Origin of the sequence: Sporosarcina sp. FSL K6-1540, from assembly GCF_038620285.1 — a bacterium.
GTDB classification, from domain to species: domain Bacteria; phylum Bacillota; class Bacilli; order Bacillales_A; family Planococcaceae; genus Sporosarcina; species Sporosarcina psychrophila.
Genome location: NZ_CP152018.1, coordinates 4,091,620 through 4,149,290, shown reverse-complemented (window position 1 = coordinate 4,149,290; position 57,671 = coordinate 4,091,620). Strand labels below are relative to the sequence as shown.

The 57,671-nt window shown below is 36.8% G+C and carries 68 protein-coding genes, 5 pseudogenes and 1 riboswitch (2 of these 74 only partly in view); of the genes and pseudogenes, 54 read left to right on the top strand and 19 right to left on the bottom strand.

The annotated features are described in order from the left end of the window. Together MKY15_RS19615 and MKY15_RS19610 are read left to right on the top strand one after the other, a co-directional pair. Positions 1–112 carry the 3' portion of a hypothetical protein gene (locus tag MKY15_RS19615; RefSeq protein WP_342538310.1) on the top strand. It extends 155 nt beyond the left edge of the window, so only the last 112 of its 267 coding nucleotides appear in the window; its start codon lies beyond the left edge, outside the window; its stop codon occupies positions 110–112. After that, positions 113–262 (top strand): hypothetical protein, encoded by a 150-nt coding sequence (locus MKY15_RS19610; protein WP_342538309.1) that lies wholly within the window; start codon positions 113–115, stop codon positions 260–262. Between the two features lie 88 nt (positions 263–350). Here the strand turns inward: MKY15_RS19610 and MKY15_RS19605 are convergent, their stop codons facing one another. Further along, complete coding sequence (locus MKY15_RS19605) at positions 351–1,115, bottom strand: hypothetical protein (RefSeq protein ID WP_342538308.1); 765 nt, start codon at positions 1,113–1,115, stop codon at positions 351–353. Continuing rightward, positions 1,112–1,879, bottom strand: coding sequence for a Ku protein (locus tag MKY15_RS19600; RefSeq protein ID WP_342538307.1), 768 nt, complete (start codon positions 1,877–1,879; stop codon positions 1,112–1,114). The genes MKY15_RS19605 and MKY15_RS19600 overlap by 4 nt, the downstream gene beginning before the upstream one ends. A 207-nt stretch (positions 1,880–2,086) precedes the next feature. Here MKY15_RS19600 and MKY15_RS19595 point away from each other — a divergent pair, with 207 nt between their 5' ends. The 6 genes and pseudogenes from MKY15_RS19595 (at position 2,087) to MKY15_RS19570 (ending at position 6,903) form a co-directional block, all read left to right on the top strand. Next, positions 2,087–3,133 (top strand): YncE family protein, encoded by a 1,047-nt coding sequence (locus tag MKY15_RS19595; RefSeq protein ID WP_342538306.1) that lies wholly within the window; start codon positions 2,087–2,089, stop codon positions 3,131–3,133. Positions 3,134–3,425: 292 nt separating this feature from the next. Beyond that, entirely contained in the window at positions 3,426–3,959 is a 534-nt protein-coding gene (locus tag MKY15_RS19590; protein WP_342538305.1) for a dihydrofolate reductase family protein, read from the top strand. 134 nt (positions 3,960–4,093) lie between these two features. Then, entirely contained in the window at positions 4,094–4,315 is a 222-nt protein-coding gene (locus MKY15_RS19585) for a transcriptional regulator (protein WP_342538304.1), read from the top strand. Continuing rightward, a pseudogene (locus tag MKY15_RS19580) lies at positions 4,312–4,792 on the top strand (UV damage repair protein UvrX); the annotation flags it as partial. The gene MKY15_RS19585 and the pseudogene MKY15_RS19580, both read left to right, overlap by 4 nt. A 160-nt stretch (positions 4,793–4,952) precedes the next feature. Then, on the top strand, positions 4,953–5,378 hold the full coding sequence (locus MKY15_RS19575) for a MarR family transcriptional regulator (protein ID WP_342538303.1): 426 nt from the start codon (positions 4,953–4,955) through the stop codon (positions 5,376–5,378). Between the two features lie 136 nt (positions 5,379–5,514). Continuing rightward, complete coding sequence (locus MKY15_RS19570) at positions 5,515–6,903, top strand: MFS transporter (protein ID WP_342538302.1); 1,389 nt, start codon at positions 5,515–5,517, stop codon at positions 6,901–6,903. Positions 6,904–7,343: 440 nt separating this feature from the next. Here the strand turns inward: MKY15_RS19570 and MKY15_RS19565 are convergent, their stop codons facing one another. After that, positions 7,344–8,066, bottom strand: coding sequence for an SDR family oxidoreductase (locus MKY15_RS19565; RefSeq protein ID WP_342538301.1), 723 nt, complete (start codon positions 8,064–8,066; stop codon positions 7,344–7,346). A gap of 461 nt (positions 8,067–8,527) precedes the next feature. Here MKY15_RS19565 and MKY15_RS19560 point away from each other — a divergent pair, with 461 nt between their 5' ends. Further along, complete coding sequence (locus MKY15_RS19560; RefSeq protein WP_342538300.1) at positions 8,528–9,190, top strand: MBL fold metallo-hydrolase; 663 nt, start codon at positions 8,528–8,530, stop codon at positions 9,188–9,190. A 125-nt stretch (positions 9,191–9,315) separates the two neighbouring features. Here MKY15_RS19560 and MKY15_RS19555 read toward each other — a convergent pair whose 3' ends face one another. Further along, positions 9,316–9,639: a DUF1827 family protein gene (locus tag MKY15_RS19555; RefSeq protein WP_342538299.1), complete on the bottom strand. Its 324-nt coding sequence runs from the start codon at positions 9,637–9,639 to the stop codon at positions 9,316–9,318. A gap of 1,727 nt (positions 9,640–11,366) precedes the next feature. Continuing rightward, the gene (locus MKY15_RS19550; RefSeq protein WP_338656519.1) at positions 11,367–11,537 is read right to left on the bottom strand and encodes a hypothetical protein; all 171 of its coding nucleotides are present in this window, start codon (positions 11,535–11,537) and stop codon (positions 11,367–11,369) included. Between the two features lie 553 nt (positions 11,538–12,090). On the opposite strand from MKY15_RS19550, the pseudogene MKY15_RS19545 reads away from it, so the two are divergent. The 8 genes and pseudogenes from MKY15_RS19545 (at position 12,091) to MKY15_RS19510 (ending at position 16,085) form a co-directional block, all read left to right on the top strand. After that, positions 12,091–12,573 (top strand): annotated as a pseudogene (locus tag MKY15_RS19545) (DinB family protein). A gap of 218 nt (positions 12,574–12,791) precedes the next feature. Then, entirely contained in the window at positions 12,792–13,232 is a 441-nt protein-coding gene (locus tag MKY15_RS19540) for an NUDIX domain-containing protein (protein ID WP_187044901.1), read from the top strand. A 203-nt stretch (positions 13,233–13,435) separates the two neighbouring features. Continuing rightward, on the top strand, positions 13,436–13,657 hold the full coding sequence (locus tag MKY15_RS19535) for a transcriptional regulator (RefSeq protein ID WP_342538298.1): 222 nt from the start codon (positions 13,436–13,438) through the stop codon (positions 13,655–13,657). Continuing rightward, entirely contained in the window at positions 13,657–14,031 is a 375-nt protein-coding gene (locus tag MKY15_RS19530; RefSeq protein ID WP_067209682.1) for a hypothetical protein, read from the top strand. The genes MKY15_RS19535 and MKY15_RS19530 overlap by 1 nt, the downstream gene beginning before the upstream one ends. Before the next feature lie 5 nt (positions 14,032–14,036). Beyond that, the gene (locus MKY15_RS19525; RefSeq protein WP_067209680.1) at positions 14,037–14,300 is read left to right on the top strand and encodes a YolD-like family protein; all 264 of its coding nucleotides are present in this window, start codon (positions 14,037–14,039) and stop codon (positions 14,298–14,300) included. Between the two features lies 1 nt (position 14,301). After that, entirely contained in the window at positions 14,302–14,481 is a 180-nt protein-coding gene (locus MKY15_RS19520) for a YolD-like family protein (protein ID WP_342538297.1), read from the top strand. A gap of 274 nt (positions 14,482–14,755) precedes the next feature. Continuing rightward, on the top strand, positions 14,756–15,112 hold the full coding sequence (locus tag MKY15_RS19515) for a hypothetical protein (RefSeq protein ID WP_342538296.1): 357 nt from the start codon (positions 14,756–14,758) through the stop codon (positions 15,110–15,112). Positions 15,113–15,962: 850 nt separating this feature from the next. Then, entirely contained in the window at positions 15,963–16,085 is a 123-nt protein-coding gene (locus MKY15_RS19510) for a RusA family crossover junction endodeoxyribonuclease (RefSeq protein ID WP_340742610.1), read from the top strand. A gap of 292 nt (positions 16,086–16,377) precedes the next feature. On the opposite strand, the gene MKY15_RS19505 is transcribed toward MKY15_RS19510, so the two are convergent. Beyond that, on the bottom strand, positions 16,378–16,866 hold the full coding sequence (locus MKY15_RS19505; protein WP_338656530.1) for a GNAT family N-acetyltransferase: 489 nt from the start codon (positions 16,864–16,866) through the stop codon (positions 16,378–16,380). A 100-nt stretch (positions 16,867–16,966) separates the two neighbouring features. Between MKY15_RS19505 and MKY15_RS19500 the strand changes: the two genes are divergently transcribed. The 3 genes from MKY15_RS19500 to MKY15_RS19490 all read left to right on the top strand — a co-directional run bounded on the left by MKY15_RS19500 (position 16,967) and on the right by MKY15_RS19490 (position 18,284). Next, the gene (locus MKY15_RS19500; RefSeq protein WP_338656532.1) at positions 16,967–17,326 is read left to right on the top strand and encodes a hypothetical protein; all 360 of its coding nucleotides are present in this window, start codon (positions 16,967–16,969) and stop codon (positions 17,324–17,326) included. Positions 17,327–17,965: 639 nt separating this feature from the next. Further along, the gene (locus MKY15_RS19495; protein ID WP_338656534.1) at positions 17,966–18,097 is read left to right on the top strand and encodes a DUF6877 family protein; all 132 of its coding nucleotides are present in this window, start codon (positions 17,966–17,968) and stop codon (positions 18,095–18,097) included. Between the two features lie 37 nt (positions 18,098–18,134). Continuing rightward, entirely contained in the window at positions 18,135–18,284 is a 150-nt protein-coding gene (locus tag MKY15_RS19490; RefSeq protein ID WP_342538295.1) for a hypothetical protein, read from the top strand. A 148-nt stretch (positions 18,285–18,432) separates the two neighbouring features. Here the strand turns inward: MKY15_RS19490 and MKY15_RS19485 are convergent, their stop codons facing one another. Then, a complete protein-coding gene (locus tag MKY15_RS19485; protein WP_156476032.1) occupies positions 18,433–18,609 on the bottom strand; it encodes a hypothetical protein in 177 nt (58 codons plus the stop codon). A gap of 163 nt (positions 18,610–18,772) precedes the next feature. On the opposite strand from MKY15_RS19485, the gene MKY15_RS19480 reads away from it, so the two are divergent. The 11 genes from MKY15_RS19480 (at position 18,773) to MKY15_RS19430 (ending at position 25,025) form a co-directional block, all read left to right on the top strand. Next, complete coding sequence (locus tag MKY15_RS19480; protein ID WP_342538294.1) at positions 18,773–18,988, top strand: IDEAL domain-containing protein; 216 nt, start codon at positions 18,773–18,775, stop codon at positions 18,986–18,988. A gap of 42 nt (positions 18,989–19,030) precedes the next feature. Next, a complete protein-coding gene (locus tag MKY15_RS19475) occupies positions 19,031–19,336 on the top strand; it encodes a hypothetical protein (RefSeq protein ID WP_342538293.1) in 306 nt (101 codons plus the stop codon). Then, positions 19,333–19,626: a hypothetical protein gene (locus MKY15_RS19470; RefSeq protein ID WP_342538292.1), complete on the top strand. Its 294-nt coding sequence runs from the start codon at positions 19,333–19,335 to the stop codon at positions 19,624–19,626. The genes MKY15_RS19475 and MKY15_RS19470 overlap by 4 nt, the downstream gene beginning before the upstream one ends. A gap of 67 nt (positions 19,627–19,693) precedes the next feature. Then, positions 19,694–19,858 (top strand): DUF3954 domain-containing protein, encoded by a 165-nt coding sequence (locus MKY15_RS19465; protein ID WP_342538291.1) that lies wholly within the window; start codon positions 19,694–19,696, stop codon positions 19,856–19,858. An 11-nt stretch (positions 19,859–19,869) separates the two neighbouring features. Continuing rightward, positions 19,870–20,100 carry a hypothetical protein gene (locus MKY15_RS19460; protein ID WP_342538290.1) on the top strand — a complete coding sequence of 77 codons (231 nt, stop codon included), beginning with the start codon at positions 19,870–19,872 and terminating at the stop codon, positions 20,098–20,100. Positions 20,101–20,482: 382 nt separating this feature from the next. Beyond that, positions 20,483–21,418, top strand: a complete 936-nt coding sequence (locus tag MKY15_RS19455; protein WP_342538289.1) for an alpha/beta hydrolase — start codon at positions 20,483–20,485, stop codon at positions 21,416–21,418. Between the two features lie 219 nt (positions 21,419–21,637). Then, a complete protein-coding gene (locus MKY15_RS19450; RefSeq protein ID WP_342538288.1) occupies positions 21,638–21,961 on the top strand; it encodes a hypothetical protein in 324 nt (107 codons plus the stop codon). Positions 21,962–22,514: 553 nt separating this feature from the next. Beyond that, the gene (locus tag MKY15_RS19445) at positions 22,515–23,339 is read left to right on the top strand and encodes a hypothetical protein (protein ID WP_342538287.1); all 825 of its coding nucleotides are present in this window, start codon (positions 22,515–22,517) and stop codon (positions 23,337–23,339) included. An 11-nt stretch (positions 23,340–23,350) separates the two neighbouring features. Further along, complete coding sequence (locus MKY15_RS19440; protein ID WP_342538286.1) at positions 23,351–23,827, top strand: hypothetical protein; 477 nt, start codon at positions 23,351–23,353, stop codon at positions 23,825–23,827. A 468-nt stretch (positions 23,828–24,295) separates the two neighbouring features. Then, complete coding sequence (locus MKY15_RS19435; RefSeq protein ID WP_342538285.1) at positions 24,296–24,541, top strand: hypothetical protein; 246 nt, start codon at positions 24,296–24,298, stop codon at positions 24,539–24,541. A 361-nt stretch (positions 24,542–24,902) separates the two neighbouring features. Then, on the top strand, positions 24,903–25,025 hold the full coding sequence (locus tag MKY15_RS19430) for a hypothetical protein (RefSeq protein WP_342538284.1): 123 nt from the start codon (positions 24,903–24,905) through the stop codon (positions 25,023–25,025). A 244-nt stretch (positions 25,026–25,269) separates the two neighbouring features. Here MKY15_RS19430 and MKY15_RS19425 read toward each other — a convergent pair. Beyond that, a pseudogene (locus tag MKY15_RS19425) lies at positions 25,270–26,184 on the bottom strand (beta-propeller fold lactonase family protein); the annotation flags it as partial. 1,096 nt (positions 26,185–27,280) lie between these two features. On the opposite strand from MKY15_RS19425, the gene MKY15_RS19420 reads away from it, so the two are divergent. The 8 genes and pseudogenes from MKY15_RS19420 to MKY15_RS19385 all read left to right on the top strand — a co-directional run bounded on the left by MKY15_RS19420 (position 27,281) and on the right by MKY15_RS19385 (position 33,633). Continuing rightward, positions 27,281–27,955 carry a response regulator transcription factor gene (locus tag MKY15_RS19420; protein WP_342538283.1) on the top strand — a complete coding sequence of 225 codons (675 nt, stop codon included), beginning with the start codon at positions 27,281–27,283 and terminating at the stop codon, positions 27,953–27,955. Further along, positions 27,952–29,322 carry a HAMP domain-containing sensor histidine kinase gene (locus MKY15_RS19415; RefSeq protein ID WP_342538282.1) on the top strand — a complete coding sequence of 457 codons (1,371 nt, stop codon included), beginning with the start codon at positions 27,952–27,954 and terminating at the stop codon, positions 29,320–29,322. Before MKY15_RS19420 ends, MKY15_RS19415 begins: the two co-directional genes overlap by 4 nt. Positions 29,323–29,531: 209 nt before the next feature. Then, positions 29,532–30,545 (top strand): alpha/beta hydrolase, encoded by a 1,014-nt coding sequence (locus tag MKY15_RS19410; RefSeq protein ID WP_067209675.1) that lies wholly within the window; start codon positions 29,532–29,534, stop codon positions 30,543–30,545. Positions 30,546–30,854: 309 nt separating this feature from the next. Further along, the gene (locus MKY15_RS19405) at positions 30,855–31,721 is read left to right on the top strand and encodes a GNAT family N-acetyltransferase (protein WP_067209672.1); all 867 of its coding nucleotides are present in this window, start codon (positions 30,855–30,857) and stop codon (positions 31,719–31,721) included. A 449-nt stretch (positions 31,722–32,170) separates the two neighbouring features. Then, a pseudogene (locus MKY15_RS19400) lies at positions 32,171–32,437 on the top strand (holin). Between the two features lie 89 nt (positions 32,438–32,526). Next, positions 32,527–33,015 (top strand): glucosaminidase domain-containing protein, encoded by a 489-nt coding sequence (locus tag MKY15_RS19395; protein WP_338656543.1) that lies wholly within the window; start codon positions 32,527–32,529, stop codon positions 33,013–33,015. Positions 33,016–33,073: 58 nt separating this feature from the next. Then, positions 33,074–33,451, top strand: a complete 378-nt coding sequence (locus MKY15_RS19390) for an N-acetylmuramoyl-L-alanine amidase (RefSeq protein WP_342538281.1) — start codon at positions 33,074–33,076, stop codon at positions 33,449–33,451. A gap of 56 nt (positions 33,452–33,507) precedes the next feature. Continuing rightward, a complete protein-coding gene (locus MKY15_RS19385; protein WP_257722477.1) occupies positions 33,508–33,633 on the top strand; it encodes a hypothetical protein in 126 nt (41 codons plus the stop codon). 294 nt (positions 33,634–33,927) lie between these two features. On the opposite strand, the gene MKY15_RS19380 is transcribed toward MKY15_RS19385, so the two are convergent. Then, positions 33,928–34,686 (bottom strand): NAD(P)-dependent oxidoreductase, encoded by a 759-nt coding sequence (locus MKY15_RS19380; RefSeq protein ID WP_342539791.1) that lies wholly within the window; start codon positions 34,684–34,686, stop codon positions 33,928–33,930. A gap of 145 nt (positions 34,687–34,831) precedes the next feature. On the opposite strand from MKY15_RS19380, the gene MKY15_RS19375 reads away from it, so the two are divergent. Further along, a complete protein-coding gene (locus MKY15_RS19375; RefSeq protein ID WP_342538280.1) occupies positions 34,832–35,707 on the top strand; it encodes a LysR family transcriptional regulator in 876 nt (291 codons plus the stop codon). 564 nt (positions 35,708–36,271) lie between these two features. Here MKY15_RS19375 and MKY15_RS19370 read toward each other — a convergent pair. Beyond that, positions 36,272–36,902, bottom strand: a pseudogene (locus MKY15_RS19370) (YitT family protein). Between the two features lie 113 nt (positions 36,903–37,015). Between MKY15_RS19370 and MKY15_RS19365 the strand changes: the two are divergent. From MKY15_RS19365 to MKY15_RS19355, 3 genes are read left to right on the top strand one after another with little or no spacing between them, the layout of a single operon-like run. Further along, positions 37,016–37,468, top strand: coding sequence for a MarR family winged helix-turn-helix transcriptional regulator (locus MKY15_RS19365; protein WP_067209658.1), 453 nt, complete (start codon positions 37,016–37,018; stop codon positions 37,466–37,468). A gap of 25 nt (positions 37,469–37,493) precedes the next feature. Then, positions 37,494–38,012, top strand: coding sequence for a GNAT family N-acetyltransferase (locus MKY15_RS19360; protein ID WP_338656550.1), 519 nt, complete (start codon positions 37,494–37,496; stop codon positions 38,010–38,012). Between the two features lie 22 nt (positions 38,013–38,034). Continuing rightward, positions 38,035–38,646, top strand: coding sequence for an FMN-binding negative transcriptional regulator (locus tag MKY15_RS19355; RefSeq protein ID WP_342538279.1), 612 nt, complete (start codon positions 38,035–38,037; stop codon positions 38,644–38,646). 855 nt (positions 38,647–39,501) lie between these two features. Here the strand turns inward: MKY15_RS19355 and MKY15_RS19350 are convergent. Together MKY15_RS19350 and MKY15_RS19345 are read right to left on the bottom strand one after the other, a co-directional pair. Further along, entirely contained in the window at positions 39,502–39,669 is a 168-nt protein-coding gene (locus MKY15_RS19350; protein WP_342539789.1) for a toxin C-terminal domain-containing protein, read from the bottom strand. A gap of 78 nt (positions 39,670–39,747) precedes the next feature. Then, positions 39,748–40,170: a hypothetical protein gene (locus MKY15_RS19345; RefSeq protein WP_342538278.1), complete on the bottom strand. Its 423-nt coding sequence runs from the start codon at positions 40,168–40,170 to the stop codon at positions 39,748–39,750. An 869-nt stretch (positions 40,171–41,039) separates the two neighbouring features. On the opposite strand from MKY15_RS19345, the gene MKY15_RS19340 reads away from it, so the two are divergent. Both MKY15_RS19340 and MKY15_RS19335 read left to right on the top strand, forming a co-directional pair. Next, a complete protein-coding gene (locus tag MKY15_RS19340; RefSeq protein ID WP_342538277.1) occupies positions 41,040–41,924 on the top strand; it encodes a GNAT family N-acetyltransferase in 885 nt (294 codons plus the stop codon). A gap of 731 nt (positions 41,925–42,655) precedes the next feature. Next, positions 42,656–43,045, top strand: a complete 390-nt coding sequence (locus tag MKY15_RS19335; protein WP_067209643.1) for a nuclear transport factor 2 family protein — start codon at positions 42,656–42,658, stop codon at positions 43,043–43,045. A 609-nt stretch (positions 43,046–43,654) separates the two neighbouring features. On the opposite strand, the gene MKY15_RS19330 is transcribed toward MKY15_RS19335, so the two are convergent. Together MKY15_RS19330 and MKY15_RS19325 are read right to left on the bottom strand one after the other, a co-directional pair. Continuing rightward, the gene (locus MKY15_RS19330; RefSeq protein ID WP_342538276.1) at positions 43,655–44,290 is read right to left on the bottom strand and encodes an FMN-dependent NADH-azoreductase; all 636 of its coding nucleotides are present in this window, start codon (positions 44,288–44,290) and stop codon (positions 43,655–43,657) included. Between the two features lie 164 nt (positions 44,291–44,454). Continuing rightward, on the bottom strand, positions 44,455–44,898 hold the full coding sequence (locus tag MKY15_RS19325) for a carboxymuconolactone decarboxylase family protein (protein ID WP_067209638.1): 444 nt from the start codon (positions 44,896–44,898) through the stop codon (positions 44,455–44,457). 211 nt (positions 44,899–45,109) lie between these two features. Between MKY15_RS19325 and MKY15_RS19320 the strand changes: the two genes are divergently transcribed. From MKY15_RS19320 to MKY15_RS19310, 3 genes are all read left to right on the top strand, one after another. Continuing rightward, positions 45,110–45,613 (top strand): Rrf2 family transcriptional regulator, encoded by a 504-nt coding sequence (locus tag MKY15_RS19320; RefSeq protein WP_067209635.1) that lies wholly within the window; start codon positions 45,110–45,112, stop codon positions 45,611–45,613. Positions 45,614–46,164: 551 nt separating this feature from the next. Next, entirely contained in the window at positions 46,165–46,437 is a 273-nt protein-coding gene (locus tag MKY15_RS19315; protein WP_342538274.1) for a hypothetical protein, read from the top strand. Beyond that, entirely contained in the window at positions 46,430–46,636 is a 207-nt protein-coding gene (locus MKY15_RS19310; RefSeq protein ID WP_342538273.1) for a hypothetical protein, read from the top strand. Before MKY15_RS19315 ends, MKY15_RS19310 begins: the two co-directional genes overlap by 8 nt. A 169-nt stretch (positions 46,637–46,805) precedes the next feature. Here the strand turns inward: MKY15_RS19310 and MKY15_RS19305 are convergent, their stop codons facing one another. From MKY15_RS19305 to MKY15_RS19295, 3 genes are all read right to left on the bottom strand, one after another. Next, entirely contained in the window at positions 46,806–47,285 is a 480-nt protein-coding gene (locus MKY15_RS19305; RefSeq protein ID WP_338656566.1) for a collagen-like protein, read from the bottom strand. A 913-nt stretch (positions 47,286–48,198) separates the two neighbouring features. Further along, positions 48,199–48,516: a response regulator gene (locus tag MKY15_RS19300; protein WP_342538272.1), complete on the bottom strand. Its 318-nt coding sequence runs from the start codon at positions 48,514–48,516 to the stop codon at positions 48,199–48,201. A gap of 81 nt (positions 48,517–48,597) precedes the next feature. Further along, positions 48,598–48,683, bottom strand: a riboswitch (cyclic di-GMP riboswitch). Positions 48,684–48,896: 213 nt separating this feature from the next. After that, the gene (locus MKY15_RS19295) at positions 48,897–49,295 is read right to left on the bottom strand and encodes a hypothetical protein (protein ID WP_340742155.1); all 399 of its coding nucleotides are present in this window, start codon (positions 49,293–49,295) and stop codon (positions 48,897–48,899) included. A gap of 296 nt (positions 49,296–49,591) precedes the next feature. Between MKY15_RS19295 and MKY15_RS19290 the strand changes: the two genes are divergently transcribed. After that, positions 49,592–49,822, top strand: a complete 231-nt coding sequence (locus MKY15_RS19290; RefSeq protein WP_342538271.1) for a hypothetical protein — start codon at positions 49,592–49,594, stop codon at positions 49,820–49,822. A gap of 662 nt (positions 49,823–50,484) precedes the next feature. On the opposite strand, the gene ytzI is transcribed toward MKY15_RS19290, so the two are convergent. Then, a complete protein-coding gene (ytzI, locus tag MKY15_RS19285) occupies positions 50,485–50,637 on the bottom strand; it encodes a YtzI protein (protein WP_338656573.1) in 153 nt (50 codons plus the stop codon). Positions 50,638–50,829: 192 nt separating this feature from the next. Next, the gene (locus MKY15_RS19280) at positions 50,830–51,690 is read right to left on the bottom strand and encodes a manganese catalase family protein (protein ID WP_342538270.1); all 861 of its coding nucleotides are present in this window, start codon (positions 51,688–51,690) and stop codon (positions 50,830–50,832) included. Positions 51,691–53,041: 1,351 nt separating this feature from the next. Here MKY15_RS19280 and MKY15_RS19275 point away from each other — a divergent pair. The 5 genes from MKY15_RS19275 to MKY15_RS19255 form a co-directional block, all read left to right on the top strand. After that, on the top strand, positions 53,042–53,482 hold the full coding sequence (locus tag MKY15_RS19275; RefSeq protein WP_067209570.1) for an NUDIX domain-containing protein: 441 nt from the start codon (positions 53,042–53,044) through the stop codon (positions 53,480–53,482). A gap of 378 nt (positions 53,483–53,860) precedes the next feature. Beyond that, positions 53,861–54,364 (top strand): hypothetical protein, encoded by a 504-nt coding sequence (locus tag MKY15_RS19270; RefSeq protein WP_342538269.1) that lies wholly within the window; start codon positions 53,861–53,863, stop codon positions 54,362–54,364. Between the two features lie 274 nt (positions 54,365–54,638). Then, a complete protein-coding gene (locus MKY15_RS19265; protein WP_342539787.1) occupies positions 54,639–55,463 on the top strand; it encodes a methyl-accepting chemotaxis protein in 825 nt (274 codons plus the stop codon). Positions 55,464–56,093: 630 nt separating this feature from the next. Next, on the top strand, positions 56,094–57,137 hold the full coding sequence (locus MKY15_RS19260) for a hypothetical protein (RefSeq protein ID WP_067209562.1): 1,044 nt from the start codon (positions 56,094–56,096) through the stop codon (positions 57,135–57,137). Between the two features lie 323 nt (positions 57,138–57,460). Continuing rightward, positions 57,461–57,671: the start of a M3 family metallopeptidase gene (locus tag MKY15_RS19255; protein WP_342538268.1), read on the top strand. 1,541 nt of this gene lie beyond the right edge of the window; 211 of the gene's 1,752 nt are visible here — the first part of the coding sequence; it begins with the start codon at positions 57,461–57,463; the stop codon falls past the right edge of the window.

The following is a 57,671-nucleotide window of genomic DNA, read 5'->3' as shown; positions in this document are numbered from 1 at the left end:
TGTTGCGGTTATTACTAAAGGCGATGGATTCGTTTGGATAAAAAGAAAACATTACTTTGATTCGGATAGGAATCAACAATTCTACACAAACTACTTTGAGGAGGAGAATTAAATGAATGAACTTAAGAAGTTGTCAATGATGTCAAAGTTGAGCAACAAGGAAGGCAATGCGGACATGAAAGTTAAAGAAAGAGCAAGTTTGAAAGAGTTAGGTACTTCGATGGCTAAAGACTCACTGAAGAAAGTACTAGTAAAAATTTAGTTGTTTAAGCATCTCTTACGAGGTGCTTTTTTATTTGCTTTCAATGCGAACGCAAAAAGGCGGCGTACCCAAATGGACGGCCGCTTTTTTATTTGATTTCAATTATCTGCGGCAACCTCAATTTCTTCCCGCTCGTCCAACCCCTAGCTCTTATTTTAACTAAAAATGGAGGGATTCCTAGTAACAGCTTTTCTCTTATTTCCTTCGTAAAACCAATCGCAACGCTTCCTAAATATTCTCCTTCAGCACTATGTAACTGAACAGTAAGCGGCCCAAGTGAAACCTTCGAAACAACCACATCATGATAACTCCAATTAATAATTTTCCTCCAATCATCTGGACGTGTTCCAGGAATATAAGTACTCCCTAATCGCTTGGCGACGATACCCTCCATTTTGTTTTCTTTTATAACTTCAAATAGTTGCTCACCTTCAGTTGCTACATAGGGTACTAAATTAATATAAGGTGAATCGATTTTTGATATAACTTCTGTTAACAATTCTTTTCTTTCTTCGATTGGCCAATACGTAACGGACGCTTGAAGATAAGAGATAATATCGAAGACCATAAATGAGATAGGCTGTTTATTGTTACCGCTAAATCGTGACATCGCACCCGGAAAATTATCGGGCGCATCCGTTCCAGGTGCAATTAATTCTCCATCCAATAATAATTCATCGCCACCAAAAAGAAGTTCAGGGAAGCGAGAAGTCGTTATAGTCCCGTGCCGTGTATACGAGTGTCGGTTACCGACGAGCAACCTGATGCCGTCATATTTCGGCTCGTACAGCCAACCTTCGTCCGAGTTTACATGATCTTGAGTGCCGAGAAGCATAGGCTTGATATATTTCATGCCCGTTTCTTTTGTTCTTTGATTGACGCAATGCTTTTCTCCATAGCATCCATTAAATTAATAACATTCGATGGTTGTTCTGCGTTTTTAGGTATTTTACTCTTAATCAATTTTTCTAAGCGTTCACGATATTCGTCGTGGTATTTAGTAGGATCAAATTCTGCTGTTAATTGTTCGATTAAAGACAATGCGATTTCCTTTTCTTTAGCTGTTAGTTTCACGTTATTAATCTGCGGAAGGTCCACTGTAGACCTAACTTCGTCAGGGAAGTGTAGCGTCTCTAAAACTAAATGGTTATCAATGACCCGAACTGCTGCAAGCCGCTCTTTAGATCGTATTGTGATTTTAGCTATTCCAATCTTCTTTGACTTCGCGAGAGATTCACGGAGTAGTGCGTATGCTTTAGAACCATTACTATCCGCAGCTAGATAGCATGTTTTGTCAAAATAAACTAGATCAATTTCTTTCAACTTCACGAACTCTAAAATCTCAACTGCTTTTTCTTCTATATCACTCCTCAAACCCTCTAATTCAGCATCCGTGATAACTACAAATCGGTCAATCGCATACTCATAGCCCTTTACAAGTGACTTTGAATCCACATCCTCTTTACATATAGGACAGACTTTTTCCTGTTTAATCGGTTTCTTGCATTTATCATGAATCTGCCTCAACTTAATTCCATTGTCTTCAGTGGCGGCGTGTAATTTAACCGGAATTGTTACAAGACCGAACGATATGGCACCTTTCCGTACAGTGTGCACTTAAATCACCTCATGATTATTATCGCCATTAAAAATAATTACAATACAAAGTAAAAGCGCCATCCACAGATTATTATGGAAGGCCGTTTTTTCGTTTGTCGAATTAAAGAGGTATTCGTATCCTAATAACTAGTAGTAATAGTAATAGGTGATAGCCCGTCCCACCAACAATTAATCGAATAGAATAATAGAGATGGAGGTGAGAAAATGGATTTTTGTAACTACTGCTCTAATTGTATATGTCTTAAATGTAATATCGATGCCTGCTCTTGCAGTAATTGCAGTAATGTTTGCAGACTACCTAGAGTACACATAGGACCATTCAGAGCTACCGGACCCACGGTTCCATTAACAGTTAATAGTATTTATGTAGCAAATTTTAATGATAATACTGTTTCTGTAATTGATGGTGTTACCAATGCAGTAATTGCTACCATTCCAGTTGGAATCAATCCAGCAGGGGTAGATGTCAATCCGTTAACCGAACGAATTTATGTAGCAAATAGACTTAGTGATAATGTTTCCGTAATTGATGGATTAACAAATACGGTAATTGCTACCGTTCCTGTTGGGGATGAAGCCGGGGACGTAGGGGTCAATATAGCTACCAATGTCATATATACGGCAAATTTCAATTCATTAGACTTAACTGAAGATGTTACCGTGATTAGCGGATTGACCAACACGGTAATTGATACCATTATAATCCCAGGTCTCAATTTAGCAACTGGGATAGGTGCCAATCCATTAACTAACCGTATATATGTTGCTAATTTCAATTTTGATACCGTTTCTGTAATAGATGGAGCAACCAATACATTGATTACTAATATTCCAGTTCAAGTTAATCCATTCAGATTAGGGATCAATCCAGACACTAATCGTATTTATGTATCAAATTTCACCAGTAATACAGTTTCCGTGATTGATGGAGTAACCAATTTGGTGATTGCTACTGTTCCTGTTGGGATTACTCCAGGTGAAGTGGGGGTTAATACTTCTACGAATATTATTTACGTACCAAATCGAAACAGTAATAATGTTTCAGTGATTAGCGGATTAACGAACACTGTGATCACTACTATTCCAGTCGGGACTAATCCAAATGGAGTAGGAGTCAATCCCATAACCAATTCTATTTATGTAACAAATCAGGATGATAATACTGTTTCCGTCATTAACGGAGTAACCAATACAGTGATTGCTACGATTTCAGTCGGAGCTCGTCCATTTTCAGTAGGGGTCAATCCTTAAGGAAGATTTGCTCGTTCAATTCTTTGCGTCTGAAGAAAATAACGAAGTATGGAGTTAAAGAAGATAAAATGGCAATTCTTGATGATGACTCAGACAAAGATAAATTAAGTGGCATTATCAACTAACGGGTGCATTAGTCGAATAAGGAGATCGTCTACTGACGGTCTTTTTTATTTGTCCAAGTATCTAACTTGTACCGTTACAAATGTTAATTGGTAATGTTTTTTAATTTCTGGTTTATGGTTGTAATGAGAACCAGTGTTCTGTATACTGGTGTAAAAGGGGGATATTTATGAGTGGAAAACGTGATTTGATACTGTTTATTGCTATGAGTTTAGATGGTTACATAGCTACGAAAGATGAGTCTTTAGAGTGGTTATTTAATGTTGAAGGTGAAGGTGATAATGGATATTCAGATTTTTATGAGACAGTGGACACAGTTTTAATGGGCAAAAAAACTTATGATTGGATGACAAGACACGTAACAGGAGAATTCCCATATAAAAATAAAAAATGTTATGTTTTTACAAGGTCTTCAATTGAAGATACTGAAGATGTCAAATTTATTAATGATGATATAGTTCGTTTTACAAATAAATTGAAAAATCAAGAAGGAAGAAACATTTGGCTTGTTGGTGGAGGAGAATTGTTACAATCTTTTGTGGGAAAAAAATTAGTTGATGAAATTATTTTAACAGTTGCCCCAACTATAATAGGAAAAGGAATTCCATTATTTAAAGAGGGAGATTATCAATTAGACCTTTCTTTAAAAGGTACAAGAAACTTCAATCAATTTGTTGAACTACATTATGGAGTTCGAAATTAATAACGTGTTCTTGAACTAACGTGACAACAGGAGGTCGTCTATTGGCGGCCTTTTTATGGTCAAAATTAACAACTTATTTTTAGTTGTAATACGAACGTTCATTCTCTATACTGGAGGCGGAGGAGGGAGCAAGTGTGCGTAGTCAATTAGTCAAGTCAGTGGAATACAGCGAACACCTAGATATGATGTACATGGCTGCAGACGGTTCAATCAGCAAACGAAGAATCAATGTGCTACAGGTCGGTGAGGTATCATTTCGTGCTTTCTGTTTTCTACGTAAATCCAAGCGGACTTTTACGATTGATAACGTTTTAGCACTTGTTCCCTTAATTACAAAAGAACGTGCAGTTATATGATGGACTACAGTAAATTCCGCAACCGACAAATCGCCTGTATCGATATGATGAGCTTCTACGCGAGCTGCATGGCTACATTGCATAATTTAGATGTCCAAGCAGTTCCTATTGCGGTTGTGGGCAGTTTTAAACAAAGTGGGTCGGTTGTTTTGGCTGCCAGTCCACCCATGAAAAAGAGATTTCGAATCAAGACGGGTAATCGATTGTTTGAAATTCCTAGCCATCCCGAAATTCGATTATTTGAGCCGAAAATGGCACATTTTCTTGATGTGTCAATGGCCATCACTCGCATCCTCCACAAATATGTGCCTGCAGAGGCTATACATGTGTATTCAGTCGATGAATATTGATCTAACAGGAACAGGAACTGAAAAGTTGTGGGGCGATCCAGAACAAACTGTTAAGGATATACAAGCGGAAATACTGGAAACTATAAATTTCCCTTCCACAGCTGGCATGGGACCAAACATGTTAATGGAGTTGTGTAACAAAAAAGTTCTTTACTGCATTTCATATTATTTGTAAAATAAATTAAAGCCCGCCACATGACAGGCTCTTATAGGTTGACGTTAGAAGGGATTGGAATTATAATGGTCATGGCAACTATAATCATGTCTATTATTATGGAGGTGTAACCTTGGAATTAGAAAAATATATAGGTGTTATTGTGCACAGGGCAGATTTGAAACTTACTAATTATTATCAAAAGGTGCTTAATCCCTTTGATATTACAGTGGATCAATGGGAGATACTGGTTATCCTTTGGGGGAAGGAAGGGATTACTCAAAAAGAACTTGCAGAAAGACTGTTTAAAGACCAGACGAATATTGCCCGAATGCTATTCAAGCTTGAGAAGAAAGGTTTTATTTATCGTGTAACCCATGAGACGGATAGAAGATCCTTACGCGTATATCTAACTTCTAAAGGTCAAGAAATAAAAGATGAAATTCTTGTTCCATCGCTTGAAGCGTATAGGAAGACCATTGATGGAATAACTGATGAAGAAGTTGAAACATTTAGAAGGATACTTGCTAAAATATATAGTAATGTAGAGTATTTATAGCAGATATTGTTTTTATTAGTATGCAATTCATTCCGCAATATAGTTGTCATGACAACTATTGTTGGGACCGTTAACTTGGAAGTACCGGTTAAATTGCCATGATGACAAACTTAACAATTATATGGAGGTTGCCATGATGAAAAAAAACATTGATAAAATAGGGATTTTTGATGTCCAGTATAAAACAATGACAATCGGTATTATCTTGGCTGTTGCAACTGTAGGATTCGAGGGACTAGCGATTACGACGATTGCGCCGAAATTAGCACAAAGTTTAAATGGCATCCATTTATATGGCTGGATTTTTAGCGCATTTCTTTTATCTCAAATTATTGGCACAATGGTTATCGGTCAGCAGATTGATAAGAATGGCGTGTTTAAATCATATGTCGTGTCTATTCTAATTTTTGTTGCAGGTATCGTCATTGCAGCAACTTCCATCAATATGCACATGCTAATCGTAGGAAGAGCTTTTCAAGGTTTCGGAGCAGGTGCCCTTTTAACTTGTGTATACTACAGCATTACATTAAGTTATCCTGATGAACTTAGAACTAAAATTCTTGCAGCATTTTCAAGTGCTTATGTTCTTCCTGCATTGGTTGGTCCTTACGTCGCAGGACTTTTAGCTGAATCTTTATCATGGAGGTTTGTGTTCTGGTTTGTTCTGCCTTTCATTGTTCTATCTGTTTTCTTAACACTCCCATTGTTTCGTAAATTACAAGCTGAAAATACATCTGCGCTCTCTACCGAAAAAGGAAACTATAAAGAAATCTACGCTGTTTTATTGACGCTCGGAACGGGTCTATTGTTAATCGGCTTAGGATTTGTACCCGATTGGAAGGGAATTATGATTTCAGCTGTAGGGGTCATGATGATGATTCAACCTTTACGGAAGCTACTACCAGAGGGCGCTTTTCTAGTTAGAAAGGGCTTGCCAGCAACCATTGTTTCAAGAGGTCTGTTTGTTGCATGCTTCTTTGCTGTTGAAAGTTACGTTGTTCTAGCTCTAACAACGGTTAAAGGCTTATCGGCGGACGTGGCGGGTTTAATTGTTGCTGCTGGAGCAATAAGTTGGTCAACAGCAGCTTGGTTGCAATCCAAGTTTGATGAAAGAGACCATGGAAATGGCCGAAAACAACGGGTAATCATCGGTGTTGGTTTGATGATTGTCGGAGTTGCGCTGGTCATCATAATTATAGGACTTCCAGGTAATGGAATCGTATTCGCGGTATTATCACAAATACTCACTGGATTTGGCATAGGGTTAGCACATCCAACAACGGGAGCCATTGCCCTACAGCATGCCAAAGCAGGGGAAGCAGGTGCGGTTTCCGCGAATATCCAATTTATTGATGCGTTTGGTCCTGGATTAAGCATTGGAATAGGCGGTGCTCTAATCGCCATGAGTGAAACTTTTGGCTGGGGAGTATTAACTGGAATCATGCTGGCCTTATCAATCCAGTTCCTCTGCCTACTATTCTGTTTTATAATCTCCTTCCGTATTAATTTAAGTGCCACCTTATAAGGTAATTCTGAACTACTTTATAAACTAGCATCATTCACTACGGTCTTATACACCAATCCGTATAAGCAATGAAAAGGTGCTCCCCGTGCCGTGAAGCTGGCTTAGAGAGCACCCCTTCTTTATCTTTCAAAATTGGTGAGCTATCGATTAAAAAACAACGACCAATCCGATTAGGGAAATGTCGTTTTATTTGTTTTATTGAACTTCTAACTTAATCTCGTTAATTACTTCCTCTAACTCTTTCCTAAATACTGGACCCGTACCCTCCAGTTCAAACGTGTCTTTGGTGATAAGATCTTCTAGCGTGTGAATGCAAACGTTGATTATAGGTATATAAAATAGCTCCCATTTTGAAAAGAGATTGATCAAAATGGGAGCTGTATGTAGTACCGAATGATTAATAATAATATATGGAAAGACTCTACTCATATGCTATACAATCATGCATTTAAGTCTGTTATGGCTGGAATATTTATTTCCTTTACACATGAAACAGGCGATAAATTAATAACGCAATGGACAATAGCTACAATGTCTTGTACAGGAATACGTGTACCTTGATACATCATAATTGCCTTTTCTACACCTTCTTCATAAGGTATTTCAGCAGCAAGCTCTCCTGGATTAATACACGTTACAGAGATCCTATCTTTTCTCACATGGTCGCGTAAAGCATTTGTAATACCACGTAAGCCAAATTTAGATGTGACAAATGAAACTTGTGCATTATTCGTATTATCTAAACCTGCTGTTGAACCCATTAATATAATTTTTCCGTTTTTCGCTTGTCTTAAATTAGGTAAAAGCGCCTGAATATAAGTGATAGTCGAAGTTAAATTAATATTAATTATGTTCGAAATTTCCCCAACTTCATCCTTATCAAACGTATAGTCATCTTCAAAACCACGCTTTTCCCATACTCCGACATTATAAATTAATACATCAATAGGAATGTCGTTTAATGTTTCTTTTAAAGAAGGAATTTGTTGTTGACTAGATAAATCAATTGTAAGCCATTTACGATTTACGCCATCATTTATATCTAAACTACTTGGTCGTGTGCGTGACACCACCCATACTGTATCTCCCTTAGTGGGTAAGCCTTTTACAAATGCATCGCCTAGCCCATGGCTTGCTCCAAATATAATAAAGTTCATACTCATCCTATCACCCCTTCTAAATAACTATACTTATTAAGTATAATTATTATAAAAATAAGTAACAACTAAAGTGATTTATTGAAATGTTGGTTTAAAACAAAGTTAGATTATTATAGATTAAGAATAATTAAAAGTTTTATCAATTTTTTTTATAACCAGAGTAGGATTAATCTCCCATAAGTGCTACCCGTATTGGGCGCGACATTCTGTGATGCACCGTGGTCGTTGGAGTCAGACTAACGGGCCGGATTACTTCACAAAAGCAGGAATTTTTGTGAAGCAAGTTGAATATATATAGCATGCTTATGTTATTCAATTAGCTTGCAGGTGTGGTAATGAGTGATTAGTGATTCTATGCAATATAGTATTTTACGTACAAAATTAGCTTTATTATTTCGGCCTTTTTATGTAACTAAACCCATTTTTCTGCATCAATATAATTTAATACAAAGGAGCTTAAAGTTATGGAACTTTCTAAAGGAGTAGAGATGCTCCAACTTGATTTTCATGGAACTATTATTCATCCAATTCTTTTATGGGATCAAGAAATGGCTGTTTTAATAGACACTGGATTCCCTGGTCAAATTGAAGATTTACGTGTGGAAATGAGTAAAGTAGGGGTGTCGTTCGACAAACTAAAAGTTGTGATTTTGACGCACCAGGATATAGATCATATAGGCAGTCTTCCTGAGATATTACAGGAGTGTGGTAATAATATTAAAGTATATGCTCATGATCTGGATAAGCCTTATATTCAAGGGGATTTACCTCTTTTGAAAGATGGACACCTAGATAACCCTCCAAAAGGCAAAGTGGACGATACCTTGAAAGACGGTCAAGAATTGCCGTATTGCGGCGGGATTCGTGTCGTCCATACTCCAGGGCATACTCCTGGCCATATCAGTATCTTTTTGAAACAAAGTAAAACCCTCATCGCCGGGGATTCGATGTACAGTGTAAACGGAATAATTGGGGGGATTCATGCCCCAACCACACTGGATATAAAGGCGGCTCGACTTTCTTTGGAGAAATACTTAGACCTCGACTTAGAATCTGTGGTTTGTTACCACGGAGGATTAAGTAAGGTGAATATTAATGATCAGATTCAAAAGGTAATTTCATATTAAACTTCTAAAACCCTCATGAGATCGTTTATTGATGGTCTATTAGGTGCAATAAAAACGCGGTAAAGGCAACCTATCCAAATTGGACGGGCCGCCTTTTTGCGTTTATTTCCATTAGAGAAGTCCCATCACTGTAAAATATCACTAACAGGGTATTGTTCGTGCCGGTTTAGTGTTGTGTGTTTAAAATGATAAACGCCATTATTGCTAATGTAGCCTGTGAGGTTCGCAGGATCCTCTTTCATAATTACTTCTATTGAATAACCGATTTCAGAACCCGTTATATCCCTATACGGATTAGAAAGACTGAGGTGTTTACCTTGGTCGTTGAAACTGTAAATAATTCTAATATCCTCATGTTCATATACTATGACTGTTTCTGGACCGTTTCCGTTATTACTGCATGTTGATACTATATCCGGGTAATCAAAAGTTACATCTTTAAATCTCAATAAGTTCACCTTCCCTGTAAATATTAGTGTTTGTTAAATCCTGCTATACAGAACGTTAGTTCGTTAATCAAACAATTAAAAACCAGCCACCTCTATTGAAAGGTTGGCTGGTTATAATATAAGTGTTTCTACCTCTATCCATTGATTTATTGATGCAAGCCATTTATCAACTTTGGCTATACGATCTCTGGATCAATCGTGCATGTATTTCATATCATTACCTGCGGCGGGTACATTATTTCATTTTTTTTACGGAAGTTAGCAACACTAGCCATTTATAAAATATGCCACCAAGCGTTTTTTTATTAGCCCCAATGTAGCCCCAACAGCATGCTTTATCATGCTTTATCTTGCATAGTTGATTTTTATACAAACCCCGTCAAACAGTTGAATTGACGGGGTTTTCGATGTAATAAAGATGTATAATGCGTAATAAAAATTTTATAGCACGAAATAGTTCATAGTAGCAACAATGCTTATGCCTCAAGGCTTATGAGGGGTTTAAATAAAAACAACCTCCAAATATTCCACCAATTTAAAAAGTGAATGCATCACTGGAGGATTTCGCTAATTTGACTTCGAGGTTTTATTGATGAGTGGGTATATAAACTTAAAATCATCAAAGAAGTATTTCTTAGTCGTTCTGTAATAGTTTGTAGTGGAATGAATTTACTCAACATAATTTTTTCTTGGGGATGTCTTAAACTGTGTGAGAAATAGATTTCATTCCTGATTCTTAAGGTTGAGTTTAATTGGATTTGAAACAGATCTTTCGCTGATGGGAGTTTTGAGTCTTTCTGAGGTAAGTACATAATCAGTTTCCAAACTTCTTTCCAAAAAAATGCGCAAAGTCTTATTCCGCCAAAATCTGTATATCTTCAATTGATTTAGCAGAAGATCGTCGACAAAGTTTGTTAATTTGCTATTTGGTTTATGAACTCCATGGTAGTACGGGTTCGCTTGATTGTGATGGTCTTTTTTTCGAAATCTATTTTATTCCATTGAAATCCAGCACAACAGGTCTTTATCAGCTTTAGTAGGTCAAAGTGAATATGGAGTTTACACCAAATCAACTGTAGGGCGTTTAGAATCGACGGGAAATGACGTTGTACTACATCTTAGCAGTCTAGTGAAACTTTGAAAGTGAGTGGTCATAGTGGATAACGACTGATAATGGAAACAGGAAATTATTAAATTACAGAATGAAATTAAAAAATTACGCAATGAGTTCGCGACTTACAAAGTGGATCAAATTAGAGAACTTTTCTCTGGAAAAGGACTAACTTATGAAAATATTACAGAAGGCGATATTTGTGTGTTGGTTATCCTTACTCAACAAACACGTTAAGCAAGCTAATAAAGCTGGCACAATGTCTATAAACACCATGAGAGTGAGCCAAAAGATTAACAGTAAATACAACAGTAACGGAATGCTGCTTATTTTTGAATAGTCATTACTTCACTCAATGAGAAGCGATCAGCTTGAATCCAGATGGCTTTATAGATTTTGCAGGTTGGGCAGATGATGGTGCCATTAACAAATGCATTTGCGGAATGGGGAGAATCAACAGCTAGTTGATTCGTACTCCTAACAAAAAGACCACTGATTAAAAATAATCAGCAGTCTTTATCACAGTCACCTTGTGATATAGCGACAGTATTGGCGAATCACCCGGTCAATAAACATCCAAGATTAACGCTAAGTAACTAAGCACTTTTTAAGCTACTTATTGTAACTTTTCAGAAACAGTCCAATGTTTGGAAGGAATTACGTTTTGATTCAGTTGCTGCATTAACAAATCTGCTGTGTAAAAATCAGCAAAGGTTTTGTCTGACTGGGTACTGGAGTCCTTTAAGAACTCTGTTTCACCATCATTGTTTCGTATGATTACAAACATGAGTCACCTCCAATTTATGGCATGAACAATGACTTGTTCTAAAAGAATTGTCTCATCAAATAATATTTTAGTATACATTATCGGAGAATTGTTACCATTTTGTTACCGAATTGTAATCAATTATCCATTTATTTGCAGGTGAGTAATACCGTAAAGAGAGAAGGAGAATTACTGATACTCACCTCGAACATAAAAACGAAGGAAATTTCCGAATCACAGTATAAATGGAGATATCCGCTTTATATATCGACGGCAATAGAGAAGAACTAAAAGAAACTTTACCAGATGCTTAATATTAAACTCAAAGATGCGGATGTATTGGGGTTAGCGGTTAAATATACTGTGACTGTAAATAAGTAAGAGTGTGATATAATTAAAGTATGAAGGACATCTAATACGCCTAGAAAAAGCGGCCTATCCATTATGGACGGGTCGCCTTTTATTTGACCAAAAGAGGGTTTCCTATTAATAGAATAGAATAATAAAATTAAAGAATTAAGGAACAGGATTTTGTTCTTAATGATAAATCATTTTATAGCAGGAGGGTGGAAATATGTTTCATTCCAAAGATGTTTTGTTTGACCAATTGTTAGCAAATGCTAATGATCCTAGCTGGTATGTGCCATTTTCGGATTCTGTGGAAAACTTGTCCGAGGTACAAGCATTCTGAAAGCCAAATGAAGATAGTAATAGCATTGCTGAAATTGTTTGGCATCTTTTATATTGGAATCAAACATGGCAAACGAGGTACCAAAAGTCTAATGTCAATGCTGTTCCAGCCATAGAAAATAATAATGAAATCTTTGTAATTCCTGAGGGTTACGCATTTATCGAATTGAAAAAACAACTTTTAGAGGTACTGTTGCATTGGCAAGAATTATTAACTGAAGATAAAGGTGAAAGTAAAGTTAATGGTTTTTCTGAACCTGTGAAGTGGTGGGGGATACTCGCAAATATTACAACCCATAACGCATATCATATTGGTCAAATCATTTATATTCGTAAGTTGCAAAAAAGCTGGGGAATAGATGAATAATTAAGTAAGTCCAAAATAGCGGTCCTCCACAGATTAGATTGTGGATGGGCCGCTTTTTTTATTTGTCGAAGTAAAGAGGTATTCATATGAATATAGACGAATAAAGAAACAGAACATTGTTCTTATTCAACTAACGAAACAGGTTAGTTGAACAAGCACCTAAGCAATGTCTTGAATTATAGAAATACACTTAAGGGTTATTTTAAAGGGGAGATATTGTGTTTATAGTTAATGTAGAGGGTGCAATTTACAAAAATAAAAAATGGTTGTTAATAAGACGAAGCGAGAAAGAAGAACACGCTGGAGGTTCATTGTCTCTTGTTGGGGGAAAGGTAGAAAAAGAAGGTACCTCATCAGACATTTTAGAAAAGACACTAATAAGAGAAATTGCTGAAGAAGTGGGTATAGAGGTTTCGAATCTTCGATATGTAAATAGCTCATCATTCGTTACTGATTCAGGAATAAATGTGGTTGACATTGTTTTTCTTTGTGACCACGAATCAGGCGAAGCATTTGCTAAGAGTCCTGATGAAGTTGACGACGTTATTTGGATGACTACCCAGCAAATTCTGAATAACTCTAATTTACCTATTTATTTAAAGGGAAATATTAAACTTGCTGAAAAACTGGTAAACAATAATACAGTAGTTATTTCGTAGTAAGTAAATTTTGAGAGACTCACTTGTTCAACTAACAGATGTTTAGTTGAACAAGCGGAGATCGTCTATTGACGGTCTTTTTTATTTGCCCAAATATCTAAGATGTATCGTATCAAAGGTTAATTGGTAATATTTATAATTTCCGTTATCCAGTTGCAATAAGAACTATTGTTCTATATACTAACGGAAAAGGGGGAACGAGTGTGCGTAACCAATTAGTGAGGTCGATGGAATACAGTGAACACCTAGATATGATGTACTTGGCTGCGGACGGTTCAATTAGCAAAAGAAGAATCAACGTACTGCAGTTTGGTGAGGTATCATTCCGTGCATACTGTTTTCTGCGTAAATTCAAACGTATTTTTACAATTGATAACGTTTTAGCACTTGTTCCCGTCGTACATAAAGAAAGAATGGTGATCTAATGCCGTTAATCCCAACCGAAGCATTACCGTATTTCGAGAACATGATTTATTTGCCAATGATAATAAGTATCTTGGAAAGAGACCGAGAAGTGATTGAAATAAGCTCATTCAAATTGAAAGGGCCTTATATCAATATCATTGAAAATACATTAAAGAATGTACGAGCAGAATTGAAAGAAACAAATAATTATGCACGAAGCAAAAATATGAAGTTGATTAAAAAGGGGAAAGATGGTTCGTTCACTGAGTATGCATTTATCCATAACGGCTATGAAGACAAAAGACGCTACATGAACATACGACTGCGTAACAGGACGGAAGAATTGATAAATGTGTACTTCGCTAAGTCAGAAAGCCCAAATCTGAAAGGATGATGAAAATGACAGCAATTCCAAAACCACCAAAATCAAAGGTTGTGGCAAGTCCAAAACTAACAGAGACTGATTTTCTTGAGATAGGCGAGAGAATCGGGGAATCAAAAGAATTCGACGTAGAGGTTGAAATCACAATTTATGCCCAAAAGCGGTTCGAGTCAGTTACAGGGATGGTTACAGAAATCGATGGTCAACAAGGCAAATTGTCGCTACAAGTGGGCTACGAAAACATAAAAATCAACATGAATAATATAGTGAGCGTGAAATGAGATGCTAGAAAACATTCGGGATAGAGGAAACGTTAAATGGACTGCGATGATGCTATCAGAGCACGTCGCAGAGTTGCATAGATGGCAAAATGAAGATAACTACGAAGGTCGTCCTGAGCTTGATGATTATGATTTACAAGCTATCCAGTACGAAATAGAAGTTGCTCAAAAAAGGGAATGACAAGTACACATAAGGTTGTGGGATAAAGGGAAAGTCGTGTTTTACATGGGGACCATTAGAGAAGTAAATGTCGAGTCGATGTGGATTACGGTTGATAGTCCTTTTGGGAGGGACCGTATGCCGGTGGAGGATATTATATGTGTCCAATGCGCAGAGTAATGCATAAAATCCCTAACCTGTCTTGGATGGGGACTTTTACTTGTTATTAATTGTCTAAATATTATAAAAGTACTTAATTCCCATCTGTCGAATAGTGACAATAGGAGGGGTGTATATGATAAAAGATAATGAAATTGTAATCCCGGAAGAACTGAAAGCGAATATGATAATCCTTAGTACCGTAATGAGTCCGACGAAAGAAGATATCGGCATTTTGATTATGGGCGAAAATATGGAACCTAAACAATATACGAATGGGCTATCAGTAATAAGGCTATATCTATTGAACCAAAGAAACTTCAAATACTATATAGAAATGGAGCTAGAGGCATTTGCTTTTAATGACCTTGAATCCGCATACGAATTTTTAACGAATCTACCGAATATGTCTGCATTAGAATTAATACTCATGATGAATAATCCGGATTTCAATTTTGATGACGGTGTAAATAGTAATCGCGTTTTGCATTAAAACTGAGGAATAGAAGAGAACATAAAACAGCCACCAACTCTATTGAGAAGGTGGCTGTTGTCATGTTATGAGTTGTGTGCCTGTCCGCTTTTAATGTGTCCCCTAAATGTCCCCCAACCACACGAATTCAAAAGATTTCCTACGACTTGCCTTTAATGGCGTGATATAGCCGATTAGTTAACTGGATACTGATACTATCATGTTTGTATGTTTGTAGAACGTATGTACGAAACGACTGATTAGTCTAGCACGAAATAATTCATAGTAGCAACAATGCTTATGCCTCAAGGCTTATGAGGTGGTTAAATAAAAACGACCTCAAAATATTCCACCAATTTAAAAAGTGAATGCATTACTGTAGGATTTCGCTAATTTGACTTCGAGGTTTTATTTATGAGTGGTTATATATACTTAAAATCATCAAAGAAGTATTTCTTAGTCGTTCTGCCATAGTCTGTAGTGGAATACCTTTCCTCAACCCAATTATTGCATTGGGATGTCTAAAACTGTGTGAGAAATAGATTTCATTCCTGATTCTTGGGGTTGCGTTTAATTGGATTTGAAATAGCTTTTTCACTAACGGGAGTTCCGAATCTTTCTGATGTCAGTACGTAATCTGTTTTCATCCATCGTTTCCCATAAGTGAGCATGATCTTTTTACACCATATTCTATACATCTTCAATTGATTTAAAAGGGAATCGTCGACAAAAATTGTTCGATTGCTATTTTTCGTTTTGCTTTACGTACTCCGTGGTAATCACGGCCTAAGGCGCTTCAAACGAAGCCGAAGCAGGTTCTTATCAAGTCGGGTGATTGCGACCGACGAGGAAACCGGATGTCGACAATTATGTGAAGGCAATCAAGGACGGCCTTACAAAAGTCATTTGGCAGGATGACAGTCAAGTGGTGAATCTGACGGTTCAGAATTATTACAGTTTGTCACCAAAAGTTGTTGTTTGTATCAAATACTGACTTGAAATGAGGGAGGGCAATGAACGGTGTTTGGCGATTGTTGTTTCGGTGTGAGGACGGTTATAAGGTTTGGACATATGAGCCTCTGCTGCAGCGGGAATTGTACGACAAGAGGCAAGAAGGTTGGAAGTTGTGGAAGTGAAATGGGGGGGATGACAGTTATTCCATTTTGGGAAGGAGTTGTACTCGTAGTTATGGGTGTAGGCGGTTGAGTAAGTGAAAGTAGACACACTATGTGAAGCAAAAGAAATAAAAAAAGAACGGTTTATTAGTTACCGTTCTTTAATAAAGCTTAGACTTTGAATGTTTGGATTATACAAGGTTCATCATCAATTAATTGATTTTTTTCTTCATAATCAATTTTAAAATCTTTATATACTTTTCTCCAAAAGGATACAGCGGGAAGGTTATTAACAAGTTCAATAACAAAGTATTTTCCTTTTTTATTTTCAAATAACTCTTCTACTGCCTGTATTCCAAAACCCTTACCTTTGTACTTATTTAGAATAAAGATGTCATTAATGCCGAAATCATTTTCTTTTTTTAAAAATGGCCTTTCCAAAAGAAGAATAAATCCTATAATGTTGCCATCAAATTTGATGAAGTAAGGAGAAATGCCATCATTTGTCCAAAATGAGTTTAGATCCTCGTAATTAAAAAATCCATTTTCATCAATAGTAATGTTAGCTGTGAACTTGGACAGATCATGAAGATAAAAGGAATATAAGTTGCGTAAAATTATTTTTTCATTTTCAAAAATTTCCTGAAGAGAAACAGACATATAAAAACCTCCTTAGCATTTCTTTCAACTATATCTTAAATGTAATTAATTTAGAAATATTCTACTGTAAAGCACAATACAACCAAAAGGAGCTGAGAAAATGACTTCAGAACAAGCTAGAGAACTTTTCTCCGAAAAAGGACTAACTTATGAAAATATTACAGAAAGCGATATTGGTGTTTTGTTCACCTTCCTTAACAAGCACGTTAAGGAAGCCAATAAGGCAGGCATAATGTCCACAAACACTATGAGAATGAGTCGAAAAATAAAAAGCAAGTACAATACAACCGGAAATGTAAAGGAATGTTATTTATTCTTGAATAGTCATTACTTCACTCAACGAGAAGCAATCAGCTTTAATTCAGACGGCTTTATAGGATTTGCAGGTTGGGCGGACAGTGGTAACAAACCACCTTTAATGAGTGCGTTTGTGAAATGGGTAGATACGATAGCAAGTTAGTACACAGCGTGTCACAGAATGCGCAAATAAAAAAGTCGATTAAATTTAATCAGCTTTCTGTTTCTTGATTTTTATTATTTGATATAAATCATGTAAAATCGTTGCCGACAATACTAGGATTACAAATACTCTAGAAAATGTGGTATTTAAGTCGTTGGATAATAATACTGCCATTAATACAAGCAAGAAGATAATATTTAGAACTTTGTTAGTTATTTCTGATTTAAACATGGTAGAACACCAACTTTCAATAATTAAGCATATCCAGAATACGCATTTAAAATCAATAAGTTTCAAATATTTTAATAATAAATGAGTCATAATTCGACAATGACAAGCAACAATAGTGCATTTCAGTAATTATTTTTTTAACTCTAATATGCTATCAAGATAATTGAATATACAATCAGCGTAAAAGAAAGACAGGTAATAAAAGTGTTTATTGAAGTATTATCATCCCCTTTTTTAATCTTTTAGCTATTGCAACGCAGTTGGAAATGAAAACGAAACATAAAATTGGTGAGAAAAAGACTCCTACGTTTTCGAAAATAATTAGCACGCGGATCATCCTTTCTTAAGATATTTCATTGTCTCATGAAAGTATTTTGATTAATAGTGAATTAAAGGAAGTGAACCCAAGTGACCGCATATCAAGAAATAATCAAGCTTTTACCCCAGTTACTGTTCGAGGTACTGAAAGATATTGAACGACGTACTGGTGACTGGATGTGGAGCGGTGGCAATGAGGATGATCCTTATATTCATCAGTAGTTGCGATATGCGAAGAGATTTGTGAAGGAGTGACGACATGGTGCAGCAACTTACTATTTTTGATGCGGTGCCAACAATAGCGTTTGAGCTTGGGGACATGGTTGAAGTCGTCGTCAATGTGGAGGAGAAAGATGTTGAGGATTATTCCTTTCTCAAATTGTATGGGGGAAGAAGGGAAGAATTGTGAGGTTTTTACCTAAACGGCAGTATGAGGTTTTGTTTGCGAAGTCTAATCAGGTTAGGATATTTCGGCATGGTGAATTGAGGAGGAGTGAGTGAAATGACAGTAAGGACGTTCACTGTCGTGTATCGTCCCATTCGTAAGTATACAATCATTACTCTATGTCGGTTTTTTCTCTATTCATTTCTTTTATACGATCATCAATCGGATCAATCGTATGTATCGTATGTTTAAATCGCTTACTTTGATGGAGGACGATAAAAATAAAAATGAACTGTAAAATCAAGGTAGCAATACAAATGCAAATCCACATCCAAGTCGTTGCTGTCATTTGATAGTCTCCTTTCTTGCTGTAAGTTTACTACAAAAATATAGGTTAGTCAGTTACGGGTTGGTGACAGTTAGGCAGGATGAATTGAAGAGGAGTGAGTAGGGATGAACAATGATCATGAACGTGAAAAATTTAAAAGATTGATGGAGGGCTTTCTCTCGCTGTGTATACGAATGCTTTAGGGGAAATGGGGAAAATCAACTCTCGGAAACTTATGACTGAGATGTCGGAAGGATCCAAGATGTCCCGTGAATATTTGGAACATCACCCGAGCATTGAAACGGATGTCACGGACAAGGACATGCTGTTGCTGCAGATTGATATGGCGCTTGATGATGGGGATATGGAGTTGTTTATGAGGCTTACTAATGAATTGTAAAGGGATGGAGGTGCTGTTGTAAACGGGACGAATGAGGAACGATTGGAGCGGATCAAAATTTTAGCAGGTACGAGCGAACATTTTGATGATTTGCAATCGCTAATCGAACAAGCAGAACGGGCGCAAGAGTTGGGAGCTCGAAATCAAACCCTTTCAGAAGAATCAAGAGGGAACTTTCAAGCGACCTTGGATTATCGACGTGAAAACATGCGATTGCGTGAAGCGTTGGAGTTTTATGGAGACAACAAAAACTACGAAATTAATGTTGTTGATCAGTGGGGACCAGAAATTAAGGTCATGATGGATGGCGGAGCAAAGGCTGCTGAGTTATTGGAGGGATTGAAATGAGCTTAGAAGAAAAACGCAAGATCCAACACATCGCTGAAAAGGTTAAATTCCTCAGAACGTCTGAAGGAATGAATCTGAAAGACTTGGCAGCAGGGGGGAGACTGTATCGTGAACGCATTATGAATTTAGAAATTGGTGTCGAAAGGGCAGATTTGCAAGACGTCATTCGGTATTGTAACTACTTTGGATTGGATTATGAAGGGTTTTTGTTTGATGCTTTTCCGAAGTTTAAAGCGGATTATGTAGCGGATGCGGAGAAGATGATGAGGACGATTGGGTATAAGATTTGAGCAAATAAAAAAGACAGGATTCCTCCCGTCCTTGACAAGGAAAGTATAGCACACGAGGAGGGGTCCTGTGAGTAAAACAGCAGAAGTAATTTTATCAGAAAACGCGGTGTACAGGGTGATAGACGGTGAAATCAAGAAGGTGGATAAGCCGGGTGTTGGGTTTAGGAAACAGGTTATTACATGGCAAGATGACAAGCCTTTATTTTATGAGGTTAGTTATACGAAGAGGTAGGAGGGATTTGTATGGAGGATGTAGGAAACACTATGATTTACCGTGATGGATTTTTGATGATAATCATTAATCAACACGTTATCGACATTAATCAATTGAAATTGCGTGAAGGTGATGAGGGCATCGAGATGCTGACACTTAATGAAATATCTGACCAGATAAATAGAGATGAAGTAATTTATGCATGGGCAGAGTTGGGTCTGAGCGGAAAGATTTATCAGCACGGAAATTGTGTACAGTGATCTTATCCCATGTAATGGCGTAGATTGAAACGCTACCATAAAGCACAATCTACTTGTTTCCTAGTCGCAAAGGAGATAGCCATATTTCAACTACACAGGCTTACCCATCATCACAAAGGCAGGATGATTGTTGCTTAGACGTTCAATACTCAAGTTCCCTATTAAAACAGTATACGTCAAGAAGAAAATGGGGAAATGATACAATAAATATAGTTCAGGGGCAACACCAAAATATGTATTTGCAATTCAATAGACTGGATCTGGTGTGGAAGGTGGCGAGTTTTTGTACCGAAAGTAAAGCGGCAAGGCGATTACAATTAGTGGAACAAATATAAAGATGTTATCTTGAATCTCAAAAATGATAGTAAGGTAGGAGAAGGAAATGAAAACTCAACTGTCAAACTATATAAAAATTGGCACTTCAAAACAATTTATTTCTATTTTTGGTGAAGATAACAATCTGCCTCTTTTAGTGTATTTGCATGGTGGTCCAGGTGATGCTGCTTTACCACTGATTTATAAATATAACTCAGAACTTGGAAAAACGTTTAATATTGTAGTCTGGGAACAAAGAGGGGCTGGGAAATCTTACTATACTTTTTCGAAAGAGGAACAAATATCTATTGAAACTTATATTGAAGACCTATACAGTTTAATTCATTATTTGTTAGAAACGTATAAAAAAGAAAAAGTTTATATTTTAGGGCACTCTTGGGGAAGTGTCCTAGGCTTAATTTTCATTAAAAAATATCCTCAGCTAGTACACAGTTATTTTGGATGCGGTCAAGTAGTTAACATGAAAAAAGGGTTGAAGTGTCAATATGATTTTGTTCTGAAAGAAAGTCAAGAACGAAATAAAAAAAAGATTATTCAGCGATTGGAAAATATTGACCTTTCATTGACTCAAAAAGATTGGTTAAACGATTTATTATTTGTTACTAAATTAGTGGTTCAATACAGACATTCTTTATATGGAAAAAGCAATTATAACCAACTGGTAAGGGATTTCATTTTTTCATCAAAGTACACATTTAAAGATTTAATCAATCGTGAAAAAGGGAGTCTACAATCAATACAATATTTGTGGCAAGAGCTCATGGAAATTGATTTTAGTAAATACAAGAGTTTCGATGTCCCTATTACATTTTTTGAGGGGCGTCATGATAGGCATGTTTCTTCCGCATTAGTAGAGGATTACTATCACACAATAAAAACGACAAAAAAACTCATTTGGTTCGAAAATTCAAGTCATTTTCCACAATGGGAAGAGTCAGTTAAGTTTAATCAGGCTTTGATAAGTATCAAAAAGCAGAATTAGTTTTACAGGCTATTGATTTCTGTAACGCTTGTAATTTACCACGCTTTAAATGGCAGTATATCAACTGTTATCACATCTGGTTGGTGTAAAAACGGGACTATGAAAGGGTATGCATAACTAAATAAGTCTACTGGAACAACCGGGAACACCGATTGATTACAGCATTGCGCTGTGTCATTTGTTGTCCTCTTTTTTTATTTCAAAAAGGAGGAAAAGACGATGGAAATCAATCAAGAGCGATTGGATAAGATAAAGGCAGAACTTACAGAACGCCACCAGATGCCAATAGAGGAAGTTTCAAGAATGATTGACGGTGTGATAGTCGGGGTTCCGGGGATTTCAGAATGGCTTAAACCATTTGTAGAGGGGCTATCTCAATTATGGAACTCGATGAAAGAAATCATTCTAGAAAACCATGAGAAAGCATTATGGAATACAGAAAGCGAAGCGATGCACGGTTGGAATCTAGATTGGGATACGCGTAAACGCAGTCAAGTCTTGTCGAATAAACCGAAATTCATGGTCCGCAAAATTTTTCGTTGAAGGAGTGGGGAAATGAGATCGTTGCAAACGGAACTGGTTGAAAAAGGCTACCTGATGCTCGTACAGGCGAAGTAGATAAGAAGTGTACTAAGGCTAAAGACAGGTCATCAGAACAGCTGTCTGATAGGGAATGGGCTGAATTGATGGGTACTAATCGACAGACCTATAAACGGGTGAACGGGGCTATTCGTAAACGATAAATAGGGGGCGGGCATATGACAGAAAAGCAAATTGAACAGCTGTTGAAGGATTATCACTGGATTATTAATTCGTAAAAATTATGCGTGAAGGATTGAATGATGTTGGTGGTAACTTTACAGCTCAGTATGGATTAGAGGCAGCTATGCCGAAAGCGGCTGGGGGTCATAGTGATTTTCAAGATTCCCTCATATTGTGTTTGACATATATTACAGTTTCCAATATCTCCGTGTTTGTATACTGTAAAACATTCAAGGTAGATGGTGTTCGACTTACCGCTGATAATTAACCACGAAATGGCAGTATTGGGCAGTAATAACTAATGAACAGTTCTCTCGAAGGGGAGGAAAAGACAATGAAATTAATGAAAAAAGTTATCACTCTAGCACTAGTTTTTAGTATGTTCTTTTTTGGTGTATTTCAAAATCACAATATGGCATCAGCACAGACTAATCTTGAAAGTGTAGAAGTCACTTCAGAATTAAAAAGTTATTTACAAACTGAGAAAATCGATTTTGCTGAAACTCCTAATCAACGAATTTTTTCGACTATCTACGATGATATCGAATATGTATTGACCTATTTTATAACCGATGACACTTATGAAGCGAAAGCGTACGACGTTAATACTAGAGAAGAATTAGACATTCAAGAATTAAAAGAAGCACAAATTAGAGAAGGGAAAGTACTCCCGGCTCCGGATGGAATTGAGAGTGGTATTGTAACCCAGAGGTTTGCTCTTCCATTAATTCCTGTTTCGGGATGGGTTTTAGAACATTTAATAGCAATGGCACTTGCGGCAAGCTTAGTAACTGTTATAGTTGTTTCAAAAGATAAAATAAAAGCTGAGCTAGAAGAGCGATTAAAACGTAAGAATCCTACTATAATTTATAGGGGAGGTTCTTCGACAGCAACTAATCATACGCTAATAACTACAGATAAGAATGGATTATCTTATTACAAAACAATGCCTAAAGGTAAATTTACAGTTACAACAAAGGAAGCAGTTGACAGTACAAAGGTACTTAAGGCTGTTCTTGATGGTGGAAATCATGTTTCTGTCAAGCCCGTAAAAGCTTCTGATATGCAGGGATGGATAGATTCTAGGGCGAATGCAGATAAGAAGCCACATAAATTTACTCGACTACTGCAAGCAATTTCAATATCTTCAAACAACTAGGGATGGTAATTATGAGAGACTATATTAATATAGAAGACGAAGAAATCAATTATTATGTATATAACTTGAATTGGCAACTTCCAAAGGAAATTCAAGAAGAGGCTATTGAGATACTATCTAAAATTCCACCTGAGAAAGTTGACATGATAATCCCGAAATATGGCAAGTCGTGTTGGGAAAACGGAGTGTACATTTTGAAAGAAATGGGTTATCCGAGAAATAGAAAAGCTTTGCCGAAACTAGCAAGCCTATTACAAGATAGAAATTGGCCAGGAGCATTAGATACTATCGAGCTCTTTAGGATTTTAGGGAAGACAATAAGTGTTCCGTATATAGAAAAGGAATGTGACGAAGCCATCAAATGTAACGACGCTGATTGGCTTGAACATCTTTATTTTTCCTGTGAAAGTCTTTGCATTGTCAAAGAAGATTTTCATAATCCTATGACATATCTGCAAATGAAGAATACGGCTGAGGATTTGTATTGACCAGAAAAAGTGAATAGTTTTACTGCAATAAGATAACTCTGGTATTGTTCGAGGTCGCAGAAAAACTCACTTTTTTAAAAAATGACTTTCTAAAAAAGGTGACTTTAAATTCGAATTCAACTGAGCCTCGAATAGTGGACACTTTAAAAAAAGTGATCCATTCGGGGTTTTTTAGTTTAAAAACCCGTTATACTAGAAAAAATGGCTTGGAACGGGAGAATTTTAAATAAGTAGAATACTTTTCGGCGAACATCAAATGAGACAACTAGATTCAAACCCAAATGTCACATCCGTATCAGATCGCGCCATTCAATATAACGCTAAATTTAAAATCCGTGCCATTCAAGAAAATTTGTGTACATTAGGTAGGTTTTTTTGCTTGCTAGGAAGACAATTGCAAAAATAATCGTTTGTATATGTAGCTAAAACAAGTATGTTTCAAAGATAAGTAAAAGAAAGGATGAGAATATGAAGGAATTATCATTTTTTGATTGGAAAATACGTTTACAAGATAATTTGATGACAGTCACTGATACTTCAACGAAAAAAATGGTTATCATGGAAGGTGCCCTAGAACTAAATGCAATGATTTGGATTGATGAGGAAAACGAGATGCAAATTAAACCAACTTGGGATTGTGTTATTTCGATCAATGCGAAAGATATGATATTAACCATTCGGCACTCTGAAAACGTTTTTAATAATAGAGATTAAGAAATCTGAGGCGGTCATTATTCCATTACGGAGTTGTCGCCTTTTATTGTTTTAAATAGATGATCATGTAGTTGAGGTGACAAATAGAGTTTAAAGGATAGTAGAAGGGCTTGCTCCCTCCTCGAATAATGGCTTAGAGAGGTGGGAGTGCAACATAAAAATCACGATTGGTGATTTATTGGTTTATCGCAGTATGCTAAAAAGAAAGTGTTATTTAGTCGGAATTATAGACGAAGAGTTTTACGTTATTTACGGGTCACGTTACAGGAAGGTGGTTTGTGGGGAAGCGCTGCATGATCATATAAAGTGGGATGCATTGGAAAATTAGGTAAAAGCCGATCGAAATGAAGGTTCTAAAGCGATGAGTACAAACTGGTGGAATCTGTTAGATTATAAATTCGAGATTTTCCAAATGGAGATTTTCGCTTTGTATAACGACGGCAATAATGAAGAACTAAAAGAAATATTACCAGATAAATATTAAACTCACAGATGCAGATGTATTGGGGTTAGCTGTTAAATATACTGTTGCGGTAAATAAGTGAAATATAGCAAAAGGCGACTAATCTTAATTTGAGCGGTCACCTTTTTTGTTGATTTTAATTCGATATTCTGAATAGTACTTACGCTATATATTTATAATTAGTGAAACTTGTTCCTAAAGAGCCTCAAGGGCCTCAAGGGCCCTAGATTATGAAATCAACTCGTTGATATAAAATGTTTATCTTTTATTTGCAGATTGTCCCGGTTTTAATACCAGTTGGCCCGCTAAATCCTGGGATTGTTGCGATCACCATATTTGTTGCTATATTTATGACAGACACAGTATTGTCGGTTTGATTTGTAACATAAGCGAGTGTTCCATCCGGCAATATGGTTACTTGGTCAGGGGATTCTTCTACAGGGATTGTAGCAATTACCATATTTGTTGCTGTATTAATGACAGATACAGTATTACTACCTTTATTTACAATGTAAACAAGTGTTCCATCAGGTGTAATTGCTGTTCCCACAGGTTCTGTTCCCACAGGGATTGTATCAACCACCGTATTTGTTGCTACATTGATTACAGATACTGTGTTACTACCTTGATTTGTAACGTAAGCAAATTGTCCATTCGGTGTGAAAACGATTGATCTAGGGCGAACTCCTACAGGGATTGTAGCAACCACCGTATTTGTTACTGTATTAATGACAGATACTGTATTTGAGTTTTCATTTGCAACGTAAGCAAACGCACCATTCGGAGTAAAAGCTATACCTTGAGGAGCGAGTCCTACTGGAATAGTAGCAGTTACGGTATTTGTTGCTGTATTTATTACTGATACAGTGTTAGATCCGTGATTTGCTACATAAGCAAGTGTTCCATTAGGTGAAATTGCTACACCAAGAGGGTTAACGCCTACTGGAATGGTAGCGATTGGAGTGTTTGTTGCAGTACTAAAAACCGTTACATTATTCGAGAAGAAAGCTGTAACATAACCAAATGCTCCATTTGGTGTAATCGCTACTTCTAGAGGAGCGCTTCCTACTGGAATGGTAGCGACTATAGTGTTTGTCGCTGTATCAATCACTGATGCTCTATTATCAGGAGTTTCTAACTGACCAGCGTCTGTAACATATACGAGAAAGCTACAAATTGGTGGTACAGGTAAAAATGGTGGCTTTGTACAACGACAACTACAAAAACAAAAACAAAAACAAAAACAACAACTACTACAACTACAACAACAGCAAAAACAACGACAACGACAACTTGGATTTGATTTAAACTTGATCGTTTTATAATATTTCTGTTCTTTCCCCACGAGGCACACCCTTTCTATCGTATATTGATACTATATTCAAACAGAGTTATGTTTCTTGTACGTCTAACCTTAACCAAATACTTCTGATGAAATGAGGTTAGAAGGTGTATTTGACACTTACTTTTCTGTGTTAATATAAACTGATTGAGATTGTAAGGGGATGAATGTTATAAATGGTAAATATATCAACACCCGTATTCGGAGCACTTCTTCCAGGCGTAATATGTTATCTTATTTACAAGTTTAGAAAAAAACAAAGCAAATAATATTCAGATTCTTATTTTATTTTGAAATCAAAAAGGCGGCCATTATTCGAAATTATAGACGAAGAGTTTTACGTTATTTACGGGTCCCGTTACAGGAAGACGGCTTGAGGGGAAGCACTGCATGATCGTATAAAAAGGTTCTGATCATATTAAGTGGGATGCATTGTCAAACTCGATAAAAGCTGATCGAAATGAAGGTTCTAAAGCGATGAGTAAAAATTGGTGGAATCTGTTAGATGAAAAATTTTAGATTTCACAAATGGAGATTTCCGCTTTGTATATCGACGGCAATAATGAAGAACTAAAAGAAATATTACCAGATGAATATTAAACTCACAGATGCGGATGTATTGGGGTTAGCAGTTAAATACACTATTGCCGTAAATAAGTAAAAGCGCCCAAGTCGTAGATTCCTAAGCTCTTGGCCACTTCACAAACGTAGATATGTCCGCGTTTATCCCGTCGCCAATCGAACTCTAGAAGGATGGGAAGAGCTAAACAATTACATATAAAGTTTGGCATTCTGGTAATCGAATAAGCAAACGAGGGCGCGTTTAATGATATTCCTGTCCTTAATTATAGGAAGAATGGGAGTATATCAATTTGATCTATAGTATAATGATTACTTCAATAATGCGATGGAAAACAGGGAAAAGAGGGAACTGATGCCTACTATACTGGTTGCTGACGACGATGCGAACATTCGTGAACTCGTCTGTTTATTTCTACGCAACGACGGATTCGCAATAGCCGAAGCCGCAGACGGCAAGGAAGCACTGGCCGTCTACACCTCAACGCATGTCGATCTTGTCGTGCTCGACATTATGATGCCAAATATGGATGGTTGGACGTTATGCAAGGAACTCAGAAGAGCCAATCCTGATCTTCCTTTACTTATTCTGACTGCGAGAGGAGAAACATGGGAAAAAGTGAAAGGTTTCGAACTTGGGACGGACGATTACTTAACGAAACCATTCGATCCGTTAGAGTTGACGGTTCGTGTTAGGGCACTACTCAAACGATACAAGATTGGCTCCACTCAGACAATCCATTTCGGGAACGTCATTCTTAATCGACAGACCTATAAGGTGATGAGAGGGACGGAGTCGCTTACGTTGCCGCTAAAGGAATTCGAATTGCTGTATAAGCTAGCTGGAACACCCGGACAAGTCTATACGCGCGAGCAGTTGATCGATCAGATTTGGGGTATCGATTACGCTGGAGATGATCGAACGATAGACGTACATATTAAACGACTGCGTGAACGGTTCGCGTCGACACCCAATTTTCGGATCGAAACGGTGCGTGGGCTTGGGTATCGGCTTGAGGTTTATGAATGATCAGATCTTTATATATACGTGTTGTCCTGACATTTCTAATTTCCGTCATCGGAGGCACGATTATTTCTTTTTTTGTGTCAACTTGGATATTCGAAGATAAATTGAACGAAAACGCTCAAATTAACTTACGTAACTTTGGCCATGATATCGTCCAGCTTTACAAGACTCTTCCGTTACGTGAAGCGGACTCGTTCGTAAGTGAAATGAAGCAGCTCGATTCTTATTATATTCGAATTTACGAAGCTACGGGTCAGTTCCAATCTTACGGAAAACTTCACGGACACAAACCTGCGCCTGTCACGATGGAGCAACTAAAGAAAGTATTAGATGGAGGCGTTGTTCAGGACACTCCGAATGGTATTGCTACGGTCCTCTTAGGGTTGCCGTTGAAAACGGAAATGGGAACGAAAGCGATGTTTTTGGAAACGCTCGCCCCGCCTTCTGCTTCTTTTGTCACAAAGTGGGCATTGATTTTTGCAACCTGTTCGTTGATTGCAGGAAGCGTGTTCATTTTAGTTGCCTCTTTATTCCTGGTAAGACCGATCAAAAAGCTGACAAAAGCGACCAAGCGTATAGCATCTGGAGATTTCAACGTCAAGCTGAATATTAAGCAAACGGGTGAGCTTGGTATTTTGGCTCGCAGCTTCGAAGAAATGATGCACGATCTGCAGCAACTTGAGCAGATGCGAAGGGAATTCGTAACGAACGTCTCGCACGAGGTTCAGTCTCCGCTCACTTCGATATCCGGTTATGCTGTAGCGCTTAAACAGGTTCACCTCTCAGATCACGAACGAAGTCGATATCTAGATATTATCATCGCTGAAGCGAAAAGAATGTCCAAGATGAGCGATAGCCTGCTCAAGCTGAGTTTGCTTGAATCGCAGTCGCAGCAACTGCAGCTCGTCACGCTCAGTCTCGATGAACAAATTCGACGGGTAATCGTGGCGCTCCAGCCGCAATGGTCTGCTCGCATCATTCATTTTGAGCTTGATCTACAGACCGTTAAAGTAATGGGTGATCATGACCAGTTGAATCAGGTATGGACGAACATCCTTGGCAATAGCATCAAATTTTCCGAGGATGGCGGGGTAATTAACGTCAGTACCAAACAAGACATCAAAAACGTGACAGTTCAAATAACCGACACGGGCATCGGTATTCCTCTCGAAGACCAGAAGCGTATATTCGAGCGGTTTTTCAAGGCCGATCGTTCGCACAGTCGAAAGTATGACGGTAGCGGTATGGGACTTGCAATCGTAAAACAGGTCGTAGCTCTTCATCAAGGTGACATCCGAGTGGAAAGTGAACTTGGTAAAGGAACTACCTTCATTGTCACGTTGCCACTCACTACACCAACCGATAGTTAGATACACCAAATATCCATCGGATTGTCTAAACCGATATTCTCTAAACTACGGCTCACATGCAAGCAATCTTGTATGTGAGCCGTAGTTTTTTTGCTTGTTCATATTCAGTTCATATTGTCGTCATGGGGAGTACATATTCATTAGTTAAGATTTCATTAGCAGCACATGAAGAAAGCCAAACAAACAGATCAGGACAGGAGAGAATGACAGTGACACAACAAGAGGAAAAGAAAATGCGGAATGGAACGAAAATAAAGAAAGTACGAAACATTTTGCTTAAAATAGTAGGAGCAATCGTTATAGCCATTGTTCTTTTTCTAGGTATTGTTTATATCGCTAATGGGATGAGTAGTCATTCGGAGAAAAAACGAATAGTGCCCTACGGTCAGCAGGTATCTGTAGACGAGAAAAATATGAATGTGTTAATTCAAGGCGAGGGCGAAGAAACGATTGTTCTCCTGCCTGGTTATGGAACAGCTACACCAGGGCTTGATTTTAAGCTTCTTATCGATGAATTATCTCTATTTTACAAAGTTGTTGCGGTAGAGCCTTTCGGTTATGGATTAAGTGATGAAACTGAAAAAGAGCGAACCACGGAGAATATGGTAAGTGAAGTTCATGAAGCTCTACAGCAGCTTAATATTAATAGATACATACTCATGGGCCACTCCATTACAGGCATCTATGGAATTGATTATGTGAACAAATATCCAAACGAGGTGACTGCATTTGTCGGAATAGATAGCAGTGTTGCAACACAACCGGGAATGGATATTAAATTCCCATTAAAAACGTTTGCATTCCTCAAAAAATCAGGTCTCTTAAGATTGGCCATGAAAATAAGCGCTGATCCCTATGCTGGACTGGCATTTGATGAAAAAACCGTAGAGCAAATGAAAATGATTTCGAATAAAAACATGTATAATGAGACTACCTTGAATGAGATGGACAATATTTCGTCTAATTTTAAAGGGGCTCAAGGTTTAGCCTTCCCTAAAGTTCTTCCACTTCTTCTCTTTGTACAAGCGAATAATGAAGGTGTAGCAGGATGGATACCCCTGCATGAAGGGCAGATCAAAGACTCGTTAAATGGAAAAGTAGTAACCATGGATGGTTCACATTATTTGCACCATACCAAATTCAAAGAAATTGCTGAAAACGTTAGAGTATTTATGAAAGAAGTAAAGTTGTTAGAAGGAAGCGCACCGATGCCTGAAGGCTAGATTGGCTATGGGAATAGTCAGATCCTTATGCGCTATTATAATAAACGAGAAGAAGTAAATGCAGTGCTCCTAGGGATATCTCCAGTCAATGAAGATTGCTTAACTTCATTTTAGAAGTAGCTTTATTGTTAAAGCTTTTTTATGGTTAAATAGGTTTTGGCAGCGGGATAGCTAAAGTGTTAGTTGAAGGAGCTAAACAAGGCTTTAGATCTGAATAAATTTGTAGGCTAGACAGATTATCAAGGGGAATATTAAGAAAATATTTATCATAAGGTGTTTCGTATTTTATTAAAAAAGTGAGGGTAAGCCATGAACATTTCGTATAAATTGATGTCTTCATTAAGTTTTAAAGAAGCGCATATCCTATTTAATCGTGGATTTGAAGGTTATTTAGTGCCGATGAATTTAACTTTTGATACATTCGTAAGTCGTTTTGGTAATGATGGATTATCTGCGGCATTATCCATCGTTGCATATGATGGAACAGATCCAATCGGCTTTGTGCTCCAAGGAATTAGAGAAGTGAATGGTCAAAAGATTTCTTGGAATGGTGGAACAGGTATTAATCGAGAATACAGGGGGAGGAAATTGGGTTATTCCTTGATGGAGGAAGCGGAAAAAATCATAAAGGAACTTAATGTTTCTATAGCAACTTTAGAGGCGCTTTCTGAAAATAAGGCTGCTATATCTTTATATGAAAAGTGTGGTTACAAAGTAGAGGACGATTTACTCTTTTTACGTGCAAATGAAATTTTAGATAGTAAGTTACCGGATCTAGACGATTATGAAATAATAAGAATTCCGGCTACCCAATCTATTGGATCAGATTTATTTTCAACTATCGTCCCTTGGCAAACGGATGCTAGTAACACGTCAAAACTAGGTGGAGAAGCTGTGATGATATCAAAGAATGGAGAGGTGCAGGCAGCTTGTCTTATTCGGAAAAAACGTGTTTTTGGCAATAAAACGGAAAGCATTACTTTATTTCAGGTGAAGGAAAATGGGAATGAAGATGCTCTAAACAAACTCCTTGCTTACGCATTAGAATATGACCAATCTGTCAATCGTACAACTTATAACTTCTTAAAAGGAAATGGTTGTGTAGTTTCATCTTTACTGGCAAGTGGTTTTGAAAATACTCCAGTATCACAAGTTTTTATGACGAAAAGTTTCTGAAATATCCGGTCGATCACCCGAAAGAGCGTATGGACTGGTTGCTTTTTAGTTTTGCGGTCACATATAAAAAACAAGTAACTGTATGCATTAAGCGATTAACAAGAACGTCCATATCGGGCGTTCTATTTCTTTATCCAAAATTAAGGAGTGATTGAATGGATATCGGAAGGCACGCCTATTTTACAAAATCAAGAACAACGTATAACTATTCTTGAGACAACAGTTTCCGGGCTATCTCACAAAATGGATAGCGTGAAAACCGCAGTGGAAACAGAGGGAGCCGAACAAAAAGCATTACTCAATAGACTAATCGACCATCATCTCGACACAAATAAAATTAAGTTGTCACAGTTTTGAAAAATGGCACTTAATTTATCGGTAGCATCCGGAACTATTGGTGTCATCATTTATGCTGCTACACAGTTTTTTAATTAAAAGGAGGAAAAATAATTACAGACGTATTAATTTTCGCAACAATTCTAGCACCAATCATTTTGGCGGCACTCCAACTGATTAAAATAACTGCACCAATAAAATAGAATTTCGTTCCGCTCATCGCATTCGTGGTGGGCATTTTTATAGGATTTGCAGCATCTCTGTTTACGGATTTGGATTTAGTCTTGCGATTGTGGGTAGGAGGACTAGCGGGATTATCAGCAACTGGACTATTTGAGTTGGGGAATAAAAATGAAGGCTACACAAAGGATGAGGGCTAATGTCATTCATTGACACCCTCACACCATATGAAATAAAACACGGGAGGGCTCATGGAGTCCTTCCTTCTTTAATTATCACCTAGGGCATTTTGGAATCAGCATTCGGGACATCTGAATTGGCCAAGAACGCAAACAACCATTTTGGAATAAAAAAAGGCAGTGACTGGACTGGTCCCGTTTACGAAAAACGAACCGACGAGACGCCATATCGTGTAACCGCAGAATTCAGGAAGTATCCAGCCCTAGATGGATGTGTTATTGATTTATGCGGTAAATACGTTAACGGAACTGGATGGGAGTCTCACAACCGATACGCAGCAGTTTTAAATCAAACAGATTATATGAAGGCAACAGCTGCAGTTAAAGACGCCGGTTATGCAACAGATGTTAACTACCCTGAAAAGCTTAATAAATTGATTGAGCGATATGAGCTAACTAAATACGACAAGGAGGATGGTAACTTGGTCAAAATCGCACTAGACTCCGGACATGGTATCAATACTGCGGGCAAACTAACACCTGATGGTGAACGTGAATGGTCATTTAATAACAAAGTGTTATTGGCATGTTCAGTCTGACTGAATAAATACCAGGACGTTCAGATCCTCAGACTGGATGGCCCGACTGGAAACACAGATGTATCCCTTGCGACGCGTACCAATAAGGCAAATGCTTGGGGAGCATCTTATTCATCACAATGCTTTTGATGGTAAGTGGGGCAGTCACGGAGGTGTTGAACCACTTGTTCAAGAGACTACCGTAAGTAAAGCATCGAAAGAAATCGCGGCAATTATTCAGCCACGCATTGTACAAGCAATGGGCCTACGTAATAGAGGAGTAAAAACCGACAACCTTCACATGTTGAGAGAATCAAGCATGCCCGCTATCTTAACGGAAGGTGGCTTCATGGACTCGACAACAGACATCGGCGCATTAAGAAGTGATGCGAAACTGAAAGCGCAAGGTGAGGCTATCGCGGATGGTCTAGCTGTGTACTTCAGTACTTCAAGTTGAAACTAAAAATAACGGCGACACCCACGCCTACACCACCAAAAGAGGAGGATGAGGAATTGAAATTTTCAAGCCCGGCATTAAAATTTGAAACAGAAACATCTCTAGCGAGTAAAGCGCATCGTCAAATCATCGTAGCTGCAGCTGTGGAGGCGGGGCTCATGCATCGTGGGCTGACAAGTTAGCGAATGGCACGCTAACAGACGCGGATGTATTGGGGTTAGCGGTTAAATATACTGTTGCGGTAAATAAGTAAGAACAAAGTAAAAAGCGGCTCCTCTACAGATTAGATTGTGGAAGAGCCGCTATATTTTTTCTTTTCTAGAGTCAATACCAAGAATTCACTAAAATTTGATTCAAACCCAAAAAGGTTTAAATGGATTTTTGACACAATATGTCGTGGTTTTTCAAGATGTTTTCGCGGGGTATGACCTTTTTGAAGGACAATCAAAATTTAACCTTTTCCTTATTTGGACATTCTATTTATCAAATAACTTAACCCCGCTTAGTTCAAATGCATCCGCACTTGGGTTGTACCCAACTAATTTTTTCGTTTCTTCAATATCAAGCCGTTTAAACCTATTGTCCGAAATGCCGTGTAAAATCGAAAAGGGTGGTAAGTTCTTTGCAGTCATTGACTTCAAAAGAAGGTCAATAAAATCTTCAGGGCTTAGGTAAGCACTCATATCTCGGGCTGAGAGAGGTTTTCCATTTGGGTTATAATCATCATACGCTCCAATGCGGATAGCAATGCTTTGCAAATCTTCTGCATAAGCAAAATATGAAGCAACCGCCTCTACAAAACACTTACTGACTCCGTACATATTTTTAGGTCTAATAGGTGAATTAGTATTCACTTGGTAATCCAGTGGATAGCTTTCGATTGTTTGGGCGCTAGAAGCAACTATCACTTTGGATACGTTATTATCTTTAGAGGCCCTAAAAATATTATATGTCCCCTTTATATTATTTTCTAATAATGAGCCATAAAAATCAGCTTCTGGTGAAGGATCACCAGCTAAGTGTATAACTAAATCCATCCCTTTGATAGCCTCTTGACAAGCTGCTGAATCAGATACATTTAAATAAATTATCTCATGACTCGCATCTTTGAAAACCTCTAAAGCAGATAAGTTAATATCTGCTAATCTTAACTGGTAGTTTCTCTGTCTACCTAAAATGTTTACGACATCTTGACCAATCCTACCTGCCGCACCTGTTATTAATACTCTTTGCATCATATCTCATCCTCTCACCACTAAATTATCTATCAAAACAATTTGTAAAATAAAGCATGAACTTAGTATAAGTAGAGGGTTGTAATTAATAAAGCGAAAAATTATAATGAACCTCATGAATAAAATTCATGAGGAGGTAGCGTTAATGAGCTTAGTTAAGTATGAAATTTTTAACAAGGTAGCAGAGCTAAATAGTTTTACCAAAACTGCAGAAGCTTTGGGAGTTACTCAATCTGCTGTTAGCCATGCTATAACCAGTTTGGAAAAAGAGTTTTCTCTCCCTTTATTTATTCGTAATCACTCAACAATTACGTTGACAAAAAATGCGGAAGGTCTATTAATTGTTATTCGAAAAATTCTATATTACAACAACATGTTGAGACAAGAAGTGGACGCCATCAATGGTCTAAACAAAGGAACAGTAAGGGTGGGAGTTTTTACTAGTATCTCAACAAATTGGATTCCAAGTATTGTTAAAGAAATGGAAGATTATTATCCTAATATAGAAATAGAACTATTGGAAGGCAACTATACAGAGATTAAGCAATGGTTACAAAGTGGGAAATTAGATTGTGGGTTTATTAATAATGAAACATATTTAGAGTCGTTTGAAATCGCGCAATTGAAGAGAGACCGCCTCTTATGTGTTGTATCAGACCAATCTCCATTAAGTAAGGAAAGAAAAATATCTATTCAACAAATCGAAAGTGTCCCTTTTATTATGCCAATTTATCAATGCTATCATGATATACAAAAAATCTTTGAGGAGAACAAAGTAACTCCTAATATTAGATTCGAAAATATGAATGAGAATTCGGTATTTTCGATGGTAGAGAATAATCTGGGGATTAGTATTATGCCAGAAATGATTATCCCGAAATCTATCGATTCTATAAAGGCTATTCCACTTGAAATAGATAGCTATCGAACGATTGGATTAGCAGTAAGAAAACCGCCCTCACCAGCAACTAAAAAATTTTCTGAAGTTACTAGAAGATGGGTACTATCTAAATATACTTAAAATACAAATTACAATATCACCTATAATTAATTCTTGTTCAGTAGTACTAATAATTTGAGTGAAATGTTATTCTAGAATGTGGTTTGATTATGAATTAAGTGGAAAGTTGTTAACCAACCAGTGAGGCAATTTATATCTATTTCTCTAACCTGTTGTTTTTGAACAAACGAAAACAATTTTTGAAACAAAGGAGATCGTCTATTGGCGGTCTTTTTTGATTGTCCAGTTATCTGAGGAAAGGTTAATTAAGACTAAAGAAAAAGCGGAACCTCCACAGACTTAATTGTGGTAGGCCGCTTTTTTTATTTGCCAAGACACAGTCATCTATTCTTGGTTTACATACATAATTCACTTATCCCTACAAAAGTAAACGTGGAAAGATAAAATTGATTATTGAGAGCAAAGGGTGACTACTCATTTAATTAAGCGGATGCCTTTATTGTTTGTCGAATAAGAGGTATTCATATGAATATGGACGAATAAAAAACAATGCTCTGTTCTTATTGAATTAACGGAGCAGTTTAGTTCAACAAGAAAAATAAAAACCATTCTATAGTGAATGGTTTAATCTTTATCATAATTTAGTGATGTATTGGATTGTGTTAATATGTGGTCTAATACTTTTCTAGTAAATCTCATAAAGTAATTAAGTATTTGCCCCCCCTAAACAAACAGTTAATAAAGTACCAACGCCAATTGGTCCATTAAAAATCAGTGCCATTATCAAGAATAAGAGGTAAATGAATGTTCTCGAAAAAAATATAGTTGTGCTGGTTAATTCTTGTATGATTAATGTTAATCGATCAACTGGAATCGGTGCGAAATTTGTGTGTAAATATGTTGCAGTTCCTATTCCAATCACAACTAAGCCTATTTCAAAGCAAACAATTTTGCTGTACCATAGTTCAGGCGTTATCAAATTGTGTAATAAAAAAAGCCACATATCAATACCAATACCCGTTATAAATGCCGTTAACAACCCCAAAAATTCTGGCCTTTTTCTTTTTAAAAAAGAATTAAAACATATCAATATTAAAGCTGTTATTACTTCCCAACTTCCCACAGTAAGCCCCACATTTACAGACAGCCCTACCAATAGTGCATCAAAAGGTGAAGTTCCAAGGTCTGATTGTATAGTGAAAGAAATACCTAGAGTTAATATTAAAATACATAATACATAAAAAACATATTTCACTTCACTCGACCCCTTTATTATTTTTTGTTGCAAATGCAACAATAATAAGGTAAACTTAATGTATGTTATTTTTATCCCAAAAGCAATAAAAATATGTTCTAAGGAGTAAAGTTATGAAGGGAATTCTTCGTGAAATTGGAATGATAGCAAGGGCATTAGACTCTATTAGTAATATAGAATTTAAAGAATATGACCTTACAAAAGGGCAGTATTTGTACCTTGTACGAATATGTGAAAATCCAGGAATCATTCAAGAAAAGTTAGCTGAGATGATAAAAGTAGATAGAACTACAGCAGCTCGTGCTATAAAAAAACTTGAAATGAATGGCTTTATTGAAAAGAGGGAAGATGCACATAACAAAAAAAATAAACAACTGATTCCAACAGAGAAGGGGGAAAATGTTTATCCTTTCATAAAAAGAGAAAATGATTATTCCAATATCATGGCATTAGAAGGATTTTCCGAGAAAGAAGCAGAAACCACTTTCAATCTTCTTCAAAGAATAAGAAAAAATGTAGAAAAAGACTGGGTATTTGTAAAAAAAGGAAACAAGAGAAATTATTGATTATATAAAGGAGTGATATATTCAAATGGTTATAAATATAAAAAAGTGTACCCTTGAAGATTCACGTGAACTTCGAGAAATTAGTCATGAAACGTATAATGAGACATTTAAGCATCATAATTCAGCCGAAAATATGAATGTCTATTTGGAAAGGGCATTTAACTTAATGCAATTAACAAAAGAATTATCCAATCCTTCTTCGCAATTCTATTTTGTTTATTTTAATAATGAAGTCGCTGGATATTTGAAGGTTAACACTGATAATGCTCAGTCTGAAGAAATGGGCGATGAATTACTTGAAATTGAGAGGATTTATATTAGGAACAAGTTTCAAAAACAGGGACTTGGTAAGTGCCTCCTAAATAAAGCGATGGAAATTGCGATGGAATGTAAGAAAAATAAAATTTGGCTAGGCGTATGGGAAAAAAATGAAAATGCGATTGCCTTTTATAAGAAAAAGGGGTTTGTTCAAACTGGAGCCCACTCTTTTTATATGGGTGAGGATGAACAATTGGACTTTATAATGACCAAAACACTCATATAACCATTTTGAAAGGTGGATCACTTTGTATATTCCAAAATATTTTAAAGTTGAAAATGTTGATGGAATATTGGATTTTGTTCAAAAAAACTCTTTTGGTACGATTGTCACAACGAGAAAAGGTAAACCAATTGCCACTCATTTGCCTTTAGGCTTAAATAAAAAAGGGGATGATTACTATATTACTGGACATATGGCTTATGGGAACCCTCAATGGAGAACATTCGAAACCTGTAAAGATGTATTGATTATGTTCCAAGGACCACACGCTTATATCTCTTCCTCTTGGTATAATCAGGAAAATGTCCCGACGTGGAACTATCAAGCTGTCCATGTATATGGTAAAGCAATCATTTTAGAGAATGATGAGTTAATAGAAGATTTAACAAAAATGCTGGAAAAATATGAAGGAAATCGTGAAAACCCTGTTTTATGGGATAAATTTTCTACTCATCTTTTAGAAAAGGAACTGAAAGGGATAGTTGGATTTAAGATTAAGGTGGGAGAAATTCAGGCTGCATATAAATTAAGTCAGAACCGAAATGAATCGGATTATATTAACATCATTAGTAAATTACAAAATGAAGGGAATTCAAATTCGGAGCAAATGGCGGAGCTGATGAAAAATAGAATGTAAAATTACATATAAGCACACTTATATTCAACCCTCAGACGCAAGAGTTTAAGAACGGGGCATAGCTGCCATTTTGGCAGTTTCTCTCCAGGTTGTGAGAGGTTGTACTTAAACTAACGGGTGCTGGTTTAGTTCAACAACAGGAGATCGTCAATTGACGGTCTTTTTTATTTGCCCAGTTGTCTGTGAAAAGGTTAAATAAGTACAAAGTAAAAGCGACCATCCACAGATTGTGTGGATGGTCGCTTTTTTTGTTCGGTTCTAAGTGGTAGTTTTATAAAGTTTTTTCACTCTAACTTCTGAAATTAGTCTAAAGGTTCATCGTAAAAAGTATCGAAAATACCTTTATACTTCATTTTTAAATTTTCAATATTCTTAGGGTCTTTAGAAAGTATATTGATTACGTCTCCACTCCCTCCGATATGGATCAGATACTTACTTGTGACAATAATAAACAAAGCTTTGGTGGCGCGATTATTTTTGTAGAGAAGTGCGTCTGTTGTATATAATATCGTTTCATTTACTGAAACATCTTTTATTAAAGCAATTTTGCCAAACCCCTCATGAAGATCAAATTCTTCACTAGTGAATTTGTATTCCTTCCAATTTGTTAACCGTAAGCGCTTTGATAAGTTATTAGTGATATATTTATTTCTTGTATTATATTCTAGAGAAATGAATAAATCGACAGTTGGTTCATTCGTTGTAAGGTAATCGATAAACATTTGAATCCCTTTTACTCGAATTTCTCTAAAATAATCCGTTGAAAATCTAACACGGTTTTCCATCGGTGAATCAAAATACATTGAAGAACCCCACGGCTCGGTTAATGTAACTCCAGACTTTGCCTTAATGGATTTATTTGCCAATACGGTTGAGGTCCTTATCATATGTACCACTCCTAGTAGTTTCATTACAGATTTTTTTGGGTGAAGAGCCGCCCTTCCAAGCTCCACCAATATGACCATCTATATCACAAGAAATATAATCAGGTCCCTTTTTGGTCTTTTTATCCTTGCTGAAAATCGCAACTTTACTACATCGTTCACTTACTTTAGTATAATCTAGTTTGTCTGCGGCTGTTTTTGCCTCTGCATCTGTCTTTTATACAGGTTCGGCTTTAGCGGGGAAAATTAGATCCATTACTTTCTTCGCCATCGCTGATCCGGCTTCCCATATTACATTATTAATAATAATAGCACCTGATACAAGCACGGTAACCGTTCCGATACCTGCGAGCTGATATTCCCCTGCCACTGTGCTTCCACGAAGAGATAGTGTATTTAAGTCTTCTTCTAGAGGTTCTTCTCCAAGAACCTCTCCTTGGGATAGTTCTAACTCTTTAATTATTTCAAGTAATTTCTGCTCAGACTCATCAATGCTGTTAGGGAAAACCCCTTCAAGTTGATTAAAATCGCTAGAAATTGGTAAATCTCTTTCTTCTGCACCGGCCAAAGGAACTGAGATAGTAGTAGTGAATAAAGCGAATAGACATAATAAAGCAAGAACCCTCTGCATCTTCTTCATAAATAATTATCTCCAAATTAATATATTTACTTTAATTAACGCAAATTCCATTACTACACAAAATACCCGGAAAACACAATGCATTAAGCAAGGCGTTACAGTAGAAGGAATGGTAGCTCTCATAAATAATTAAGAAGATAGGTAGGAAAGACTTGTTCTTGGCAGTTGAAAGTGAATAAATAATATTACAATACATCCAGAATGTTCTATTGCGACACGAACGTTCATTCGGTATGTTGAATCAAAAGGAGAGAACGAGTGTGCGTGATAAATTAATTAAGTCTGCAGAGTTCAACAAATAAAGATATACAAATTGCCAAAAAAAGTTATACTGTTTTACCTATTTGGTAGCGTTTAGCCAAAGGGGTGTTTTTATGTCGAAGAGAAGAAGGTGAGAAACGAATAATTTATATAAATAAAACTACTTCAGTATAAGTCGTTCTTTATAGAGCATTGATACTAAAAAATCATGAAACAAAAATAAGACAGAAATCTAACAATGTGTTACTATAGATTCATTCTTAAAAACAGATGGGAGATTAGACTTTTATGCTAAAACTTATTATCGCAATTTAAATTCCAATGAATTTAATAGGAGGGCTATTCTATAATTTATTTATAGATTTATTTGTGATGTCCTTTTGCGATAACTAAGAGAAGCAATATAATGTCTAATTCATATAAGCAGATATATTTAATCCGACTAATGGCAAACACTTGATTTAGGCCGGTTAATTTTATTTTTTGCGTATAAGAAGACTTTATGAGTTTATTCTCATAAAGTCTTTTTCTGTTTTTAGGAGGTGATAATTCCCATATACACATGTAATGCACCAAGGTGAATGAAACAAAAATCGGAGGGAATTTAAATGGGGAAATATGAATTAGTAAGTGATTATCGTAATAATGAAAGCTTGAAGGAGAAATTTAATACCTTAGCTATGAAAACATTCGAATTAGATTTTCGAGGCTGGTATAACAAAGGGTACTGGGATGACAAATATATACCATATTCATTTGTCGATGAAGGTAAGGTTATCGCAAATGCTTCAATTAATAAAATGTCAATAGTTATTAATGGTAAAATGTGTGAAGGGATTCAGATTGGTACAGTAATGACAGATGAAAATTATCGCAATCAAGGTTTGGCTAAGCAATTAATGCAGCATATTATGAAAGAATACGAAAATACTTGTGATTTCATGTATCTTTTTGCGAATGATACTGTATTAGATTTTTACCCGAAGTTTGGATTTACACGTCTAAATGAAAGTGAATTTAGCTTAGACCTAGCAAAAAGTTCAATTCAAATGAATAAGGATGCGAAAGTAAAGCGGCTTACTATTGAAATTGACCTTGCATTACTTGAAAAATTTGCGAAAAATCGCCATGTAAACTCAACGATTTTAGATGTTGAGAATAATGATAGTTTATTAATGTTTTATTTCACATTAGCATTCCGTGAAGCCATTTTCTATGTGGAGAATTTAGAAACGATTGTGCTAATGGAGGAAGAGGAAGATACACTGCATATTTTCGATATCATTTCGTTAAATGTGCCAAATATAGAGGCTGTATTAGCAAGCATTGTAAAGGAAATAACGAAAAAAGTGGTATTTTATTTCACACCTGATTTTACAATCGAAGGCATGACAGCAACCATTATGCCAAATGATGATGATGCTTTATTCGTCTTAACGAAAAAGTCATTGCTGAAGGGTAACTTTATGTTCCCGTTAACATCACATTGTTAATTGGAGTGAAATACCTATACAGGAGTTAGTATTGATACAGCTTGCACTTTAGGATTTTGTGCCGCACATGGTGCTATGGCGGGAATCAAAACGGAGGATTATAGAAGGAATCGATTTACGGACCATGGTTGTCATACTTGATAACATCGAGAGGATTCCGGTGTCGGATATCATCGGGGCGCAATGTGAAGGGTTAATTGTAATAGAAGGAACAGCCACCAACTCAGTTGAGAAGGTGGCTGTTATTTGTTATGAGTCGTACGCCTGCCCGCGTTATTTAAAGTTTCCCCAAACGTCCCCCAGCATAGTCCTCCAGTTACACGATTTCATAAGAACTCTTACGTTTCACATTAAGCGGCATGATGTGGCGCTTCAATTAAACAAATGTTGCTGTTGTCGCATTTTCACTCCTTTAAAATTCACATACGGAACGCCCAATTAGTAGAAATAGATATATTTTCTATACACGTAAGTCGATAAAATAAATATTCCATTTTGTCATTGATTTTTATTCAAGCATCTCTCACGAGGTGCTTTTTTATTTGCTTGCAATGCGAAAATTCAAAAGGAGAAGTATTTCTACATGGACCGTCGCTTTTCAATTGTCGAATAAAAGAGGTATTCGTATTAATGGAGACGAATCAAGTACAATGCTCTATTCTTCTTCAACTAACAGGATATTAGAGATTAATTGGGAAATTTAAAATTATAAAGATAAGGAGTGGTGTATTTTGGAACACGAATTAAAGGAGTTTATCAAGAAGTGTGATAAAGCAATAAAACAGGAAGATTTTGACACTCTGAAGAATTACTATACTGATGATGCGATTCTGGTAGTAAAACCAGATATGATTGCACGAGGAAAAGAGGAAATTAAGCAAGCGTTCATTAAAATTGCGAAATATTTCAATAACAGTCTTGTCCCAGTACAGGGAGAAATGATTATTTTAGAAGCTGGAGATACTGCATTAGTTATTTCTCAAACGCTACTTGAGGCTGATAAAAATGAAACGAAATATTCTATGGATAGAAGGTCAACCTATGTGTTTAAGAAAAATTCACAAGGCGAATGGCTTTGTGCAATCGACAACTCATATGGTACAGACTTAATCAATAAGTAGACTTTTGTTAAATAAGACCATAGCAAAAGCGGCTCCTCCACAGATTAGATTGTGGAAGGCCGCTTTTTTATTTATCCAAATATCATTTGGTATAATTTATTAATTTCTGATATTCAGTTGCGATAGGAACGATTGTTCTGTGTGCTGATGAAAAATGGGAAACGAGTGTGCATAATCAATTAGTTAGGTCAGTGGAATATCGTGAACACCTAGATATGATGTACATGGCTACCGACGACATCACCGACATGGAAACCAGACTCATAAGTCTTCTTTACAAAAGTAGATAATAATCCGAAGCTGCATGCCCCAGCTAAAACAAATAAAATGTATTTCACGATGCTTTTTTGAGTTCTAACTGGCCCCTCAGAACGATAGATACGACTTTCCTGTTTTGATAGAGGTGTATCGCTAAACCACGAAGACTTAATACAAAGTCACCATTCAAATCCCGCATGAGTCCAAAACTCGTAGTTTTAGGATCATGGTAATCTGCAAATGAGAAACTCAAGTTACTGTTTAACCAACCAAATACAGCATGGTGCTGAGATGATACTGGAAATATTTGATTCATTGTCACACCCGATTCAGTTATTTAGTTCACGAACTTTAGAAGCTTTTGGCTAGTTCGATCGCTTGTTGAATAGCTTTTTCTTTAATCGTAAGTGCTTGATCTGGTGCAGCGCTCATACCCTCGATATAAATAATATCAATTGAAGGTATACCTATGAATTTAGATACAGCTGTTAAGTATCGGTGGCTGAATTCGAACCCTGCCACTGGTCCCTCGGAGAGCACGCTGCCGGAAGCTTGAATATGAAGCAGTTTTTTGTCAGATGCTAAGCCAATAAAGCCTTCTGGCGTATAATTAACTGTTTTTCCTGGTACACATATGGCGTCAATATAAGTTTTCAATACAGGTGGGAATAAGAAATTCCAAACTGGATTGACGACGACGATTTTATCTGCAGCGAGAAATTGATCAACCAGTTCACCCAAACGAACTATTTTAGCCTGAGAACCCGCGCTCAATTGATCAAAAGAACTGCCGCTTCTCAATTGGCCCCAACCACTTAACACTTCGGTGTCTAGTTGCGGGATATCTATTTTATATAGATCTAGATGAATAACTTCATCGTTTGGGTTTGCTCCATGGTAAGCTTGGATAAACTCGTGACCTACAGACAAACTATTGGATTCACTCTTATCTAGTGGGTGTGCGGTTACGTATAAGACGGTTGACATGATTGATTTCTCCTCGAGGTTAACTAGGACCTGAATTTAATTGATTAGCGATGCTCATTAAGGTAAGCCATGAAGACCGGCCTCGGTCTTCAATGGACATACAATTGTAAGAGCTATCCTAAAGTTATTCTTATTAAATTTCACTATTCTCAGTAAGCTTCTCTTTACTCCTTTTCAGGGAACATCCCCGTGGAGATGGCGATTCGATTCCATGCATTAATGGTATTAATCGCCATAATGATTGCCACATATTCTGCCTCATCCACATGTGCCCGAACTCTTTCATACAAATCCTGCGACACACCTTGCTCTGAAATACGGGTTACAGCTTCCGTAAGCTCAAGCACCACTCTTTCTTTGTCGGAATAAAAGGGTACTTCACGCCACGCGTTAAGTAAATAAATCCGCTGCTCCGTCTCGCCCATTTTCCTTGAATCCCGTGTATGCATGTCCATACAATAAGCGCACCCGTTAATTTGTGATGCTCTGATCTTAATGAATTCATATAGCTTAGCATCCAATCCACTTGTCTTAATAAACCCTTCCAGTTTCATCATTGCCTGCAAAGCACCTGGGCTTGCACTGATATGATTTAATCTAACCTTCATAGTAATCTCCTCCGTGAATCTAAATTTGTCCTTGCCTCTACAACCTATCGTCGATAACATCAATCGACGATAGGTTATGACCACAATATAACTCTTTAGTTTATGGCTGTCAACAAAAAAAAATAGCTGAAAATTTCCATATTTGACAAGGGTTTTAAATCCACCTAAGATGGTTAGTAGCAATCTTTATATGTAGAAAGCAGGTGTTTGCATGCAGTATAGTATTGGTGTTGAATATGGATTGCATTGCTTGGTATATTTAATTGATATTCCTCCTAATGACACAATTGGGATTAAAGAACTTTCCGCTTTTCAAGGCGTTTCAGAGACCTATCTTTCGAAGATTTTTAGTAAATTAACAAAAGCGGGTATCGTAAGTTCTGTTCCAGGTGTAAAAGGAGGCTATAAACTGGCCAAGTCTCCTGCGGAAATTTCTTTTTGGGATGTAATTGAAGCTGTTGAAGGTGCTTCCCCCATTTTTCAATGTAAAAATATTAAAAATAATAGCTACCTATGCCGGGATGAAGACTATGCAGCATGCGCTCTAGCTTCTCCCTGTGTGATTAACTTAGTTATGCTCGAAGCAGAAGATAGTATGCGCAATATTCTTCGTAACAAGTCACTTACTTGGTTGAATGAAGAGCTTGATCGCGTATTAACCCCACAATCGCGCAAAGATACTCGTGAATATTTTGCTAATAGCAACAATGTTTAATGGTGAATTTAAATGGGGAAGTTTCTGGTTCACTTATTATGGGGAAGTCGGGAGCAAATTCAATGTGAAATCGTTTGGATACAACACGCTGAATGGGTAGGATTGAAAAACTATCTTCATCCTGAATTATTCATACTTGACCAATCAAACAACCGGTTAATCCAAATCCATTGTTTTCGAACCCCTTTAAAGTCTTTACTGTTTTTCTTCTTTCAAAAATTTCAGTTTCCATTTAGCGGCTTGTAAAAAAGGGATTTTGAACAGACTTATCCCAAGATGCCCTAAATCTTTTTTAGTATATTTAATAGATGTTTAAGTTTCTAATTAAATAATTTTTATGTAAACTCAGGCTTTAATAAAAAGAATCTATTTTGATTAAATTTTTCAATATGGATTCTTTTAAATTACAGAAAAATGCAGGTTTACATGACGCTGTTGACCGAAATTTACTTCTAAGTGACACAAAATCCAAGATTTAGAAGACAAATAGTAAACAATTACTTGACAACAGAAACGATGAATGATTTATTGATCTAACTGGAACTGAAAAGTTGTGGGGTGATCCAGAACAAACAGTCAAGGATATACAAGCGGAAATACTGGAAACTTTAAATTTTCCGTCCACGACTGGCATGGAAATAGAAGTTGCGCAAAAAAGGGAATGCAAAGTACACGTAAAGTTGTGGGATAAAGGGAAAGTCATTTTTTACATGGTTGTCATAAAAGAAATAAATGTTGAGGCGATGTGGATTACGGTCGATAGTCCATTCGGTAGGGACCGTATGCCGGTGGAGGACATAATCGGAGTGGAATGTGTTGAATAATAAACAGGGTAAAGGCGACCTCTCGACGAAAGAAGGTCGCCTTTTCAATCTGGTATCTGGGATAATACCGGATAGGAATTTATTGAATATTGCATTCATTTGTAATGCAGCGAACATGTTGAAGTTTGTCGGTGCGCAAATTAGAATCGTTTGTTTGTTTAAGGAGGCATCGACTTGTTTAATTGAACCGGTAAATTAAAACGACCAATCCGAATAGGGAAAGGTCGATTTGTTTTTGAGTTTCTTCTATGGATAGTAATTACTTCCGACTTTTCACCTCTATTTTTAGAAGTTTTGCATCAGGTGATTGTTGAAGCCTGTATTAAAATCCAGTGAAACCAAGATGTTTTATACCGAATAATTTCTACCTAAGCATTGGGATTCAACATCTTAATGACAATAGAAGCATTTACATTAGCTTGTGTACCACCTATCACAGACGCAAGACCAACTGCTGCAGCAGAAGAATGATTTCGAAGGGTAAGAACATCGTTGGCTACTATGGCAATAATAGCCTGCCCGTTGTTTTGCTGAGTGCCAGCACCTGAACCATAGACTGTTCCGGGAACCAGCGATCCATTTAAAAACAGTGCAAATTGGTTAGGTTCCGTACCTGATACAGAGAAAGTAACCTCGTAGTCTCCCGGAACGTTAATCATAATTTGAGAGGTTCCAAGGGTATGCACAATTCCAGGTGTCATTAATCCATTTGAATCAAACAAAACATCAGCTTCTATAGGTACCGTTTGAGGAGTTAGATTGTAAATATACCCGTATTCGCATAACCCGCATGTGGCTCCGATAGTACTAGTGGAGCCAGCCTGCCCGATAGCCCTAATTGGCCCCATGAACACTCTTGGTACTCTACATATATTTTTGCAAGAACATGGACTGATGTGACATTTACTACATTTACGATTAGAGAAGTGGTTATTAAAATTCATTCTTTCACCTCCATCTGTAGTATCCTATTCTTGCAAAAGAGGAAATGAAGGGCAAACACCTTGTTGATTACTAAAAAAGAAATAGACAAGAGATTGATCCTGGTGAAACTGAAGAAATGTGTGATAAAGTCAACCACTTGTTTGAAAAGCTGGGAAATGAAAAGTGAGTAAAAAAACAGCCACCAACTCGATTGAGAAGGTGGCTGTTATTATGTTATAAGTCGTGCGCCTGTCCGCATTTAATGTGTCCCCCTGAATGTCCCCCAACCACACGAATTCAAAAGATTTCCTACGACTTTACTTTAACGGCGTGGCATAGTCGATTAGTACCTGGATGCTGAAACTATCATATTATCACACCTGCAGAACGTACGTACGAAACGGCTGATTAGTCTAGCACGAAATAATTCATAGTAGCAACAATGCTTATGCCTCAAGGCTTATGAGGGGTTTAAATGAAAACAATCTCCAAATATTCCACCAATTTGAAAAGTGAATGTGTCACTGTAGGCTTTCGCTAATTTGACTTCGAGGTTTTTAAATGAGTGGCCATCCCGTTACAAGGTTGTGGTGTACGAGCCATTGTTGCAGCGGGAGTTGTATGAGAAAAGGCAAGAGGCTTGGAAGTTATGGCGACAGTAATGACCTCGTTTGAAGGATGGACATTCATTATTTTGACTTTGTTAATCGCGTTAGGATTTTATTAAATTGGTTGGATGCATGGGCGGGGGAAGTGATGGAGTAAACACGAATTGTACATTTAAGATGAAAAAAAGACCGTAATTTCTTGGTCTTTTATGTTAGTGTACTATGTTTTTCAATAGATTTTATTTAATTGGGTAATAAGTCCATCAAAAAAAGGCTTCACGATAAAATCTGCGGCTCCATTTTCTAAAGCCTCAATTATTAAATCTTGAGTCCCTAAGGCTGAGCACATAACAACACGAGCATTGGGGTTTATTTTCTTAATTTCTTTTAGCGTAGCGATACCGTTCATATTTGGTAAAGTGATATCCAATAAAACGATATGCGGGAAGTGTGATTTATAAAGAGGCACAGCATCTTCTCCACTCCCAGCTTCAGCTACGACATAATAACCGTTACTTACGATAATCTTTCTTAATAGATTTCTCATGAATTTTGAATCATCTACGAGCATTACTGATTTATTGAAAATGATCCTCATCCTTTTTAACAAGTGATAGAAAGCAATACACTTGGTAACCGGCTACCATTACAAATAGTTGTATTAGGCCCTTGGCTTTGCGTCCTTACCTTTCGATAAGTTTGCCTATATACAAACTAACATACTTTGATAGAACAATCTTATGAAAGAGTCTAATACAAAGGAGTAGTAGGCAAATAGGTGGGTTATTAACATGTGCTGTCCGAAAAGAAAAGACCACTGATTAAAAATAATCAGCAGTCTTTATCACAGTCATCTTGAGATTTATGCCCGGAAATTTCGAACAACCATTGTTAATCCACGTTTTTCAAAATTATTGTCGCTTTCTCTTACCTATCAAAGCTACCTAAAATCATAAAATCTACAAGAATTCCACTCACTGGATTTTCTGAACCTAATACATTAATTCCTAGTACTACTATACTACTATTATTTGTGACATTAGCAGAGACGAATTTTGCAGCAACATTCTTTTCTCGCATTTGTACTCTCGGTCTTGCATTTATCGAAGGATTTGTAGAATATACGCTTGATACAGCATAGTCAATAGTTGTTAATAATGGAATACCATTAGATAATCCGTTTTCTGTGAAATAAAGTGTGGCTATACCATTTGCGTCAGATGTAGCTTGCCCATAAACAATCCGCTTTACTTTTTTTGGATTGGACTCTCCTGCCTTAAACACTTGAAGAGCTGTTGGTGCCATTAAAACAAACTCAACGCTCATAGCTATTCTCCCTCTGTAATACTTTGATATCTATTACAAACAACAACATTGATTAAATGTATGACTGGCTATACCTTAATATTCTTTATGCTTTTTATTAGCTTATTACATTCAATGTTCCTTGAGGATTCTTGCTTTTTTGCAAAGTGAAAATGCAGTGAAAGCCATCAAAATGTAGTACGCAGTTCGACCAAAATATGTAGCAGATGTGATGGAAACTTATTAAACTATTTTATTGCGAATGTAATAAAAACGAGCATTAAGGCTTGGTAGCGGTGAACGTGGAGGAAAACGACTTGAAGACAACTCCTTATAAAAAGGCAACAGAAATGTATATCGAAGTCATTGTAGCGGAAAGTGTGGATGAAATTCTAAACGAGGCCGAACCGAATCTACGGACTAAAGAATATGCATTTATGAAATTCATGAATGCGCCTAATACGCAGGATCACACAGATAGGGATTTATTACAGGAATTTGAAAGCACCACAAATGGCTTTTTGCAGGCTGACAGTTCGTTACTTTAACGCACAGTACGAGGAAATGGGAGACCCATTATATGCAGTAAATTAAGAAGAGGACTAGATATTATCATAACGAAATCAATTTCTTCCCCCAGGCACCTAAGCGATATAGAAGCAGAACCTGGAAAAAAACCACTGACTTTTAGTTTAAAGATAATGTGACTGTTTACAGTACGCCTATTAGCTTAAGCAGTAAAACTATTACAAGAATCGAAATAATAACACTTAGAATGTATCTCAAGGATATCCCTCCTTTAGAATGATTGTACCATGGTTACTGTAACTAAAAGTGTTTTTTTTAGGAGTTTATTTCAAATTTACAAGCTAGTGCAATAAGTGGGAACGCATAGTCTGACCAAAAAGCGAAGTAGATAACTGAATGACCTCATACGAAGAAATAATCAAACTTTTAACCCGGTTACTGTTAGAGGTGCTGAAAGATATTGAACGACGCACCAGGGATTGGATGTGGAGTGCTAGCGATAGGACGATCCGTATATTCGTCAGCACCAAACATTCTGTGAGGGAGTGTTAACCGTGGTGCAGCAACTTACTATTTTTGATGCGCTGTCAAAATGATAGAAAGGACTTTTACTGTCATATGCCGGTCCGCTCTATATGTATAAATTAATTTTCATAGAAATAATTCATTAATCTATATCGATTCACTCTCTATTCATTTCTTCTATATGATCATCAATCGGATCAATCGTATGTTTATATCGATAACTTTTATGGACGACGAAATAGATGAAAATGAGTTCTAAAACAAAGATAATAATACAAATCCATATCCAAATCCATGTTGTAACTGTCATTTGATAGTCTCCATTCTGACTTTATCTAATGTAAGTTTACTACGAAATCTGCTTAATTATAGGTTAGTCAGTTATGGATCGGTGACAGTTTGGAAACAATCCTATAAATCTGAGTTCTGTGAGGTTCTATTTAATGAGGTTAGTTACACGAAGAGATAAAAAAACAGTCCCTTATATAGGGACTGAAAGAATTTAGTTATTCATGTCTTGAATACCTGGACTATGTTCATTTGGCATGTCAGGCAGTAAAGGAACCGGGAATCCAGCAGGTGGAGGAGTAACTTTAAGTTCGCCATTATTTCTGCTAGGGGACTGTCCTTGGAAAATTTCCCCGATTCTAGTTGGGTCTAATCTGAAATTGAACTGGGCATTATGATACCCTAACTCCACATATTTTCTGCATTCAGGATATTTATTTATATCGTAATTCGGGACAGGGAACAGCTTGCCCCAATCAACGCCGAGCGTTTCCAATGCTTTTGCAAACGCATTCTGATGTGCGTTATCTCTCACGATTAGGAAAGCTAATGTCTCGCGAAATGTTTTGTTAGAACTCATTTCGTAAATTCGAGTTTTTTGCAAGACACCGGTTGATTCTAACACCAGGTTATCGAGCATATCACTAATCAAATTGCCATGGCTATAAACCCAAGAACCGTTCCAAGGATTCCCAGTAGCATCTACAGGGAGAGAGGCTTGAGCACCAATAATGTAGTGATGAGGATTTGCGTGTCTAACGGCATCATCGAGAGGTGCTTGATCGACGCCAGCATTACCTGGTACAGCAGATTCACCTGAATCATTTAACATTTGATTGATTGTATTCTGGACAAGTTCAACATGAGCGATTTCTTCCAAAAACACACCACGAAGTAAGTCGCGATATTGTGTTTCCTTACCTCTGAAATTGGAGCTTTGGAAAAAGTACTGCATCATGGTACGCATTTCTCCAAAATGCCCACCTAGAATTTCTTGCATTACTTTTGCAGCTTCAGGGTCGGGTTTATCGGGAGGAGTGACGGGATTGATCAATTCTTCTTTGTAGTAATACACATTTAGCACCTCATTTATATATTTTTACTAACAGTAGTATCAAGCAAAATGAAAATTTTATTCACAATCAAAATAATCGTCTATCGGAAAAAATGAGGACACTGATTCAACTTAACGGTTGTTTTGTTTTATTATTGGATTTTAGTCTTTGCACTTATTTTGCCCGAAAACAGCTAATGGGGCACCAAAGTAGGAAAAGTCGATGGGAATCAATCAAACTGAAAGGATTAGAGATGTTTTTCGAAGGAGTAAGCATCTCCAACAAGTCATTAGATAGGAACGAAGTTAAGGATAATTCAAGAGCGTATCCACGTAGTTGGAAATGTGAGAGGGATAGAAGTTCTTCGTTGGATTCTTGAGGTGAAGAAGTACTCTTGGATAAGCACGTCCCATCCGACACCTGAAAGGCTCCATCGTGATGCAAATGTCAGAAATGCCAAATACGTCGAGATATTGTTCTTAGAGAATAAAGAAGATAAACTTAAAGGCAAGTCGGGAGTGCGATAATTTGTATGTAGAACTATGCAACAGTCCAATTACATACGAGTGTTAACTTTTAGTTTACCTATATTTCTGATAACATCGGTTGCGGGAGGTGAGAAAATGCTTGAATTTCAGATAACACTTCATTTTAATGATAATGAAACTTTCATTATGAACTTATCTGCGAGTAGTCTAGAAGATGCGTCGATAAAAGTTACTCAAATGATACAAGATAAACACATTCATCAAGATATAATGGGGAATTCCTATATAAAAGGATATAATCTTGCTATGGTACAACGTTTTCATGTATCCAACAGGTAAAAGTTATGAGTTTATTTAGCATCTTGCTGGGTGCTTTTCTTACGTTCAGTCAAGTGTTTTCGTGGGCTTGCTTGCTGCATACACCGATTGAACCTGACCTGTAATCTCGATGCAACAATGGCCAACTAAACAATTTCCGAAGTTACAACCCAACCCAACAGCTTAGTAACCATCCGATTCAAACCCCGCATTATTATTAGCGCCCAGATTCAGCGACAAGCAGCGAATCGAGGAGCTGGGGTTCATGGCTAACGATGCAATTACGTGTGTTCGCGAGATTTTGATTGTCGTTGAATGAATTCTTGGAGTATCTCTTGAATTTAAATAGTACTATAGGTATCATGATTTATAGTCCATCAAATCAATATATTGGAGAACTATAACTAGGGTTTTGCTTATAAACGTCTGAAACCAAGGATCGTATCTTTTACAGGTTGCATAAGGTGCCTATTGACATAAAAGGTTCGAGGGGGAAAATTTCAGCATATGATGCATTGAAACTTTCTCAATCAGCCTTATTTTATTACTTAAGGGGATAATTGAAATGAAGGAAATTAACGAACTTAAAGCAGGAGTCGCTATTATTATTTTAGATGAAGATAATCGAGTATTATTGCAGAAGAGAGCTGATGTGGGGCTATGGGGGATCCCATCAGGACATGTAGAGATCGGGGAGACAGTATCCGAAGCAGCTATTAGGGAAATGAAGGAAGAAACGAATTTAGATATACGAATTACTAAGCTAATCGGTGTTTACTCTGATCCAGATTCACAGGTGTTTTCATACCCTAAAGGAAAAATAGTTCATTTTATAACAACCTGTTTTTTAGCTGAAATTATAAGCGGAGAACTTCGATGCAATTCTTCGGAATCACTCGATATTCAATATTTCGAACAACAAGCTTTGCCAGCAGATTTGTTGAAAATGCATCCTTGCTGGCTGAAAGATGCTTTGGCTGAGAGAGATTTGGCGTTTATACGTTAAGGTTCAGCGCTAAGAATAAGTACAAATGGAGAACGTCCAACCGGGCGTTCTTTTACTTTCCAAAAAGAAAACTGGCAAACAATGCGTTTGGTGGTTTTCTATTAATTAAGGGAAAACAAATCTACCGTTGACGGCATGCTGCATACGCGAAACGAAAGCCGAAAGATAGAGAAGGTATAAGGCTAGGATAGCAATGCGATTAGTCTGGTTATCCAAAAATAAGGAGTGTGGAATGGCTGACGGAGAGGTGACATTCATTTGAAGAAAATGCTATGATTAGTAAATCAGTGTGTAGAGATATTGGCTTTCTCATTAACCAAAAATATATGTCTCATGATACGTCTGCCATCTGAAATATTATTCGCGGAGATGACAAACATGCATGGAGAAACAAGACTACCTAGAAACGGAAGAGAAGGTATATTATTTTTATTAATCATTTCAATTATTTCAGTAAACACAATCGCCCCTATTATTACAGGGTTGGAACGTGGCTTCAGTAAAGAGGTATATCTAGATACATTAAAGATTATTCCGTTTATGTGGATAATCGTAATTTTATCAGTACGATTGATTGCGGGACCGATTGTTGGCAAGCTGATACCAAAATTCGTGGGACAATCAGATGGGTTTAATGCCAGAATTCTATTGAATACTTTATTGAATGTTACGGTATTATCTATTATTCTATCGATTATCGGAACTTGGGTTGGTACGAAACAAATAAGCCTAGAACCATTTAAAAATTTCTTTCACATTTGGCCAAGAAACTTTGGTATAGCATTTTGGATTGAACTGTTGGTTGCACAGCCAATAGCAAGATTTGCGATGAAAAGATTACATGCAAGACAGGGTCGCAAAGCCGAAAGTGTAAATGCGTAACGCGCAGCAGGAACAAACTGCAAAGTAGTGAAATTGAATAATTATTAATGTGAAAACGTCCATTCGGGCGTTTTTTACATTTGTAAACCGATGCTGTGTTGAGTTAGGTAATTTGGTACCGTAATACTTGATGGTGATAAAAAGGTCTTTCGTCCTCCTTTGTAGTAGTATAGTGTAGAGGAATTATTATGGGAAATAAAATCTGTAATTCCACTCTTTTCTATTATGTTTTTAAGAATAGGAAATCTATTATAAAGGAAGTAGGCACATGAACATGAACATTGCTACAAATATAAATATTAGTACCCAAGTATTGAATGAAAGAGCGGTTTTAGCTTCACTAGAATCTAATTTAGCTATGATAGAATTCAATTTGGATGGGAAGGTTATTTGGGCAAATCAGAACTTTGCACAGACTTTGGGGTATAGTGTCAACGTAATGAAGAATATGTCACATGAACAATTTTGCACCTTAGAATTCCGGAATAGTAAGGAATATGCTGAGCTATGGGATAATCTAAGGAAAGGTAAAAAGTTTCAAGAGAAGATTCATAGGGTTAGTAAAGCAAAGGATTTACTTTGCCTAGAAGCTACTTATATTCCCGTTCTAAACGATAAAGGTGAAGTAAATGCTGTACTTAAAATCGCAACAAATATTACAGAACGCGAAAATAAAACGATAGAAATAGTTTCTCAATTAAAAAAGTTGTCTGAGGACTTAGGGGAAATGGTTACTGATAACTCTACGGAGAACATAAAAGCATTTCAATCTTTGAAGGAACAAACCAATTTAATAAGTGAAGTTTCTAAATCAATACGAAACATTTCTTCGCAAACTAATATTTTGGCATTGAATGCAGCTATTGAAGCGGCTCGAGCAGGGAAACATGGACTCGGTTTTAATGTGGTGGCAACAGAGGTTCGAAAATTGGCTGGTGATGTCGAAGGTGCGATAAAAAAAGTGAATGCCAACGTAGACAACATTACAAAAGAAGTAATGAAGGTCAGTGAAGTAACGGAGAATTCACAAAGGGCGGTTATTTCAACTCAATCTAAAATTAATGAGACAATGAAGGAATTTGAAGGTATTACTAAGTAGTAAACTAGCGTATTTTATTTGTAAATTAATTATATGCAACAAGTCAGAACGTTCCACTGGGCGTTCTTTTTCTTTGCTCAAAAATAGCGAAGGGGAGTGAAATGGAGGATGCCGGATGTAACAATAGAATCATCTATTTTTAAAACAGTTAGACATTAAAGCGGACAAATTGATGTCCAAACAGTAAAGATTGCGGTGCTAGAAAAATCAGACCAACGCGAAAATTAGGAGCTGTATGTCTAAAGATTATTTGGGTTATTTGGTACATTCAAATATTGATAAACCTGATGTCTACTACCATACCTAATGACCTGAACAATGTTTTGAAACTGTTTCATTCACTATTCGAAAAAATGAATTTGGATTTTTAGTTTTAGGGAGAGAAAGAATCTAATAAATGGAGAGAATTTTACTGCTCGATGTATGTTTGTAAGGAGAAAAGAAGGAAATAGGTGGGGATAAATGGAAACAACTATAGAGTATATTGAGTTGGAAAGTTAGTTCTTATTAAGTCAACGAGTGCGTTCGTTGAACTGTAGAAGATGGTCTCTTTTATTTTTAAAAGTAATAAGTGTTGCGTTTGGGAGTAAAATAAATTACTGTTTAAAGTAACGAAGGAGGGAATCTAAAATGGATGATATTCGATTAAACGTGGCATTATTGAGAAGAAAGGTGCCGAATTTAACATCCGCAGCAAAATCAATTGGAATTCGACCGGCTACGGTGTCAAATTTATGCACAGGTAAAATCGATTTAGGAAAAGCAGAAGTCCGCACTTTAGTCGGTCTCGCAACACTTGCTAACTGTTCAGTAGACGACTTGATAATTCGAGGGGAGAAACTGAATATGATTGAAACGAAAATTAAAACATTGGATTTTTTTGCACCACTTGTAAAAGGAGGTACTACTGGATTAGTGGCTCGTCCAGGCATGGGGCAAGTTGTTATATTAGCCGAATTAATGCACCGTTTTAAAGAGAGTGATTACACAACGGTCTTTTTACTTCCAACAACGAATCATCCGGAGCTTGAAGGCACGACTGAATTGGCTGATATAGTGACGGCGACAATCGACGAGACATTCTCAAAGTTAACTTCACAAAACGGAGATGTAATTTTTATTTCAGACAAGAGTTTTAATGCGTCTGGTGAACTATTAGATTTGCAGGAACGATTAGTGGCAGAAAGAGTTCAAAACATCACAACAATTCTTGTTGATCTCTCTGGAGAAGCTGTGGATGAAGAGATGCCATATGGTCCACTTGAAACATTGTGGCAATTGGATGCAGACTTGGCTACACGACACCAATACCCAGCTATACATCCAATTTATTCAACTTCTTCTATTTTGGAAGGGATTGACTTGGACCAACGTCACTTTAATTTGAGACAACGTGCACAAAAATTACTTCGTCGATATCGTGAGTTACGTTCAGTAGTAGCTGTGCATGGGATTGAGAAAATTCCTGCAGTCGAGTTAGAGACATATAATCTCGGAGAGCGACTAGAGGCGTATTTCACACAACCATTATTCGTAGCAGCAGCATATACAGGACAACAAGGTAAAGCTGTTTCAATGTCACAAACGCTACAAGATGTGGAACATATTTTAGATGGCGAAGCAGATCATTTATCAGTCGAAGAGTTAAAATATAGAGGAAATTTAGTGTTATAAAGATAAAAATGATTGGGATTTAATTTTCAATCATTTTTTCGGTGTGCCAAGCATGGGCGTAATCTATAGGGTGCAAATCCCAAGTATTATTCAACTAACCTACCCGTTCGCCATACATATAGCGCTGAAATTGTGCTACATGTATGGCGAACGCGTGCGTTACTAAAATAAGTAGAGGCGCATTTTTACTAACGGGCAGTTTAGTTAAAAAAAGGGGATTTATTCTTTGTGATTTATTAATATTCAACAAAGAATTATTGGGGCTTGATGTAAATATCAGTGTGTAGCATTTAAAGTATAATCAATAACAGGAGGAGAAGTGTATGGAAACATTTGATACATCAATTCGTTGGGATTTGAGTAATCTTCTATGTGGTCTAGACATGGAAAAGTTTAAAAATTATTTGGGTAGTATTAAAGAAAAATTGATAAAAGTCGAGGAGTATTCAAAAACAAATAACTTGAATGACGGCGAATTGATCATTATTTCGCAAGCAATTAATAAGATTGAATCAGCAGAATCCTTTTATTACT

Coding starts and splice junctions, on each gene's coding strand:
- MKY15_RS19610 (WP_342538309.1), top strand. CDS start 113: ATGAATGAACTTAAGAAGTTGTCAATGATGTCAAAGTTGAGCAACAAG.
- MKY15_RS19605 (WP_342538308.1), bottom strand. CDS start 1,115: ATGAAATATATCAAGCCTATGCTTCTCGGCACTCAAGATCATGTAAAC.
- MKY15_RS19595 (WP_342538306.1), top strand. CDS start 2,087: ATGGATTTTTGTAACTACTGCTCTAATTGTATATGTCTTAAATGTAAT.
- MKY15_RS19590 (WP_342538305.1), top strand. CDS start 3,426: ATGAGTGGAAAACGTGATTTGATACTGTTTATTGCTATGAGTTTAGAT.
- MKY15_RS19570 (WP_342538302.1), top strand. CDS start 5,515: ATGAAAAAAAACATTGATAAAATAGGGATTTTTGATGTCCAGTATAAA.
- MKY15_RS19565 (WP_342538301.1), bottom strand. CDS start 8,066: ATGAGTATGAACTTTATTATATTTGGAGCAAGCCATGGGCTAGGCGAT.
- MKY15_RS19560 (WP_342538300.1), top strand. CDS start 8,528: ATGGAACTTTCTAAAGGAGTAGAGATGCTCCAACTTGATTTTCATGGA.
- MKY15_RS19550 (WP_338656519.1), bottom strand. CDS start 11,537: ATGTTTGTAATCATACGAAACAATGATGGTGAAACAGAGTTCTTAAAG.
- MKY15_RS19530 (WP_067209682.1), top strand. CDS start 13,657: ATGCCGTTAATCCCAACCGAAGCATTACCGTATTTCGAGAACATGATT.
- MKY15_RS19525 (WP_067209680.1), top strand. CDS start 14,037: ATGACAGCAATTCCAAAACCACCAAAATCAAAGGTTGTGGCAAGTCCA.
- MKY15_RS19520 (WP_342538297.1), top strand. CDS start 14,302: ATGCTAGAAAACATTCGGGATAGAGGAAACGTTAAATGGACTGCGATG.
- MKY15_RS19515 (WP_342538296.1), top strand. CDS start 14,756: ATGATAAAAGATAATGAAATTGTAATCCCGGAAGAACTGAAAGCGAAT.
- MKY15_RS19505 (WP_338656530.1), bottom strand. CDS start 16,866: ATGTCTGTTTCTCTTCAGGAAATTTTTGAAAATGAAAAAATAATTTTA.
- MKY15_RS19500 (WP_338656532.1), top strand. CDS start 16,967: ATGACTTCAGAACAAGCTAGAGAACTTTTCTCCGAAAAAGGACTAACT.
- MKY15_RS19490 (WP_342538295.1), top strand. CDS start 18,135: ATGGTGCAGCAACTTACTATTTTTGATGCGGTGCCAACAATAGCGTTT.
- MKY15_RS19485 (WP_156476032.1), bottom strand. CDS start 18,609: ATGACAGCAACGACTTGGATGTGGATTTGCATTTGTATTGCTACCTTG.
- MKY15_RS19470 (WP_342538292.1), top strand. CDS start 19,333: ATGAGCTTAGAAGAAAAACGCAAGATCCAACACATCGCTGAAAAGGTT.
- MKY15_RS19460 (WP_342538290.1), top strand. CDS start 19,870: ATGGAGGATGTAGGAAACACTATGATTTACCGTGATGGATTTTTGATG.
- MKY15_RS19455 (WP_342538289.1), top strand. CDS start 20,483: ATGAAAACTCAACTGTCAAACTATATAAAAATTGGCACTTCAAAACAA.
- MKY15_RS19450 (WP_342538288.1), top strand. CDS start 21,638: ATGGAAATCAATCAAGAGCGATTGGATAAGATAAAGGCAGAACTTACA.
- MKY15_RS19445 (WP_342538287.1), top strand. CDS start 22,515: ATGAAATTAATGAAAAAAGTTATCACTCTAGCACTAGTTTTTAGTATG.
- MKY15_RS19440 (WP_342538286.1), top strand. CDS start 23,351: ATGAGAGACTATATTAATATAGAAGACGAAGAAATCAATTATTATGTA.
- MKY15_RS19435 (WP_342538285.1), top strand. CDS start 24,296: ATGAAGGAATTATCATTTTTTGATTGGAAAATACGTTTACAAGATAAT.
- MKY15_RS19430 (WP_342538284.1), top strand. CDS start 24,903: ATGAGTACAAACTGGTGGAATCTGTTAGATTATAAATTCGAGATTTTC.
- MKY15_RS19420 (WP_342538283.1), top strand. CDS start 27,281: ATGCCTACTATACTGGTTGCTGACGACGATGCGAACATTCGTGAACTC.
- MKY15_RS19415 (WP_342538282.1), top strand. CDS start 27,952: ATGATCAGATCTTTATATATACGTGTTGTCCTGACATTTCTAATTTCC.
- MKY15_RS19405 (WP_067209672.1), top strand. CDS start 30,855: ATGAACATTTCGTATAAATTGATGTCTTCATTAAGTTTTAAAGAAGCG.
- MKY15_RS19390 (WP_342538281.1), top strand. CDS start 33,074: ATGTATCCCTTGCGACGCGTACCAATAAGGCAAATGCTTGGGGAGCAT.
- MKY15_RS19380 (WP_342539791.1), bottom strand. CDS start 34,686: ATGCAAAGAGTATTAATAACAGGTGCGGCAGGTAGGATTGGTCAAGAT.
- MKY15_RS19375 (WP_342538280.1), top strand. CDS start 34,832: ATGAGCTTAGTTAAGTATGAAATTTTTAACAAGGTAGCAGAGCTAAAT.
- MKY15_RS19365 (WP_067209658.1), top strand. CDS start 37,016: ATGAAGGGAATTCTTCGTGAAATTGGAATGATAGCAAGGGCATTAGAC.
- MKY15_RS19360 (WP_338656550.1), top strand. CDS start 37,494: ATGGTTATAAATATAAAAAAGTGTACCCTTGAAGATTCACGTGAACTT.
- MKY15_RS19345 (WP_342538278.1), bottom strand. CDS start 40,170: ATGAAGAAGATGCAGAGGGTTCTTGCTTTATTATGTCTATTCGCTTTA.
- MKY15_RS19340 (WP_342538277.1), top strand. CDS start 41,040: ATGGGGAAATATGAATTAGTAAGTGATTATCGTAATAATGAAAGCTTG.
- MKY15_RS19330 (WP_342538276.1), bottom strand. CDS start 44,290: ATGTCAACCGTCTTATACGTAACCGCACACCCACTAGATAAGAGTGAA.
- MKY15_RS19325 (WP_067209638.1), bottom strand. CDS start 44,898: ATGAAGGTTAGATTAAATCATATCAGTGCAAGCCCAGGTGCTTTGCAG.
- MKY15_RS19320 (WP_067209635.1), top strand. CDS start 45,110: ATGCAGTATAGTATTGGTGTTGAATATGGATTGCATTGCTTGGTATAT.
- MKY15_RS19305 (WP_338656566.1), bottom strand. CDS start 47,285: ATGGGGCCAATTAGGGCTATCGGGCAGGCTGGCTCCACTAGTACTATC.
- MKY15_RS19300 (WP_342538272.1), bottom strand. CDS start 48,516: ATGAGAAATCTATTAAGAAAGATTATCGTAAGTAACGGTTATTATGTC.
- MKY15_RS19295 (WP_340742155.1), bottom strand. CDS start 49,295: ATGAGCGTTGAGTTTGTTTTAATGGCACCAACAGCTCTTCAAGTGTTT.
- ytzI (WP_338656573.1), bottom strand. CDS start 50,637: ATGACAGTTACAACATGGATTTGGATATGGATTTGTATTATTATCTTT.
- MKY15_RS19275 (WP_067209570.1), top strand. CDS start 53,042: ATGAAGGAAATTAACGAACTTAAAGCAGGAGTCGCTATTATTATTTTA.
- MKY15_RS19270 (WP_342538269.1), top strand. CDS start 53,861: ATGCATGGAGAAACAAGACTACCTAGAAACGGAAGAGAAGGTATATTA.
- MKY15_RS19265 (WP_342539787.1), top strand. CDS start 54,639: ATGAACATTGCTACAAATATAAATATTAGTACCCAAGTATTGAATGAA.
- MKY15_RS19260 (WP_067209562.1), top strand. CDS start 56,094: ATGGATGATATTCGATTAAACGTGGCATTATTGAGAAGAAAGGTGCCG.